This is a genomic window from Clostridium tertium, from assembly GCF_017873245.1.
GTDB classification, from domain to species: Bacteria; Bacillota; Clostridia; order Clostridiales; family Clostridiaceae; genus Clostridium; species Clostridium tertium.
Map to the genome: position 1 here is coordinate 288358 of NZ_JAGGJY010000002.1, position 57671 is coordinate 346028.

At 28.6% G+C, this 57671-nt stretch carries 45 protein-coding genes, 1 other RNA gene and 1 other annotated feature; of the genes, 3 read left to right on the forward strand and 43 right to left on the reverse strand.

What is annotated here, in order from left to right; translation table 11 throughout:
• Positions 1-235: 235 nt before the first annotated feature.
• The 5 genes from J2Z25_RS04295 to J2Z25_RS04315 all read right to left on the reverse strand — a co-directional run bounded on the left by J2Z25_RS04295 (position 236) and on the right by J2Z25_RS04315 (position 5865).
• Complete coding sequence (locus tag J2Z25_RS04295; protein WP_209738637.1) at positions 236-2950, reverse strand: SIR2 family protein; 2715 nt, start codon at positions 2948-2950, stop codon at positions 236-238.
• A gap of 213 nt (positions 2951-3163) precedes the next feature.
• Complete coding sequence (locus tag J2Z25_RS04300; RefSeq protein ID WP_209738925.1) at positions 3164-3439, reverse strand: hypothetical protein; 276 nt, start codon at positions 3437-3439, stop codon at positions 3164-3166.
• A gap of 527 nt (positions 3440-3966) precedes the next feature.
• Positions 3967-4298: a transfer-messenger RNA gene (ssrA, locus tag J2Z25_RS04305) on the reverse strand.
• 416 nt (positions 4299-4714) lie between these two features.
• Positions 4715-4867 (reverse strand): hypothetical protein, encoded by a 153-nt coding sequence (locus J2Z25_RS04310; protein WP_205692096.1) that lies wholly within the window; start codon positions 4865-4867, stop codon positions 4715-4717.
• A gap of 11 nt (positions 4868-4878) precedes the next feature.
• Entirely contained in the window at positions 4879-5865 is a 987-nt protein-coding gene (locus J2Z25_RS04315) for a Gfo/Idh/MocA family protein (protein WP_209738639.1), read from the reverse strand.
• 384 nt (positions 5866-6249) lie between these two features.
• Between J2Z25_RS04315 and J2Z25_RS04320 the strand changes: the two genes are divergently transcribed.
• Positions 6250-7515, forward strand: a complete 1266-nt coding sequence (locus J2Z25_RS04320) for an amidase domain-containing protein (protein WP_209738641.1) — start codon at positions 6250-6252, stop codon at positions 7513-7515.
• A 99-nt stretch (positions 7516-7614) separates the two neighbouring features.
• On the opposite strand, the gene J2Z25_RS04325 is transcribed toward J2Z25_RS04320, so the two are convergent.
• From J2Z25_RS04325 to J2Z25_RS04440, 24 genes are all read right to left on the reverse strand, one after another.
• Positions 7615-8013, reverse strand: a complete 399-nt coding sequence (locus J2Z25_RS04325; RefSeq protein ID WP_008680155.1) for an RrF2 family transcriptional regulator — start codon at positions 8011-8013, stop codon at positions 7615-7617.
• Positions 8014-8309: 296 nt separating this feature from the next.
• Positions 8310-9698, reverse strand: a complete 1389-nt coding sequence (gene gltA / locus J2Z25_RS04330) for an NADPH-dependent glutamate synthase (protein ID WP_035285953.1) — start codon at positions 9696-9698, stop codon at positions 8310-8312.
• Positions 9699-9700: 2 nt separating this feature from the next.
• On the reverse strand, positions 9701-10588 hold the full coding sequence (locus J2Z25_RS04335; protein WP_209738642.1) for a sulfide/dihydroorotate dehydrogenase-like FAD/NAD-binding protein: 888 nt from the start codon (positions 10586-10588) through the stop codon (positions 9701-9703).
• Between the two features lie 322 nt (positions 10589-10910).
• Complete coding sequence (locus tag J2Z25_RS04340; RefSeq protein ID WP_209738644.1) at positions 10911-12077, reverse strand: iron-containing alcohol dehydrogenase; 1167 nt, start codon at positions 12075-12077, stop codon at positions 10911-10913.
• Between the two features lie 220 nt (positions 12078-12297).
• On the reverse strand, positions 12298-14199 hold the full coding sequence (locus J2Z25_RS04345) for a sigma-54-dependent Fis family transcriptional regulator (protein WP_209738646.1): 1902 nt from the start codon (positions 14197-14199) through the stop codon (positions 12298-12300).
• Between the two features lie 151 nt (positions 14200-14350).
• Entirely contained in the window at positions 14351-14821 is a 471-nt protein-coding gene (smpB, locus tag J2Z25_RS04350) for an SsrA-binding protein SmpB (RefSeq protein ID WP_008680161.1), read from the reverse strand.
• Positions 14822-14902: 81 nt separating this feature from the next.
• Entirely contained in the window at positions 14903-17137 is a 2235-nt protein-coding gene (gene rnr, locus J2Z25_RS04355; RefSeq protein ID WP_209738648.1) for a ribonuclease R, read from the reverse strand.
• 691 nt (positions 17138-17828) lie between these two features.
• Complete coding sequence (locus tag J2Z25_RS04360) at positions 17829-18206, reverse strand: PH domain-containing protein (RefSeq protein WP_099346779.1); 378 nt, start codon at positions 18204-18206, stop codon at positions 17829-17831.
• Positions 18207-18283: 77 nt separating this feature from the next.
• On the reverse strand, positions 18284-18514 hold the full coding sequence (secG, locus tag J2Z25_RS04365; protein WP_008680166.1) for a preprotein translocase subunit SecG: 231 nt from the start codon (positions 18512-18514) through the stop codon (positions 18284-18286).
• A gap of 168 nt (positions 18515-18682) precedes the next feature.
• A complete protein-coding gene (gene eno, locus J2Z25_RS04370) occupies positions 18683-19978 on the reverse strand; it encodes a phosphopyruvate hydratase (protein WP_008680168.1) in 1296 nt (431 codons plus the stop codon).
• Positions 19979-20497: 519 nt separating this feature from the next.
• Positions 20498-21088 (reverse strand): hypothetical protein, encoded by a 591-nt coding sequence (locus J2Z25_RS04375; protein ID WP_008680169.1) that lies wholly within the window; start codon positions 21086-21088, stop codon positions 20498-20500.
• A gap of 408 nt (positions 21089-21496) precedes the next feature.
• Positions 21497-22324: a cysteine ABC transporter substrate-binding protein gene (locus J2Z25_RS04380; RefSeq protein WP_209738651.1), complete on the reverse strand. Its 828-nt coding sequence runs from the start codon at positions 22322-22324 to the stop codon at positions 21497-21499.
• 22 nt (positions 22325-22346) lie between these two features.
• Positions 22347-23093, reverse strand: coding sequence for an amino acid ABC transporter ATP-binding protein (locus tag J2Z25_RS04385; RefSeq protein WP_280915642.1), 747 nt, complete (start codon positions 23091-23093; stop codon positions 22347-22349).
• 10 nt (positions 23094-23103) lie between these two features.
• On the reverse strand, positions 23104-23778 hold the full coding sequence (locus J2Z25_RS04390; protein WP_209738653.1) for an amino acid ABC transporter permease: 675 nt from the start codon (positions 23776-23778) through the stop codon (positions 23104-23106).
• Positions 23759-24424, reverse strand: coding sequence for an amino acid ABC transporter permease (locus J2Z25_RS04395; protein ID WP_209738654.1), 666 nt, complete (start codon positions 24422-24424; stop codon positions 23759-23761). The genes J2Z25_RS04390 and J2Z25_RS04395 overlap by 20 nt, the downstream gene beginning before the upstream one ends.
• 143 nt (positions 24425-24567) lie before the next feature.
• Positions 24568-24780: a binding site (T-box leader), on the reverse strand.
• A 315-nt stretch (positions 24781-25095) separates the two neighbouring features.
• Positions 25096-25962 carry a DegV family protein gene (locus J2Z25_RS04400; RefSeq protein ID WP_209738656.1) on the reverse strand — a complete coding sequence of 289 codons (867 nt, stop codon included), beginning with the start codon at positions 25960-25962 and terminating at the stop codon, positions 25096-25098.
• Positions 25963-26104: 142 nt separating this feature from the next.
• On the reverse strand, positions 26105-27631 hold the full coding sequence (gpmI, locus tag J2Z25_RS04405) for a 2,3-bisphosphoglycerate-independent phosphoglycerate mutase (protein WP_008680190.1): 1527 nt from the start codon (positions 27629-27631) through the stop codon (positions 26105-26107).
• Between the two features lie 284 nt (positions 27632-27915).
• Positions 27916-29400: a glycoside hydrolase family 43 protein gene (locus J2Z25_RS04410; protein ID WP_209738658.1), complete on the reverse strand. Its 1485-nt coding sequence runs from the start codon at positions 29398-29400 to the stop codon at positions 27916-27918.
• Between the two features lie 84 nt (positions 29401-29484).
• A complete protein-coding gene (locus J2Z25_RS04415) occupies positions 29485-31809 on the reverse strand; it encodes a family 43 glycosylhydrolase (protein ID WP_209738660.1) in 2325 nt (774 codons plus the stop codon).
• 302 nt (positions 31810-32111) lie between these two features.
• On the reverse strand, positions 32112-32534 hold the full coding sequence (locus J2Z25_RS04420) for a hypothetical protein (protein WP_209738662.1): 423 nt from the start codon (positions 32532-32534) through the stop codon (positions 32112-32114).
• Positions 32535-32758: 224 nt separating this feature from the next.
• The gene (locus J2Z25_RS04425; RefSeq protein ID WP_209738664.1) at positions 32759-34537 is read right to left on the reverse strand and encodes a glycoside hydrolase family 2 protein; all 1779 of its coding nucleotides are present in this window, start codon (positions 34535-34537) and stop codon (positions 32759-32761) included.
• A gap of 18 nt (positions 34538-34555) precedes the next feature.
• Positions 34556-35410 carry a carbohydrate ABC transporter permease gene (locus J2Z25_RS04430; RefSeq protein WP_111928376.1) on the reverse strand — a complete coding sequence of 285 codons (855 nt, stop codon included), beginning with the start codon at positions 35408-35410 and terminating at the stop codon, positions 34556-34558.
• 1 nt (position 35411) lies between these two features.
• Positions 35412-36383, reverse strand: coding sequence for a carbohydrate ABC transporter permease (locus tag J2Z25_RS04435; protein ID WP_209738666.1), 972 nt, complete (start codon positions 36381-36383; stop codon positions 35412-35414).
• 127 nt (positions 36384-36510) lie between these two features.
• Complete coding sequence (locus tag J2Z25_RS04440; RefSeq protein ID WP_209738668.1) at positions 36511-37764, reverse strand: extracellular solute-binding protein; 1254 nt, start codon at positions 37762-37764, stop codon at positions 36511-36513.
• Positions 37765-38103: 339 nt separating this feature from the next.
• On the opposite strand from J2Z25_RS04440, the gene J2Z25_RS04445 reads away from it, so the two are divergent.
• Positions 38104-39036, forward strand: coding sequence for an ArsR/SmtB family transcription factor (locus tag J2Z25_RS04445; RefSeq protein ID WP_008680201.1), 933 nt, complete (start codon positions 38104-38106; stop codon positions 39034-39036).
• A 120-nt stretch (positions 39037-39156) separates the two neighbouring features.
• On the opposite strand, the gene J2Z25_RS04450 is transcribed toward J2Z25_RS04445, so the two are convergent.
• From J2Z25_RS04450 to J2Z25_RS04515, 14 genes are all read right to left on the reverse strand, one after another.
• Positions 39157-40206, reverse strand: coding sequence for an aldose epimerase family protein (locus J2Z25_RS04450; protein WP_209738670.1), 1050 nt, complete (start codon positions 40204-40206; stop codon positions 39157-39159).
• 296 nt (positions 40207-40502) lie between these two features.
• Positions 40503-41249: a triose-phosphate isomerase gene (gene tpiA / locus J2Z25_RS04455; protein ID WP_209738673.1), complete on the reverse strand. Its 747-nt coding sequence runs from the start codon at positions 41247-41249 to the stop codon at positions 40503-40505.
• 259 nt (positions 41250-41508) lie between these two features.
• On the reverse strand, positions 41509-42687 hold the full coding sequence (locus J2Z25_RS04460) for a phosphoglycerate kinase (protein WP_099346765.1): 1179 nt from the start codon (positions 42685-42687) through the stop codon (positions 41509-41511).
• A gap of 157 nt (positions 42688-42844) precedes the next feature.
• The gene (gene gap, locus J2Z25_RS04465; protein WP_008680207.1) at positions 42845-43843 is read right to left on the reverse strand and encodes a type I glyceraldehyde-3-phosphate dehydrogenase; all 999 of its coding nucleotides are present in this window, start codon (positions 43841-43843) and stop codon (positions 42845-42847) included.
• 46 nt (positions 43844-43889) lie between these two features.
• Positions 43890-44933 (reverse strand): sugar-binding transcriptional regulator, encoded by a 1044-nt coding sequence (locus J2Z25_RS04470; RefSeq protein ID WP_209738675.1) that lies wholly within the window; start codon positions 44931-44933, stop codon positions 43890-43892.
• A gap of 358 nt (positions 44934-45291) precedes the next feature.
• Positions 45292-46674, reverse strand: coding sequence for an RNA polymerase factor sigma-54 (gene rpoN / locus J2Z25_RS04475; RefSeq protein WP_209738677.1), 1383 nt, complete (start codon positions 46672-46674; stop codon positions 45292-45294).
• 114 nt (positions 46675-46788) lie between these two features.
• On the reverse strand, positions 46789-47841 hold the full coding sequence (locus tag J2Z25_RS04480; RefSeq protein ID WP_209738679.1) for a BMP family lipoprotein: 1053 nt from the start codon (positions 47839-47841) through the stop codon (positions 46789-46791).
• Positions 47842-48072: 231 nt separating this feature from the next.
• A complete protein-coding gene (locus J2Z25_RS04485) occupies positions 48073-48909 on the reverse strand; it encodes a DegV family protein (RefSeq protein WP_008680212.1) in 837 nt (278 codons plus the stop codon).
• Positions 48910-48925: 16 nt separating this feature from the next.
• A complete protein-coding gene (locus tag J2Z25_RS04490) occupies positions 48926-49387 on the reverse strand; it encodes a tRNA (cytidine(34)-2'-O)-methyltransferase (protein ID WP_008680213.1) in 462 nt (153 codons plus the stop codon).
• 297 nt (positions 49388-49684) lie between these two features.
• The gene (locus tag J2Z25_RS04495; protein WP_209738681.1) at positions 49685-50521 is read right to left on the reverse strand and encodes a Cof-type HAD-IIB family hydrolase; all 837 of its coding nucleotides are present in this window, start codon (positions 50519-50521) and stop codon (positions 49685-49687) included.
• 152 nt (positions 50522-50673) lie between these two features.
• Positions 50674-52137, reverse strand: a complete 1464-nt coding sequence (locus J2Z25_RS04500) for a VanW family protein (RefSeq protein ID WP_425340176.1) — start codon at positions 52135-52137, stop codon at positions 50674-50676.
• A 291-nt stretch (positions 52138-52428) separates the two neighbouring features.
• Positions 52429-53370, reverse strand: coding sequence for a glycoside hydrolase family 25 protein (locus J2Z25_RS04505; RefSeq protein WP_008680219.1), 942 nt, complete (start codon positions 53368-53370; stop codon positions 52429-52431).
• 68 nt (positions 53371-53438) lie between these two features.
• A complete protein-coding gene (locus J2Z25_RS04510) occupies positions 53439-54998 on the reverse strand; it encodes an ATP-binding protein (RefSeq protein WP_209738691.1) in 1560 nt (519 codons plus the stop codon).
• Positions 54988-55701, reverse strand: coding sequence for a response regulator transcription factor (locus J2Z25_RS04515; RefSeq protein WP_008680221.1), 714 nt, complete (start codon positions 55699-55701; stop codon positions 54988-54990). Before J2Z25_RS04515 ends, J2Z25_RS04510 begins: the two co-directional genes overlap by 11 nt.
• A 536-nt stretch (positions 55702-56237) precedes the next feature.
• Here J2Z25_RS04515 and J2Z25_RS04520 point away from each other — a divergent pair.
• Positions 56238-57347, forward strand: coding sequence for an IS1 family transposase (locus tag J2Z25_RS04520; protein ID WP_209738693.1), 1110 nt, complete (start codon positions 56238-56240; stop codon positions 57345-57347).
• Positions 57348-57671 lie beyond the last annotated feature (324 nt).

Sequence of the window (57671 nt, forward strand, 5' to 3'; positions counted from 1 at the left end):
TAGAAAGTACGTAAAATGCCATTAGTCGCTCCCTGGAACATTTATATGATAAATCAATTTTATATTAGGCTATGTTTTAAGATACTGTTGATTTTTAATAGCACTGGTGTTTCTGGTTGTCGGTAGCTACTGATTGCTAAAATTTACTTCAATAGAGCAAATCTAGCATGAGCAAGTTTATACTATACTGAATATCTACAGCTTTATATAATAGAACTTTTAACAGAGCTTTATATTAAAGTATTTGGATAATTTCACTAAGATTGTTTTCTTCTATTTTCCTTTGTAAATTTTCAGAAAATAAATCATCTAAATATTTGTCCACCTGAAATGCGGAAAAAATTATCAAATAACTATTTCTTGTTGACAATATACTTTCCCACACTGTATTGGGTTCCAACCAGAGAATCTCATTCTTAGCTTGTAGATCATATTTTCTTTTAATCTCATCTTTATGTATTTTTATAAAATCCCATAGAGCCGCACTGCTAATAGTAGTTTCACCATAAGGTATTCCTATTAAGTCAAAAATCTTTGTCAATGCTTGTTTTTTTAATCCATAATATGAACTCTGTGCATTACAAATATAATCGTCCAAATACTTTGTCGAAATTCCCTTTACTTTACCATTAATAATTAAATCTGCTATCGATGTTTTATGCATTCTATACTGACAATATTTTATTGGGAAAGATGTATTCTCATAGACTTTCTTAAAATTCTCTTCATCACCCCATACTTCAATATGGTTACATATGTATTGCTTTGAGAAACTAATTTTTTTATTGCTAATTAAAATATCACAATTTTTTTTAATAATACCGCACTTGTCATTCAAATGCTTCATAATATCAATGATTTCAATTTCATTTATTCGCTTTTTATAATTTATTAAAATTTTTATTATCTCATCTATTTCAAGTTCATAAATAGCTTTTCCAATACTCCGCATAGTAATTCCTGAAATATTCATGCTTTCTCTAGATAAACTAGTTACAATCTCATTTTCATATGGTTCTGAATTCAATATATCTAATGCAACAAAAGGAATATCTATTCCGCTTAATTGTTTAAAATTTTTCACATCAAATATCACATTGGAAATCATATCATTATAAAACACTGTATTTTGTTTGTCTAAAATTTGCTTTAATTTTTTATCACTATCACTTAATTCATCGTAATCAATTTCTAGCCAATCCCCTTTATATACTTTAATTCCAGCCTCTGGCTCAATAAACCAATCATCCTTATCTAGTTTCACTATTTCTTGCTTTTCACCATCAACTTCAATTATTATTGAATTTTGAGATTTTGTAAGATAATTCTCTAACCCCAATTCCTGGATATAATCTTCAATTGTCTTTTTCTCATCTATTATATTATCTTTTAGATGTAATCTAACGATTGTAAATGAAGGTTTGTCCACTTTCATTATATCATCTGGTATTTCATCTATCCAAGTGACCTGCTTTTTTTCATTCTTAATATAAAGTCTAAAAGATAGCAGTATTCCATTTTCCATTTTAGTATAAACTTCTGCATTTTCTCCTAACAAAAATAACGACAATATTCCAACACCATATTTACCCACTAAACCCTTTTCATTTTTATCTTTACTAGTTTTACCAACAGTTAGAAAGCATTCCCTTACAACTTTAATATCCATTCCTGTTCCATTATCTTCAATTTGTAAATACTCATTTCTTTCACTATCCTTGATTAGTTTTATACTTATAGCTGAATTAACCCCCTTAATCTTACATGCATCTAATGCATTTTGAAGCAATTCTCTCACAACAACTTTAGTCTTTTTTTGTAATTGATACAATGGTTTTATCAATAATTCAATAACATTATCCGAAATATTAAATTTCAATTTTCCAAAACTCTGACTTAATACTACATCATTTATAGCTTTATAAAACTTATCATAATAATTTAGATAGAAGCATGTTATGTTGATACTTTTTCCATTTAATAATTCAATTTTTTTCTGCTCTACTCGCTCATCATCAATACTTACAACATAATCCACTATCCATATACGTTTTTCAAATTCCTCTTTTTGTTCTTCTGTCATAATATCAATCATCACTGTCAAAATATCTTTTATATTTCTATCAGAAATACTATATCCGATAAAAATAACTGGATATTCCCAAAACATTGTTAATATTTTTGAATATAAATATTTACTTTTATTGAAGAATCCATCATAATCTTCTTTAGTAATAACAATAGTATCAGGTTTAGTAATACAACCATGAATCTTATACAGATTACTCCTATTCTCTTCCGTATTTTCTCCTCCACATAAAAACCATTCTTGCCCTATCTGAACATCACATCTACCCTTAAAAATAAAATCTTCTAGTAAAGTATCATAATTAGTCGTTATGATCGCTTTAGGATGCGTTTTACTTAATTCCAATATTTCAATCATTTTTTTTCGAATATCTGAGGCACCACTAATATCACATGCAATTTCATCATATAGTTTTGCTTGTTCACTAATTATGAATGAGTCATATTTATCAAATTTTTCTACAATATCATATAACCTTTTTATTATATTTTCTCTAAACTCCTCTACATTTCCAAAATCATACTTTTCTTTATATTTATCAGAATATTGTTTAATAAATTCAGAAATATAATTTCTGAGAAACATTCTATGATTTCCTTTTTCTACTGATTCAGAATCTGCTTGCCTAAAAAAATAATATTCAAGTTCTTGAGCAATTTTTTCATTTTCCTCATTACATGCTTTCTTTATAACATCAAAATTACAGTTTACCTCATTTGATAGTTTATTTAGTAGACCTTCCCAGTTTGGTAATTCCAAATACCTTCTTGATAAACCAGATCCTATAAAAAACATAGGCTTCTTATTTGTTTTTCTCAAAATCCGTTGCATCTCATTTAATTTTTCCTCTATTATGTACATAACTTTCATCCTCTTTTCACTAATTCCAATACCACATTTATTTCACTGATAGTCTTCTTATCAATTTCATACCTTAACTAATAACTTGATTCTTTTTCCATTTTTACAATCTTATGCACTATCTGAAATCTAGGTATTAACTAATTCAATAATTTTTTCTTATTTTTAGATAGTAATTTCATACATATACCCCTAATATTTGATATCAATATTCTAATTCTTGCTTCCTTTGACAAATGCTTTCTTCGGCATCTTTCTATACAGTGAATCAAGGTTAAAGAGATTACTTTTCTGCTTATAATCATACTTTCTCCAAGTATATTGGTTCTTCTTTCTATGTGTTGAAAGCCAAATATCCTCGTTTTCATAAAAATCATTATCATCTCTTATATCTACATGTAAAAATGAATAGCTATTATTGATATAATTTACGTTAAAACATGTAAATCTCTGCTGCGTAATTTCTTTTTCTGTTATTTTTTCCCCCATTCAAATCCCCCTACATTATATCTTTTAATTAAATTATAACACACTTCCAAATTTTCCACATTAATCAATATTTTAACTTAAAAAGATAAAGATACAGTATTTTACACATAAAAATAACCTATGCTCCTGACTAGTACATAGGTTGTAATATAAAAAAACCTTATTTATGGTAAGATTCATTATCTTTATTCTAAAATAAATAACCCTCGACAACACATATATGTACTGTCGAGGGTTTCATGGTGGAGGCGAGGGGTCATGTGCATCCATAATTTCTTAATGGCACTGACTATATCTTAGTGTATAAATCTTATACACTCTTGGCGTCTTATAGAAGCTCAGTATAGTTTATGTCTTCTATCCTAGTATTCCATTGCTTTCGCTTTAGGAACCTATAAGTCGATACGAGGCTGTTGAATTTCTTCACATACCTCTCGGTATTGCCGGTAAGTAGCACTACTTACTACGGGTTCACCGATAAAGCCAAGTTATCACTTATGAATCACTTCATAAGGCGACTCATCTTACGAATCGAACCCCTGTCCGAAAGCAGACCAGCCTGACTTTCTACGAGCGTAGTTTGTGACTAAAATTTCGGTCCTTAGTTCGCTCACAAACAAACTCCTAATTCCCTAGCTTCATGAATACCCCTTTAGCTCAAAGCTTTGCTAAACTTCGTTTCCCACTTCAATGACACCAGTGATCCAGAGCGTGGGCACCCTGGGCTGATGAGCGGCTATATTAAGCTGCTAATGCAAAATTGTCTTCTGCGTTTATCTTTAATGCATACTTTATTATCGAGGTGACATGCTTGCCTCGGCTCGCTTATCAAACCCATCTTACCCCCGTCGAAGCCAAAACGCCCCCAGGTTAAGAATTAGTTTAACGCGAAATATTCAATTTTGACTACGTGTAAATTATATATTATATAGATTTCTATGTCAACTTAGATTTAATCCTTGCTTACCACAATTTTCTTTTTAAAATTTAAAAATAATAACCAACTTATTAATTTTTCTTCATTAATAAGATAGCTAGCATTTAATAAAAAATGAAAGTTTATTTCTAATCTAAAATCAACTTTATATAACACACAATTTCTACATACTTATATTATAACAAACTCCTTTTAATTTAAACCTAATCTTATTAGCATTAAGGGAAAAAGCTTCTTATATTACTATTTTTATAATTAATTTCTTAATAAAAAGTAGATATATATAAGTTTGCTTATTTTGTCACTAGTTTCTAAGTTATAGCAAACCTATATAAATACTATTCCCATTGACCTAGTAATTTCAATTTTTTCATATAAGGAAATTGCTTATCAAATTCTTCTACCTTCTCTGGATTTAGATTTTCAAATACTTTTGATTCAAAAAATTTTCCATGTACATCTTCAAGTCTATATAGTATTAATTCTATCATTTTTTCATTTCTTAATTATTATCAGCAGGATAAACTACTCCAATTTGTTTTCTCGCTTCTTCAATAACTTCAATTATATTTCTAGAAACTTCTAATGAATTAATCTTAGAATCTCTTTCTCCATTTTTAATTAAATTAGCAAACTCTTCTACTTCATAGCACATATTAGCTTCTTTATGTTCTAATGTTAAATCTTCTTCTCTACCATCTCTATATATTATTTTTACATTATTAAATGTATTAATTCTGTCTATTATAATGCTACCCTCTTCCCCTTGAATTTCTGATGGAAGATATGAATTGCTTATTTTAGAGTATATTACAGTTCCCTCCATATCATCATATCCAAAGACTACGCTACCTTCTCCATCAACTCCAGTTTCTAGCATTATTCCATTTGATTTTATTGTATTTGGCCTTCCAAAAAGATTTACCATTGGTGCTATACAATAAACTCCTATATCCATAATAGCTCCATTTGATAGTTCTTTCTTAAAAGCATTTAACACTTCTCCAGCCTTATATTTATCATATCTTGAAGAGTATTGACAATAGCTTGCAAAATACTTTCTAATCTTACCAATCTTATGAAGATTATCTTTAATAACTCTAAAGTTTGGAAGTAATGTCGTTTTCATTGCCTCCATTAAGACAACATCATTTTCCTTTGCTGCTTTTATCATTGCATCAGCTTCCTTTGTATTTGAAGCAAAAGCCTTTTCTCCAAGCACGTGCTTTTTATGATTTAAAAATAATATAGCTTGCTCAGCATGCATTGCATTAGGTGAAGCTATATAAACAGCATCAATCAAATCACTCTTAGCCATTTCTTCTAAATCTGTAAATATATTTTCAATATTAAACTTATTTGCAAACTCCCTGGCTCTTTCCTCAGTTCTTGAATAAACAGCAGATATATTTACACCTTCAACTTCTCTCGCTCCAGCTATTAACCATTCAGTTATAAAATTAGTTCCTATAACACCAATATTAATCATTAATAATCCCTCCAACTCATTTGTACCATTTATTTACTCATTTCAATTATATATTATATTACTAATATTTTCTATCAAGACTTAACCACTCAATTATATATTAACTCTATTCCTTCATTTTCTATAATTCAACTAAAGTGAATTTCCTCCCCAACACCTTCCCACTTTCCCTTTTTAACTCTTTAACTTTTCATAATTCAGCCCGTCTGAATTATTTCATTAATTATCCATTATCAATTGTCAATTATTTATTAATATAATAATTTTTCTCCTAACTGCACATACTACTATTATTAAATTCTTGTATTTCATAATATGTATTATTTTAAAATACGATAAAGCTTGATTATATTTTATATGGTTATTAATAGGGAGGTTTTTTATATGCGAAATATCTTTAAAGATATAGATAAAAAAAAGATATTAAAAGCAAGTAGTTATTTACTATTTCCAATTTTTCTTATAACTAATTTTGTGTTTTTTATTTCTAAGACCTCAAATTCGTCTTTTGTGCCTTCTGTATTTTTCAGTGAAGGCTATGAAAATGAACCAATTGCGCATGCTGGTACTTTTATAACCGATAGTGATGAAAATTTAGAAACTTCTATAATTTCATTCTTGAATGATTTATATAGTACTCGTAATAAATCTTTTACTACTGGTAATGTTGAAGATCTTTATAAGTTTTATGATATTTCTCAAACCTTTAGTAGTTACTCATTGAAACATGAGTTTAAAAGGATTGCTTTTTTAAGAGATTGGGCAAGTGAAAGGAATATAAGTTTTAAAAATATAGAATCCACACCTAAAATATTGTCTTTAAAAGGAAATGATAACACATATAGTCTAACATTAAGTGAAGAATATAAAATTGATTACATATATAATGATGCATCTGAAAAGATTAATAATTTTGGTGTTTCTTTAATACACACATTAGAGTTAAAGACATTTGGAAACTCTTTTATAGTTACTAAAGATTACTATCAAGATTGCTTTGAGGGTGGTCTAGGGCAATATGATTTTAATTTAACTGAAAAGAATATTCCAATAACTAAATATAGGGCTTATAATTTAAACTTTAAAATTAATCCTACACCTGAAAATAGCTCTACTTATAATAGGGAAGCTGCTGTAAATTATGCTAATAAGTATTCTGGAATATCTTTTGCAAATAACTTGGATAGTAAATATAATTCAAATTATTATACCTATGTTGCTGGATCTGGAAATTGTACTAATTTCATATCCCAATGCTTAGCTGATAGCCTTGAAGGTGGTGGAATACCACAAGATAAAAATTGGTCTTATAAATTTAATGAATCTAAAGGAGTAATGGCAAGTGAAACTTGGGTTAACTCTGAGAAACTTTTAGAATATCTTTTATCTAGTAATAAAGCATTTATATCTTTTTCAGGATCTTTTAATGAAATTTTAGATAGTATGTCTAAATCAAGTAATGAAATAAACTTAGGTGATTTAGTTATATATAAACAAGGTGATTATATTGAACATAGTGCTATAATTACAGGTTTTGATAATGCTGGGTATCCTTTAGTTAATTCTAATTCTATTGATAAGTTTAAAATGCCTTTTGATTTAGGTTGGAACAACGATACTTCCGAATTTTACATAGTGTCCTTAAAATAAATTATAAAAATAAACTAGGCTAAAGTTAATTTTAAATTTAACTTATAGCCTAGTTTTAACCATATAACTTTAAATAACTAAACTTAAAACACTTAAAATTTAAACAAGCAAATCTTGTAATGTATATCTTGAAAATTCATGAAGAAATGCACTTAAAGATTCATTCATTATTCCCTTTAACTTACAGCCTGAAGTTATAAATGGACAACAATCTTCCTTACTAAAGCATTGTGCAATATTTAGGTTATCTTCTGTTATACGAACAACTTCTCCTAAATTTATATCTTGAGGTTCTAAACCTAATTTTAATCCACCAGTTCTACCTTTCATAGATATAACTAAATCTGTTTTAGCAAGTTTGTGTATTATTTTCTTTAAATGATGCTCTGAAATCTCTAATTTTTTTGCTAATTCTTCAACAGTACATAGCTTGTCTCTATTTTCAGCTAAATATACTAAAGCTCTGAATGAGTAATCGGTAAATTTTGATAAGTACATGAAAATTCCTCTCTTTCGTACAATTATTATAATAACCTTATTAATAATCTCTAGTAATCTTTATATAAGTATATAAATAAAGATTTTATACTTATATTTTATACAAAAACCACCCTTTTAAATTATACTATACTTTCACATAAAACTACTCAAAAAAATGTACAATATTTACAATTTTTTAACAAAGTTTGTTTTTTCTTAATATAATCAGGTATAAATATATGCGAAAAGAGTTATTCGCTAACGCATTAAGTCATAAAGACTAATAAAATTTCGTTAGAAATAACTCTTTAATATTATTTATTTAAATATTCATCTATAGCTTCAGCTGCCTTTTTACCGGCTCCCATTGCTAAAATAACAGTTGCTGCTCCAGTTACAGCATCTCCACCTGCATAAACTCCTTCTTTTGTTGTAAGTCCATGTTCATCTGCAACTATACATTTCCACTTATTAGTTTCAAGACCTTTTGTTGTTGATGATATAAGTGGGTTTGGTGAAGTTCCAAGTGACATAATTACTGTGTCAACATCCATAACATATTCTGAACCTTCTTTAACTACTGGCTTTCTTCTTCCTGATTCATCTGGTTCACCAAGTTCCATTTGAACACATTTCATTCCCTTTACCCAACCATTCTCATCTACTAAAATTTCTGTTGGGTTAGTTAATATATCAAAGATTACACCTTCTTCTTTAGCATGATGTACTTCTTCAACTCTTGCTGGAAGTTCAGATTCACTTCTTCTATAAACAATGTGAGTTTCAGCTCCTAGTCTTAAAGCAGTTCTTGCAGCATCCATAGCAACGTTTCCTCCGCCTACTACCGCTACTTTCTTGCCTACTTTAACCGGTGTATGATATTCTTCTTTAAATGCCTTCATTAAATTTACTCTTGTTAAGAATTCATTTGCAGATAAAACTCCATTTGCATTTTCACCTGAAATTCCCATAAACTTAGGAAGACCTGCCCCTGATCCTATAAATACTGCTTCAAAACCTTCATCTTCCATAAGCTCGTCTATAGTTATAGTTCTTCCTATGATAACATTAGTTTCAATCTTTACTCCAAGTTTTTTTATGTTTTCAATTTCTGCTCTTACTACGTCATCCTTAGGTAATCTAAACTCAGGAATTCCATAAACTAAAACTCCGCCCGGCTCATGTAAAGCTTCAAAAATAGTTACATCATATCCCTTTTTAGCTAAATCTCCTGCACAAGTTAATCCAGCTGGACCACTACCTATAACTGCTACCTTTTTATTTTTATCTTCTTCTCTATCTGCTAATTCTACGTTATGTTTTCTTGACCAGTCTGCTATAAATCTTTCTAATTTACCAATTGAAACTGGTTCCCCTTTAATTCCTAATACGCATTTACCTTCACATTGACTTTCTTGTGGACATACTCTACCACAAACAGCTGGTAATGCACTATATTTCGCTACTTCTTTAGCTGCTTTTTCAAATTCTCCATTTTTCATATATGATATAAAACCTGGAATATTTATTGATACTGGACATCCATCTACGCATTTTGGATTTTTACAAGTTAAACATCTATTTGCTTCTTGTATTGCTTCTTCGTCTATATATCCTAAACATACTTCTTCAAAGTTTTTTGCTCTTACTTCTGGAGCTTGTTCTGAAACAGGTACTCTTTTCATTCTATCTTGCATATTCATAACTATTCCACCTTGCATCCACAACCGCCGTGATTATGAGTGTCCCCTTCCTCGATTTTTAGTTGAGCTCTTCCTTCTTCGCTCTTATACATTGCTTGTCTTCTCATTGATTCATCAAAATCAACTAAGTGACCATCAAATTCTGGTCCATCAACACATGCAAATTTTACTTTTCCACCTACAGTAACTCTACATGCTCCACACATTCCAGTTCCATCTACCATTATTGGATTTAAGCTTACTGTTGTTGGTATATTTAATTCCTTAGTTAGCATTGCCATAAATTTCATCATTATCATAGGTCCAATTACCACTGCATGATCATATTTATTTCCCTTTTCTTCAACTAAGTGCTTTAAACAATCTGTTACTCTACCATTAAATCCATATGTTCCATCATCTGTTGCTATATATAAATTGCCTGCAACTTCTTTCATTTCATCTTCTAATATTAATAAGTCCTTAGTTCTACTTCCTACTATTACATCACAAGCAATACCATTTTCATGCATCAATTTAACTTGAGGATATACCGGTGCTGCCCCCACACCACCTGCTATAAATATTATATTCTTCTTTTTAAGCTCTTCTAGGTCTTCATGTATAAACTCACTTGGTTGTCCTAAAGGCCCAACAAAATCACTTACATAATCTCCTTCTTCAAAATTAGCTAATTCTTTTGTTCCTCTTCCTACAGCTTGGAATACTATAGTAACAGTTCCTTTAACTTTATCATAATCAGCTATTGTTAGAGGAATTCTTTCCCCTTTTTCATTATTTTTAATAATTATAAATTGTCCTGGCTTAGCAGACTTAGCAACTCTTGGTGCTTCTATATCCATAAGATATATATTATCAGTAAGTTCTCTTTTATTCACTATCTTATACATGATTGTTCCCCCCTGGCTTATTTTCATATCAATCTTATCTTATCATTTTTTAAATATTCACACAATTACTTAATGTAAATATTATTCTGTATTACTAAATACTGTACTTTGATTCATTTCAATCATTTTATTTATATCAACTATTTTATTTATATTAATTGCATGCCTTTATTATTACCATATTTTTATCTAGATTACCGCATTTTTATCCAGATTATATGTCTCTACCTTTTCAAATTAAGGTTACCTCAAAAAGAAAATTATTTCAGTTTAAGATAACCTTAAAAAATTCAATCTATTAACTTATAAAACTTAAAGTATTTTAGAAATTAACTTTAGTTCCATAATATGTGCATTCAAATAATTTTTCCATTGTTGCATCATCAATTTCTCTTGGATTAGATCCAGTACATGCATCTAAAACTGCATTATGAGAAATAAATTCTAGATTAGCTTTAAAGTCTTCTTCTGTTACTCCGTATTCTTTAACTGTATGTGGAATGTTTAACTCTGTATTTAGATCATTAATCATTTCTATTAATGAATCTGTTAATTCTGCATCAGTTTCACCTTTTAATTTTAATGCTCTTGCTATATCTGCATATCTATCTTCACATTTAGTTCTATTATATTGAATTACATATGGTAAGAAAATTGCATTTGCACATCCATGAGGAATATGGAATACTGCTCCTGTCTTATGAGCCATTGAGTGAACTATTCCAAGTAGTGCATTAGAAAATGCCATTCCTGCTAAGCATTGAGCTTCATGCATTAAGTTTCTAGCTTGCTTGTCTCCATTGTATGAAGCAACTAAGTTTTCTTTAACCATTTCAATAGCTTTCATAGCTAATGGATCTGAGAAATTTGATCTTAATGATGCAGTGTAAGCTTCTATAGCATGAGTTAATGCATCCATTCCAGTATGTGCCACAAGTTTAGCTGGCATAGTTTGCGCTAAATCTGGATCTACTATGGCAATATCTGGAGTTATGTTAAAGTCTGCTAGAGGATATTTAATTTTTGCCTTGTAATCTGTTATAACAGAAAATGCTGTTACTTCTGTAGCTGTACCACTTGTTGATGGGATTGCTACAAATTTAGCCTTTTGTCTAAGTTCAGGTAATCCAAATGGAATAACTGCTTGTTCAAATGTAAAGTCTGGGTATTCATAGAAAATCCACATTGCTTTTGCAGCATCTATTGGTGATCCTCCCCCCATTGCAACAATCCAATCCGGCTCGAATTTTCTCATTGCTTCTGCTCCACTCATAACAGTTTCTACTGATGGATCTGGTTCAACTCCTTCAAAAAGTTCAACTTCCATTCCAGCTTCTTTTAAGTATGTTTCAACTTTATCTAAGAATCCAAAGCGCTTCATTGAGCCTCCACCAACTACAACAAATGCTTTCTTTCCTTTTAATGTCTTTAATGCCTCTAATGATCCTTCTCCATGATATAAATCTCTTGGTAATGTAAAACGAGCCATAATAAAACCTCCTAAATTTATATAATTTATTTTTTACTTTTTTACATAAATATAATAAGCAAGAGTCATGCCAAATGTTTTTATTTTAACAATATCGTTAAAATATTAACCTTTCTTTCAAAATGCTAAAATACTCCAATCGAAAATGTCCTAAAATATAACAGTTTATTTATTTTTCACTGTTATATTTTAGGACATTGTCTTAATTTATTACACGACATTATATTTCTATCTTATATTTTTTTACCTTAAGATATAAAGTATTCCTACTTATCCCCAATGCTCTTGCAGTCTTTGTCATATTATATTTATTATATTCTATAGCATTTCTTATAGTTACTTTCTCAATTTCCTCTAAATTAAAACACTCTTCTTTTTTTACTTCATCTAAACTTATATTTTTGCTATCTATATCTAATATTTCATTTATTTTTTCTTCTGATTCTTCTAATATATCATCTGATAGCTCACCATTTAAATTCACTATATTTTCTATACAGTTTTCTAATTGTCTAATATTCCCTGGCCAATTATATCCTTGCAATCTATTAAATAAGTCTTTAGTTATTTCAGGAATTTCCTTTTCTAATTTTATTGATTTCATGCTAAAGAAATATTCAATAAACTTTCTTATATCGCCTTTTCTTTCTCTAAGAGGTGGTAGTTTTATTGGAATAACACATAGTCTATAATATAAATCTTCTCTGAAAGTTCCTTTTTTAACTTCCTTCTTTAGATTTTTATTTGTAGCTGCTATTACTCTCATATCTACAGGAATTTCTCTGCTGCCTCCAAGTCTAGTTACTCTCCCCTCTTGTAATACTCTAAGTAGCTTTACTTGCATATCAAGTGGCATTTCACCTATTTCATCTAAAAATAAAGTTCCACCATTAGCAAGTTCTATTTTTCCTATTTTCCCACCTTTTTTTCCTCCAGTGAAAGTTCCATCTTCATATCCGAAAAGCTCGCTTTCAATTATATTAGCAGGTATGGCTCCACAATTTATAGCAATAAATTTATTATTTTTTCTTATACTATAATTATGAATAGATTGCGCTAGTACTTCTTTACCTGTCCCACTTTCTCCTTGAATTAATACTGTTGAAGGGCTGTTAGCTATAATCTTACAATTTATTATAACATTTTTTATAGCATCACTTTCTCCTATAATATCATTAAAAGTAAAAAATGCTCCTGTAAAATTATTTTCTTTTTTCTTTTCTTTTAATTCTGTTAATGTTGCTACAATCCCTATTATTTTTTCGTTACATTTAATTCCTTTAAGAGTAATTTCAGTTTTATATTTGCTTGCATGACTTAATTTTATTTCTTTTGTTATAGTTTCATTATTTTTCGATATTCCATCTACTATATTTTGAAAATTTGGAATTATATGACTTATATATTCATTAATTAAGTTTTGATTTCTTTTATCTAAAATATTTAATCCTAATTCATTTATATTTATAATTTTTCCATGTATATCAATAATCATTATTCCTTTATCAACATTTTCTATAACAGTTTTCATATAATTATAGGTTTGATTTAAAATATAATTAGTTTTTATTCTATAAAGCTCATTTTCTATTGCTGTAACTCCAAAAATAACTAATCCTAAGGTGTGTGGATGCTTCATATTACTTTTTCCTGTTAAATTTAAAGTTCCTATTATTTCTCCCTTACTATTATGGATAGGAGCTGCAGAACAAGTTAAACTTTGAAATATAGTAGCATAATGCTCATTTGCAGTTATTTGAATACATCTATTTTCCGTTATAGCTGTCCCCATTGCATTTGTACCTATATTTTTCTCATCCATATAAGCACCAACTTTTAAATTTAATTTTTCTAGTTCATCTTTAATAGCATTAGCGCCCTTTATGTAAAGTATGCATCCATTATTGTCTGTTAAAATTATGATAAAGTCATTATCCTCTACAGATTCAACTACCATATCTATATATGGCTTAGATATTTCTATTAATTCTTTATTTATCTCTAGTACTTTTTTTAGTTCTTCTCCTTTTACCATGGTTTTTGAATGATCACTACTTTTTTCAACTCCGTAATTTTCACTTCTTTTATGCGAATTTTCGATTAACAAACTTTTATTATACATAGCACTATACCTCTTGACCCTTTTTTCTTTAATTTTTATTCCATATAATATAAGTTTACTATTAGATTGATAAATTTTCTACAAAATAATAAGACTATAATCTTAAGTTTTTCTAAAAATAAGATTATAGTCTTATTAAAACTGATTTTTATTAATATCTTGTAGAATTTTTCAATTGTCTTTCTATATCTCTCTTATGAGCTTTTTCTAACATAGAATCTCTCTTATCATAATTCTTTTTACCTCTACACAATCCAAGTGCAACCTTTACCTTACCATCTTTTAAATATAATGATAATGGTACTAAAGTAAATCCTTGTTGTGAAACAAGTCCTGCAAATCTTGATATTTGCTCTTTATGAAGTAAAAGCTTTCTTTCTCTTAATGGATCAACGTTAAATATATTTCCTTGCTCATAAGGACTTATATGCATACCTTTTATCGTGATTTCACCATTTTCTACATCTGCATAAGATTCTTTTAAATTACATTTTCCTGCTCTTATCGATTTCACTTCAGTTCCAACTAAAGCTATTCCAGCTTCTATGGTTTCTTCTACAAAATAATCGTGCCTAGCTTTTCTATTTTCAGCTAATGTATTACTATTTTTCTTCCTTACCATACTCTCACCACTCATTTTATTTTTCTTTTAGTATAACAAAATATTTATAAATTGCGAAGCAATTTATTTTTAATGAAATAATTAGGAAATGAAATCTTCATTATCATCTTCATGGACTAGTTCGCTTTTCATTTCATCTTTTGCTTCTTGAATTTTTTCACTAAGCTTTTCACTAGGTACTATTTCTTCTTTAGATTGTTCTTCCTCAATTAAATCAAAATAAACTTCTCTGTTATCTATATCAACTCTAGTACATTTAACTTTGATTTCATCACCTAATCTATATACTTTTTTAGTTCTTTCTCCAATTAAACATAAATGAGCTTCATCATAAATATAGTAATCATCATCTAGAGCTGTTATATGAATTAATCCTTCTATTGTATTTGGTAATTCTGCAAATAAACCAAAAGATGTAACTGAAGATATAATTGCTGTAAATTCTTCTCCAATTCTTTCTTGCATATATTCTGCTTTCTTTAAATCATCAACTTCTCTTTCAGCTTCTTGAGCTAATCTTTCCATTTCTGATGATTGTTTTGATGCTATTTCAACTATATTAGTTAATCTTCCCGCTCTTTTTTCATCTATCTTTCCATTTAATTGTTCCTTTATAATTCTATGAATTTGCAAATCAGGATATCTTCTTATTGGTGATGTAAAGTGACAGTAATACTTAGCTGCAAGGCCAAAGTGTCCTACGCATTCTGGTGAGTATTTAGCTTGCATCATTGAACGTAATAAAAGAGTACTTACTACTGTTTCTTCCTTTTTCCCCTTTACTTTTTCTAATATATCTTGAAGAGCTCTTGGATGAGCTTCTTGACCCCATCTCACAATATAACCTAAGTTATATACAAACTCTTTAAATTTTTCTAACTTTTCTTCATCTGGCTCTTCGTGAATTCTATAAACAAATGGAAGATTAGTCCAGAACATATGCTCAGCTATTGTTTCATTACATACAAGCATAAATTCTTCTATTATTCTATTTGCAATAGCTCTGTCATAAGGCTTAATATCTATTGGTTTTCCTAAATCATTTAATATTATCTTAGATTCTTCAAAATTAAAGTCTATAGCTCCTCTTTTTATTCTCTTTTCACGAAGAATATTACATAGCTCTTCCATAGCTTTAAAGTCATCTACTAAGTAATCGTATCTTTTTATAAGTTCTTCATCATTATTTTCTAGAATTTTTGTTACATCTGTATAAGTCATTCTTTCACTAGTCTTAATAACTGATTCTTCAATTTCATGTTGAATCACTTTTCCATTCTTATCAATAACCATAAAACAACTTAACGCTAATCTATCTACCTTAGGATTTAACGAACAAATACCATTAGATAACTTCTTAGGCAGCATTGGAATTACTCTATCTATTAGATATACTGAAGTAGCTCTTTTTAAAGCTTCTTTATCTAGAGGATTCTTTTCTCTTACATAATGAGATACGTCTGCAATATGAACTCCTAATCTAAACTTACAATTATCAAGTATTTCTATTGAAACAGCATCATCTAAATCTTTTGCATCTTCACCATCTATTGTTACCATTCTTAAATTTCTAAGATCTTTTCTTCTTGCATATTCTTTAGAATCTATTTCTTCTTCAATATTTTCTGCATAACTTAAAACTTTTTCTGGGAACTCTTCTGGTAATCCATACTTCTTAATTATTGTAAGAATATCTAACCCCTTATCTCCCTTTCTACCTAATACTTCCTTAACTATTCCTTCTGGACTTCTTCTTTTATCTGCCCATTTAACTATTTCACAAATTACTACATCTCCATCTTTAGCTCCATTTCTATCTTTTTTAGAAATAAAGATATCTTGATTTAATCTTGTATCTTCTGGAACTACAAAGCCGAAGTTTCTACTATCTTCATAGACTCCTATGATCTTATTATTAGATCTTTCTAAAACTTCTCTTACTTCTCCTTCTCTCTTTTTACCATTTAAATCTTCTCTTGTTATTTGAACTAAAACCTTATCTCCATTCATAGCTCCATTCATAGATGAACTTGGAATAAAGACATCCTTTTCTCCTTCTGTTTCAGGAAGTAAAAATCCAAATCCTTTTTGATGCACTTGTAACTTACCAGTTATTAACCCAAGTCTTTCAGGCACACCAAACTTATCCTTTTTGGTTCTAACAATTAGGCCTTCTCTTTCCATTGATTTTAAAACTTTTTTAAAAGATTTATACTCATCAGGATTTATATCAAATACTGCAACCAACTCTTGGATATCCATTGGTCTATATGCTTCCTCTCTCATAAAACTTAATAACGTTTGTTTAATTCCCATATATACGTTTCCTCCATATAATTTAAATCTATTTTAATCTTGTTCTCTTAGTAGCTTATATAATTATTATATGTAAATTCTTAAATCTATATAATTTATAAAACTACAGAACATAAATAATTAATTCCTTCATTTTTCCTATAATTCAACTCGTCTAAATTATTTTTTAAACTCTTAAGTTTTTATTATTTATTAAAATCTTTTTGAGTTTATTTCATAACTCTTTCCTCTTAAGCTAAACTCCTTAAAGTTTATTCTCACACTTCACTATTCTCTAGTTTATCCATCTTCTCTTCATATTACACAATTTCAAAGTACTTTCCTAATTACTTCACTAATTTTCCTCTAAATAATTTAATTACCAAAATATATTAAATCAAAAAAATGGACATTCAACAACCATCATTGTCAATTGTCCACATCAATTATCAACTATAAATTATCTCTTAATACTCTGATTATTGTAGATTTATCCTACAAACAATCCCTTCTCCATAACTCAGCAAAGGCGAATTATTTCCTATACTATTTCACTTTTCCCTATAATTCAGAGTGCTAAATTATCCCTACACTTATCTGTTATACATTAATCTCCCCTGCCTTTGGAGATTTATCTACAAACAAATACCTTTGCATAATTCAAAGAAGATGAATTATTTACTTAATTCTTTCACTCTTTCACTTTTCCCATTTATCTAAGGCAGTATTCTGCAAGTACAGTTTGTAGTTCATAAATATCCAAGCTACTATTAAATTGCTTTTCTATTGGCAAAGCTGTTCCTGAAATCCATATCTTTAATTCCGCATCCAAGTCAAAATGTCCAGCAGTTTCAATGCTAAAATGAGTTATTGATTTGTATGGAATTGAATGATATTCAGTCTTCTTTCCTGTCATTCCTTGCTTATCAACTAAAATAAGTCTCTTATTTGTAAAGATAAACATATCTCTTACTAACTTATAAGCTTTTTCTATAGTTTCAGTTGATGCTAATATTTTTCCATATTCTTTTTTTAAAGCTTCTAGATTAACTTCTGAAGCATTTCCCATTAATCCATTAAATATACCCATAAAAACACTCCTTTTATTTTAAATACTAAATAAATATAAAGAGCCACCTATTATGAAAAGCAGCTCTTGTTATAACATTATATTAAATTTAATACTACTGTATTCACAGCAAATAAAGTCATTGTTACAATTGTTACTTTTAATAGCATAGCTTCCTTTGTTCTAGCTTTATTTTTTGAAAAGAAAGTTTCATTTTTGCTTCCTTGAATAAGTCCACTTAATGCATCTGTTTTACTTGGTTGTAATAATACTGATATTATAATTGCTAACCCTAAGATCACTTCTAATATTAATAAAACATCTTTCATTTTTATACCTCCCATGGTTACTCAAAACGGTCATATTTACATAAATTTATATTAACATATTAAATGCTACATTACAAGTAAATAGTTATAAAATCATACTCTTACATAAAAATCTTGAATAAAAATAAGGATAAGATTTTATAATCTTATCCTTATATATTAAATAAATTATTTCTTAATGTTGAAGAATGCTTTTCTTCCTCTGTATTCAGCTACATCGTCTAATTCTTCTTCAATTCTTATTAATTGGTTGTACTTAGCAACTCTTTCAGATCTTGCTGGAGCACCAGTCTTGATTTGACCAGCGTTAACAGCTACAACTAAATCAGCAATTGTAGTATCTTCTGTTTCACCAGATCTGTGAGAAATAACTGCTGTATAACCAGCTCTGTTAGCCATTTCGATAGCATTTAAAGTTTCAGTTAAAGTACCGATTTGGTTTAACTTGATTAGGATTGAGTTACCAACTCCCATGTCGATTCCTCTTTCTAATCTTTCAGTATTAGTAACAAATAAATCATCACCAACTAATTGAACTTTCTTACCTAATCTTTCAGTTATTAGCTTCCAACCTTCCCAATCTTCTTCAGCCATACCATCTTCGATTGAGATAATTGGATATTTGTTAACCCAATCTTCTAAAAAGTCAACCATTTCAGCTGCAGTTAAAGTTTTTCCTTCATGTTCTAATACATACTTTCCATCTTTGTAATATTCTGATGAAGCAGCATCTATAGCTATAAACATGTCTTCTCCAGCTTTGTAACCAGCTTTAGTTATAGCTTCTATAATAACTTCAATAGCTTCTTCATTTGACTTAAGGTCTGGAGCAAATCCACCTTCATCACCGATAGCTGTTGAATATCCCTTATCATGTAAAGTTTTCTTTAATGTATGGTAAACTTCAGCACACATCTTTAATGCATCGCTAAATGTCTTAGCTCCAACTGGCATAACCATGAATTCTTGTAAATCAACTGAGTTATCAGCATGTGATCCACCATTGATTATGTTCATCATAGGTACTGGTAAAACTTTTGCATTTACTCCACCTACATATTGGTATAATGGTAAATCTAATGATTTTGCAGCTGCATTAGCAACAGCAAGAGAAACACCTAATATAGCGTTAGCACCTAATTTTGCTTTGTTTGGAGTTCCATCTAATTCAATAAGCATTTTATCTATATATGGTTGATCATATACGTTGCATCCAATTAATTCTTCAGCAATTGTATCATTTACGTTTTGAACAGCCTTTAAAACACCTTTTCCTAGGTAGTTATCTTTATCTCCATCTCTTAATTCAACTGCTTCATACATACCAGTTGATGCTCCTGATGGAACTGCTGCTCTTCCTACAGTACCATCTTCTAAGTATACTTCAACTTCTACTGTAGGGAAACATCTTGAGTCAAGAATTTGTCTTGCTACAACGTCTACTATTTCACAATAATTTTTCATTACTTTTTCCTCCTTATATTTGAAATGTTTAATTTCTTCACCTATAACTATACCTTTATATTATTTCTTATGAATAATAATTTATTCATAAATCGACACGTATCTAGGGTTTTATGAAAGAAATAACATTTTCTAGCAAATAATAATCATTATCACATTTTCATTATTATTATACCACTTTGCCCATAATTTTCAATATTTATTTATTTGTGTAATCATTTAAAAATAATTATTTTTGTACTTTTAATATTTTACTATTCTAAATCTCACTATTACCATCCTTATTCTTAAATATTTCCTATTTAAATATTAAAATAATTTAAATTTTAAGTTTATTTCTTAACAATTTTTATTATTATATGATAAACTATATTTATCCATTTAAATTTCTCCTTTTGATTTTTAATTAGGTTATCGAAACTAATTGATTATCAAAAGGAGTTTTCCATAATTGATTTAATTTATATATATCGATATATAATTATTTTATAAAACAAAAAGAGCCTTTCTAGGCTCTTTTTACTCTACTTCATCATTTTGTAAGTATTGCTTATATTTCTTTTCCCATTCTCTTGCAACCTTTTTATCAACCAATCTAATATCCTCTAAAAAGCTTTCTAAAACTCCAACTTTATCAAGTCCCTTCATTAGATGCCTTGGATAGTTTACCTTCCTTTTGTAGCATTGCTTTGGATCTATAACCATAACCTTATTATCCCTTGTTATGTAAATATCTCTACATCTAGCATCTAATTTAGTGAATTTAAGCCTTTTAAATTCTTCTATTAAATAATATAGATTTTCTGCAATTTCATAATTAAAACCTTTTTTCTTGATATAATGGTCTAACCTATGTCCTTCAACTTTATCCCTTACTATATAAAACTTCCCCATATTATATACCTTTGGAAAATACTTAGATCTACTTACTTTTTTAAGTATCTCCCCTTCTTCTTTGCAACATTTCGATTCTTGAAATATCTTTACTGCTTTATTATCAGGTAACTCATAAACAATACCATTATGACCCTCACCAAGAAAAACGGCTTCCTTAAAAAGCTCTTCAGTTTCAGCATCAAAGTCTGCTGAATAAGAATAAGTCCTAGCCATATAACTCTCCCATAAAAATATTATTATTACATCTTATTATTTAAACTTAAATATTATAACAAGTTTCTTTTTTATTTATTAACAAATGGCTTATTAATTAAAAGAGAAAGATTAAAGGAATAACTTCTAGACCTATATTATTAGTCTCTTTTAGCATAGCAATTTTAACCAAGACTTTTACACAGTAGTTCTTCCATATATTAATAAACCCATCTACTTAAGACACTTTTTAGTAGATGGGTTTTTATACTAAGATCAATTTTATAACTCTGCACCTTACTAATTATTCAATTAGTGTTTCATGAACTAAAATTCAATTAGTGCAAATTACTTTTAATAATTCTTCATAACTCTACGTAGGAGAATTATTTCCTTAATTTTTTCACTTTTTCATTCTTTGCTCTTTCATTAATTAAATATTACTGTTTCTGGTTTTACAGTATCTCCATAAACAGGTGCAAGTGTTGCATCATAAGCTTCTTTAAAGAATCCTTCTTTAATAAGGGTATCTACTTCTTTATTAAGCCATTCTAATAACTCTGTATCTCCTTTTTTAACAGCTGGTGCTATTGCATCTTCTTCACCTAGACTTGAAATATACGTGTCATACCCTTCATTTTCTCTTGCCCAAGCAAATAATAAAGTATTATCATGAGCTAATGCAGCTCCTCTTCCATCTTTTAATGCAGCAAATGTTTCAGTGTTTTGTTCAAACTTAACTAGTTCAATATCAGGATAGTTTTTTGTAAAATAACTTTCTGCTGTTGTTCCCTTATTTACAAGTAACTTTTTGCCTTTTAAATCATCTACTGATTTTATTGGTGCTCCATCTGGTGAAACCACGCCTAATGAAACCTTCATATATGGAGTTGCAAAATCTACTTTTTCTTTTCTTTCCGGTGTAACTGTAAAGTTAGCTAATATTATATCAACTTTGTTTGATTGTAAATATTCTACTCTATTTGCAGCTTCAACTAATACAAATTCAACTTTATTTTCATCCCCTAATAAATCCTTTGCTAATCTCTTTGCTAAATAGACATCATATCCTTGGTTTGCTCCTTTTTCATCTACAAATCCAAATGGTGGCTTATCGCTAAACACTCCGATTCTTATCTTACCAGCTTTTTTAATTACATCTATTGATGACTTACTTTCTTCTGCCTTACTTCCACATCCAACTAATGCCCCCAATGCTATTACTAATGTTAAAATTAATGATAAAAGTTTTTTCATTTTATTTACCCCTTCCTTTTTATTATTTATAAAAATCAAATGATGATAAAAAGCTTTTTGCTCTTTCAGTTTTTGGATTTTCAAAAAACTCTTTTGGAGAAGATACTTCTACTATTTTACCTTCTTCCATAAATACAATCTTATCTGCTACATGTTTTGCAAATTCTAATTCATGAGTAACTACGACCATAGTCATACCATTTTGAGCAAGCTCTAATAATACCATTAGAACTTCTCTAACCATTTCTGGATCTAACGCTGCTGTAACTTCATCAAAAAGCATTATTTCTGGATTCATACACAAAGCCCTAACTATTGCTATTCTTTGCTTTTGACCTCCTGAAAGTTCTCTTGGATAAGCATATTTTCTATTAAATAATCCAACTCTTTTTAAAAGTTCATCTGCTTGTTTTTCAGCCTCTTCTTTATTTCTATTTTGGGCCTTAGTCGGTCCAAGCAAAATATTATTTATAACATTCATATGGGGAAATAATTCATAGCTTTGAAAAACCATTCCTATTGTTCCTCTTACCTTTTCAAATTCTACCTCTTTACCTAAAATCCCATAATTGTTTAAGACTATTTCTCCTTCAGTTACATCTTCTAAGCCATTTAAACACCTCAAAAATGTACTTTTACCACAACCTGAAGGACCCAAAATTACTACTACTTCGCCTTTTTTCACTTCTAAGTCTATTCCCTTTAATGCTTCTATCTCCCCATAACTTTTCTTTATATTTTTCACTTTAAGCAATATTTCTTCACTCATAAAATCCCCCCTAATTTAGTTTTTTCTCTAAAGCCTTTGCTCCCAACGAAATTGGAAAACAAATCAAAAAATATATTATAAGCAACACACCATAAATCCAAAATGATGCTAGTGGCTCTGTTAATACTGTTCTTTCTATAATTTGCTGTCCAACTTTAACTAAATCAACTGCACCTATTAAAGTCATTAATGTAGTTGTTTTAATCATTCTAGTACTTAAATTTATAATACCTGGCATAACTCTTCTTATACTAATTGGAATAATAATATATCTATAAGTTTTTATCTTATTTAAAGATAATGCCATGGCTGATTCATAATATATTTTAGGAATTGAAGTAATTGCTCCTCTTACTAAATCTCCAATTTCTGCTGTTCCCCATAAAGTAAAAACAATATATCCAACTATTGTAGATTCTAAATGAATATTTAAAAGTGTAGGTACTCCAAAGTAAAACAAAAATAACCACACCATTAATGGAATTATTCTTATACTTTCTAAATATATAGTTGATATTACTTTTACAACCTTTCTTTTACTTGTCATAATTATTCCAAATATAACTCCTAATATAGTTGATAAAACAACAGATATAATAGCCACATTTAAAGTTACTAGTAACCCCTCAATAAGCCTTTTCATATTGTCCACATTAAAAATTATATTATTGCTCAAATTCTCCATGCCTTAACCTCCTCTCTAAAATCCTACTGATTATTGAAATGGGAAGTAATATCATAAGGTAAAATACTACAACTAAGATTAATGCTTCATTTGTTTTATAGTACATTCCTATAACATCTTTAGTAACAAACATAAGCTCTGCAACTGCTATTGATCCTATTATAGATGTTTCCTTTACTAAGAATATACAATTTGCTACTATAGATGGAATTGATATAGAAAAGCTCATTGGCATCACTATATATCTTAAAATTTGTGTTTTACTTAATCCTAAAGCTTGTCCGCTTTCTATTTGTGATTTAGCAACTGCATCTATTCCTCCTCTAAAGGATTCTGCCATATAGGCCCCACCTAAAAATGATAGACCTATAACGCCGCAAGCAAATCCACTTAACTTTACTCCAAGCTTAGTTAAGCCATAATAGAGAAAAAATACTTGTATTAAAAGTGGTGTATTCCTTGAAAATTCTATATATCCTTTAGATATTACATTTACCCATTTTATATTAAAATATCTGGCCACTTCTATTATTACTCCAATTAAAATAGATAAGATAATCGATATAATTGCTAATTTTATAGTGATAGCTGTTGCTTGAAAAAAATCTGGTAAACTCCTAATAATAAAATTGAAATCTAGCTCCATAAAATCCCTCCTAAATCTTAAAGCCTTTATAAAAGTTTTCAAAATACTAAATTCTCTTAGATCCATCAAATTTTATATTAGATTTAAATATAATATTCTTAAGAGAATTTATATAAATAAAAAAACTCCCTCTCTTATACTTTATAAGAGACGAAGTCATACTCCGCGGTTCCACTCTAATTGAACATAGTTCCACCTTAAACTTCGCTATAAACGGCGACCCGTTAAAGTACTACTAATATTTCATACTTTAAACTCCGAAGTGCACTTCATATATTACTTTGCCAAAGGATCTCAGCAACTCCTTCTCTCTGTAAGCACTATTAATATACTACTTTCTTCATCTCAGTTTTCCTACTATTCCGATATGTTTAATTTAATTATACTCTTTTGGGTTTATTTGTCAATATGTATTTTTTATCTCTACTATTTTATTTATACCATTTTATTCCCATCTTTTTTATTTCTATATTTTTTTATTTCTAACATTTTTATTTTAATGTATGCTTATACAATTAAATAGTTCAATTATATAAAATAAAATTTATAAAAGCTTATCTAAATAATAAACTTTTCTATAATTTCTACAAAAAATAAAAAAGCTGCCAAAAGGCAACTCTTTATTTAAAATTCATTATTTTTATAGGGTTAAAAACAAATTGATTAATCTTTTATCTTTGATTTCCTATAAATACTACTCCTAAAGTTCCAGGTCCACCATGAGTTCCTATTACTGCACCTATAGAGTTAATAATAACATCTTTAACTTTAACTTCCTCAAGTATCATTCTTTTTATATCTTCAGCATCTTCTAAACAATCTGCATGACATATAAATATTACTTGATTCTCTGGATTTATTACTTTTTCTTTTAATTGTTGAACTAAATATTTTAAAGCTTTTTTTCTTCCCTTTATTTTATCTCCTGGAATAACCTTTCCATCATTATCTATTTTTAAAGTTGGTTTTATCCCAAGTAATCCTCCCACTGCTGCTACTGTACCTGAAATACGTCCCCCTCTTTTTAAGTGATTTAAATCATCTACTGTTATTGCATGAATAACATTCTTTTTAATTGATTCTAAATATTCTACAACTTCATTAATATCTATATTATTTTTTATCATTTCATTTGCTTTATAAACTAAAGATCCTTCTCCAACAGATACACTTAATGAATCAATAACTTTTATATTTGCATTCGAATATTCTTCTAATACCATTTCTCTAGCTGTATATGCACTATTATAAGTTCCACTTAATGCCGAAGATAACCCTATATAAATTATTGCTTCTCCTTGCTCTACATACTTTTTAAATATTTCTAAAAAAGTTCCAACATTTACTTGAGTAGTAGATGGCATTGCGCCCTCTTTTATCATTTTATAAAAATCTTCATGTTTCAAAGTTTGTCCTAAGTCATCAGGTATAAATTCTCCATTTATATTGACCATAAGTGGTACTACTTCTATATTATTTTCTTTTATATATTCTAAAGATAAATCACATGCTGAATCAGTTATAAGTCTAACTTTCATAATATTCAACTCCTACAATTACTTTCGTTTTAGTAATTGATATTATACATTCAAAACTTTTCATTGTCAAATCCTTTGATTATCAAAATATATATATATATATAAGAAGAATAAACTTAAAGTCTATCCTTCTTTTAAAATATTATTTATTTACTATTAAACATTCTCCAGTCATTTCTTCTGGTTTTGAAAGACCCATTTCATTTAACATAGTAGGAGCTATATCTGCTAGCTTACCTTCTTTTAATGTTCTTCCTTCAGTTCTGTTTGAAACCCAAATGAATGGAACTGGATCTGTAGTATGTGCTGTAAATGGATTTCCTGTTGAGAAATCTATCATAGTTTCTGCATTACCGTGGTCAGCAGTTATAAATAAAGTTCCGTCTTTTTCTAGAATCTTATTTGCAACCTTTCCTAAGCATTCATCTACAACTTCGATAGCTTTTACAGCTGCTTCCATTACTCCTGTATGTCCAACCATATCTGGGTTAGCATAGTTTAGAATAATCATATCATACTTATCTTCATTAATTCTATTAATTAATTCTTCTGTTACTTCATAAGCACTCATTTCTGGCTTTAAGTCATAAGTAGCAACCTTAGGTGATGCTATAAGAGCTCTATCTTCACCTGGATTTTCCTTTTCAACTCCACCATTAAAGAAGAATGTAACGTGAGCATATTTTTCTGTTTCTGCAATTCTCAATTGATTTAATCCATTGTTTGATACATATTCTCCTAAAGTATTAGTAATACTTTCTGGTCTGTATGCAACATGTACTCCTTCTAAAGTCTTATCATATTGAGTCATTGTAACAAATGTTAAGTTTAAAGTTTCTCTCTTAAATCCTGCAAAATCTTTATCATTTATTGCCCTAGTTATTTCTCTAGCTCTATCTGGTCTAAAGTTAAAGAATATTACTGAATCTCCATTTTTAATCATTCCATTTGAATCTACAACAGCCGGTAATACGAACTCATCTGTTTTATTATCGTGGTATGATTTTTCTATTGCTTCTACTGCTGAAGCTGCAATTTCACCTTTTCCAAGTACCATTGCATTGTAAGCAAGTTCAACTCTTTCCCATCTGTTATCTCTATCCATTGCATAGTATCTTCCTGCAACAGTAGCTATCTTACCTACACCAATTTCTTTCATGTAGTTTTCTAGTTCTATTATAAAATCTTTTCCTGATGATGGTGGAACGTCTCTTCCATCCATGAAGCAGTGAACATATACATTTTGTAATCCAGCTTCTTTAGCTAGCTTTAATAAGCCTTTTAAGTGATCTATATGTGAGTGAACTCCACCATCTGATAATAATCCCATTAAGTGAAGTGCTGCATTATTTTCTTTAGCATTATTAACAGCAAGAGTTAATGCATCATTTTTGAAGAATCCACCTTCACTAATTTCTTTAGTTATTCTAGTTAATTCTTGGTATATAATTCTTCCTGCACCTATATTTAAATGACCAACTTCTGAGTTACCCATTTGTCCATCTGGTAATCCAACATATAATCCACTAGCTTGTAATTGAGTGTGTGGATATTTTTCCATTAATCCACTAAAGTTTGGTTTATTAGCTGCTTCAACAGCATTTCCATCTGACTTTGGAGCTATTCCAAAGCCATCTAATATCATTAACATTACAGGTTTCTTCGCCATAATTCCCTCCAAATTTTTATTAAAATCTATATTTGACAATATTCTAATATTATCTTTCTTAATTTATATATATATTATACTATAATTAGTGACCTTAAACAATAAAAGCACTGATTAGGTAAACCTTTGCAGAAAATTATTTTAACTCTATAAAACATATTTTAGAATATTTTCTAAAAATTTAAATTTTTCGTTTCTCCAAAACCATTTAATACTCTAATATAAATTTAAAATTATTTATTTTTTGATAAAACTTGTATTTAAATTAATGATATTTAGATAAGTTACATTTTTTTCCCCATTATTATAAGTTCAGAAATAGCAAATTCTTCTTTATTACTAAATTCTATAACTATTTCTTTGGTATTAACTTCATCAAAAGAAATTATAGTAGCTTCTCCTGGTAATTTTGCCAAACTAGAATCAATTCCTTTAAATGTTTTATTTCTTGAAACTTTTATTTTCTTTATCTCTGGTCTTTTACCTTCTTCTACATTCCCATACATAAGTATATCTGTAGCTTTTATTTCCTCTTTTAATTTTATAGTCAATTTATTTTTCCCCTTACCACTCCATTCATAATCTTCAAAATTATTATGATAAACTATTTCTCCATCATATAATAATTTTTCATCTTTTTCTGATTCACCTTCTACTTCTATAGATTCTATTAAATCATTAAGATTATCGCTACTGCCAGTTCCTGATGGTAAAGGTTGAGGTGTTACACTTGGACCATTTATATACATTGTTCCATCTTCTCTAAATCCAAGTTTATCTATATTTATCGTCCTTCTACTTCCTCCATCTTCTGGATTCATATGTGTATGATACACTGAATATATTTCCTTACCATCTTTTGATTTTGTAACAGAATTATGACCTGAACCCGAAACATGTGTCCACTCTATTTCACTTGTTAAAACTGGATTATTTTCATATTTTTCAAATGGTCCTAAAGGATTATCAGAAACAGCATAACCTATAGAATATAATTTATCCCAGTATGGATGAGCTGAATACATTAAATAATATCTATCATTTTCCTTCAAGATTGTTGGACCTTCATTCCATACCCATTCCCCTTGGACATCTTCCCATTCTTGTTCTGGAGTAGTTAACAATACTGGTTCTCCTTTGAAAGTTACCATATCATCACTTAACTCTACCCCATATATTTGACTAGTATTTTTCCCATTTATCTGATTTGTAGAGCAATCTTTAACATAATAAAGATACATTTTACCATCTTCCATAAGTATATTTGCATCAATAACTGCAAATTCTTCACCTATTATAGGTCTGTTTGTTATATCTTCAAAAGGTCCATATGGATTATCGCTAGCAGCAACCCCTAATCCAAGATTTTTTGTTTCTCTATCTCTTGCAGTGTAATACATATAGTACTTGCCATTTTTATAATATACCTCAGGAGCCCAGTAATCTCTATTGGACCAGCTTCCCCTTTTAGCCATATAGGCAACTCCAACTTCTTTCCAAGTAATTAAATCATCTGATTCCCAAGCTAGATATCCAGACGCTTGAATTTTATCACTTGTTCCATATGCATAATACTTTCCATCCTCAGTTCTTAATATAAAAGGATCTGCTATTAACTCTATATTTTGTGGATTAGTATAAAACTTACTTTGATCATAGTTATCTGAGGTAACTTGAATAAAACTATCTCCTTTCCCCTCACAACTAATTAAAGTTCCAACTACTCCTACAAGAATACAGCCTACTAATATTTTTTTATATTTCTTCATTTTTGCCTCCACAACAATTATTCGATTTGTTAAATTATATTAATATTACTTCTCTGAGATTTAATATATACAAACAGTATTACGTTATTTAATTTCTAAATTTTTAATATAAATCTTTGAACCATCTGCTCTAAAGCCAATTTTTCCATGAGTATATAAATTCAAATCATCATAAGATAATACTTCCTCATCATTAAGCTTAACAAGTATTGTATTTTCTTTAATCTCTATTTTAAAGTTATTGAACTCTTTTTGATTTATTTTAACTTCTGTGCTTATCAATTCTTCTCTTCCATAATTTAATTTATACAATGTCAGTTTTTCTTCTTGAACTTGTAGATAATATCCAAGCATCGAATCAGTCACTTGCTCTTTATATACAGACTCATTTGTTGCATTAAAGTAAATTCCAACATCATTTATTACATTTCCTAAAGCAAAATCAACAGATAATGACTGTATCTTAAATTCATCGTTTCCATAAAATGCTCTATTTATTTCATCCCCTAAATTTTCAGTTGCATCATTCAAGCTTGTCCATCCTGCTATCAAATTCCATTCTGCATCACTTGGTACCTTAGATAAATTATTTTCATACTTTACCTTTGCGTTTACTTTATAAATGTCTAGACTTTCAATATTTAATGCACCTTCTCTTAACTTTAACTCTATTTGATGATAACCTTTCTTTAGCTTCATTTCTCCTAAATATTTTTTAAACCACTCATTACTATTTTCATTTCCATCTATAGTACATGTTAAAGCTTTTTTCCCATCAACTAATATATCTACTTTTCCCTTTGTATCAGCACTCTTTATTATTGCATCTACTCCATAGTTGTAATCTTCTTTTATATTTATGTTATACAATACTGATTTGCCTTTTTCATTTAATGTAATTGCTGAAATACTATCTTTATATTCTATTGTAGGTATTTCATAATCACTTCCACTGTAATGTATTGCATCTATTCTACCTGGAATAGCCTTAATAGTCTTACTATCACTTGTTCCAAATGACTCATTCGTAAATGCTAAAAACGAATAATCTGCTTGATCCTTTGCGTATTTATATCCAATTGAACCTGCTTTAAATCCATTATCTGTAGTTAATACTTTTATATTATCTAAAAGTACTTCTGTCTTATTTGGATTATTTTTTATCCTTATAGTATGCATCTTACTAAAATCAAATTTATATGGTAACGTATTTTCACTAATCAGTGATTCATTACCATTTTCTATTGATTTCATAGACACTTTATTAGCCTCGATATCTATATTAATTTCTCCGTAATTTTTACTATCTTTATATGATGTAACTATACAGACATTACTATCTCTTACATTTGAAAAAGAAAATTCAGCAGTAAATACTTCACTTGTTTCATCATTTGAAACAGTAAATTTTTCTTCTCCTTCTTCTATATCTTTCATTTTATTATCTGTATCATTATTTACCCATGTGTAAAACTGCGGCATATTAGGGCTTGGTTGATTAAAATTCGTAGGTCCCAAAACAGACATTTTTTCACCATTAAAAACTAATCTATCTATATTTAACTTTCTTAGTGGAAACCCCTTTTCTCCCACTAAATTATGATATGTGATATAGTAAGAATCTAAATCCGGCCCTAAAACACTCGAGCTGTGTCCTAATGCATTAAAGTCTTCTGAAGTATTAATTAATATAGGATTATTAATCCCTTCTTTATATCCAGTAATAGGAGATTCTACTGATGTAGAGTAATTCACTCTATATCCAGTACTTTTAACATGATTTCCTGTATAAGTCATATAGTATATGTCATCTCTTTTTATAACACTAGGCCCCTCTGTCCACCAGTTCATAAATGTATTATCAACGACCTTTGTTTCTTCTACTTCAGTTGGAGATTTCATAGGAGCAGCCATTATACCTTTAGGTGATGCATAATAAAAATACCACTTTGCATTATCATCTATAAAGACACTACCATCTATGCTCATACCAATATTATCTGATATTAATTTAAATGGTCCTGTAGGTGAATCACTTTGTAGTACATAATGTCCTTTACCAGCTGGAGATGTATACATATAAAAATATCCATCCCAATATATTACTTCTGGTGCATATGCTCCTAGTGTTTTCTTTTCCTCTGTAACTAGTCCCTCATACTTCCAATCCACTAAATTATCTGAACTCCAACATTTTACCCCTATCTTATAATCATGAGTTGATACATATAAATAATATCTTCCATCATACCTTAAGATATATGGATCTCCTATTCCATAGCCATCTTCCCATTCATCCTCTAAAGTAAAACTATTTAAATATTCATTTTCAACATTAATATTGTTCTCATTACCCACATATTTTGATGTACATCCTGTCATTAGCACCGTTGTAATCAACAAACTCACAGTTAACCTCCTCATAATACCCTCCATTTAAAGCATTACTTTTTTTAATCTATCTTTTTAATAATAATAAACAACATTAATGCTTATTATTATCAGGAACTAATACTAAGCTTAATATTCCCTTAATAAAAACACATTAGTTATTAATCATATTAATATAAGTTCTTTTACCATTAACACTTTTATATTCATTTCAGAAATACAAAAAGCCAGATATGTTTTAAATACATCTTTCAATATATTTTTATACACTCTAGCTATGACTTTAAGTATATAGGATTTTATAAGATCCAATTATTTTTTTAATTTACTAATCCATTATTAATTTTTAAAATAGCTTTATTTTTAGATAGCATAATTACTCCTGAAATCATAAATAAAATAGCAGAAATTATATCCATAAAGAAGTAAGAAATTAGTGAACAAACAATAAGCCAAATTCCTTTTCCTTTTTCAACCACATTATTTTTAGTTTTTTTATAAATATATAAATTTACTAATCCCATAGCCATAAATAGAAATCCTATAGTAGTTGTAACTATATAAACATTATCTAATAGTAATTGAATAGATGTAATATCTACTTGCGAAATATCTCCTAGCCCTACTCCTTTAGTTTTTATATACGTTGCATAAATAAATATAGTAGCTAGTCCAGATAGTAATTGCCATATTGAACCTATAAGAATCATATTTCTTTCAAGCTTTCTATTTAATACTTTCATAATTATGCCTCCAAATTTATAATATATAGTTGAACCTGTCGCAGAAAATCACTTAATGCCACATGTAGAATGTAAAATTTAAAATCGATGTGGTATTTTATATTAAAATACTTAAATTTATATTATTCAAAACTACTTTCAATAGATTTTACCTTAATTCCATATTCTAAATTTTGCATTTTTATTTATGCGACAGCTCCACTTATTTCAAAGAAAAATTAACTTTATTTAGTATCTGGTGTCCATCTTCCTTCATTTATTGCCTTTATAATACTTAAGTCTACTTTTGGCTCTCTAGCATAAGTTAGTAAACCATTTATTTCTTGTTCTACATCAGTTACTTGAGTATAACAAAATCCTTGAATTAATTTTGATTTTAGCATTGGAGATATTACATTATAATATCTTAAAATGAAATCTTCATCGGATGTTGCTGCGGAATATCCCCAGCCTTCCCATTCACTCTTTTGATATGAAATTCCTCCCATTTCAGAAATAATTATAGGTTGTCCTTCATAATTCCATTCTTTAGCAAACATACCTCTTCCTGAGTGTTTTGTTTTTAAGATATTATCTAAAGAAGAATATCTTTCGGTTAAAACTTCATTTCTATATTCATAATCATGAATTGTAAGAAGGTCTGTTTTTGTGTGTTCCCATCCATCATTAGAAATAACAACTCTTGTTTGATCAAATGACTTTGTTAACCAATACATAGCAGCTGAATGAGCTTGCTGATCTTTATTATTCATTATTGAATCTACACCCCAAGACTCATTTAGAGGAGTCCATGCAACTATTGAAGGATGATTATAATCTCTTTCTATCATTTCAATCCATTCATTATTTAACATCTTAACATATCTTCTTGAATAAACATATGCATTAGCCATTTCTCCCCAAACCAATAGTCCTAATTTATCTGCCCAATATAAAAATCTTGGATCTTCTATCTTTTGATGCTTTCTTACACCATTAAATCCCATCTCTTTGCACAATTTAATATCTTTAACAAAATGTTCATCTGTTGGTGCTGTAAGTAACGATTCTTCCCAATACCCTTGATCTAGTAATAACTTTTGGTAATAAGGTCTATTATTCAACATAAAGACCCCATCCACGATTTCTACTTTTCTTAATCCAAAGTATGATTTAACTGTATCAATAATAGTATTTTTCTTGTAAACACTAAACTTAATATCAAATAATATTGGATTTTCTGGACTCCACGCCAAGGATTCATGATGATTCCAATCTAATGTTAATTCTTGATTTAATCCAAAAGCTCTCTTTTCTCTGCTACTCATTAAAGCTATTTTATCATTAACTATTACTGTATCCTTAACTGATATTTCTACACCTAATGAAGTTTCAGTAATATCTCCTTCAAATTCATACTCAACTAAAACTGTCTTTTTATCTAAATCAGGAGTAAGCCACACTTTCTTCAAATATGTTTCACTTACTGGCTCTATCCAAACAGATTGCCAAATTCCTGTTGTTCTTGTATAGAATATTCCATGAGATTCTTTTCTCCAAAATTGTTTTCCTCTTGGTAGTTCTAAATCAGTTGCATAATCTTCAACTCTTAAAACAATTAAATTATCTTTTTCCTTTATAACACTTGTTATATCTACAGAAAAAGGTACATGTCCACCTTTATGAGTAAATAAATGCTCACCATTTACCCATAAATCTGCCTTATAATCGACAGCTCCAAAGTGCAATATATTCCTTTTATTTTTCATAACTTCATCTAAGTCGAAAGTTTTTGAATACCATACTATATCATGAAACTCCTTTATATTTATTCCTGAAAGCTCAGTTTGATAAGCATAAGGAACTAATATACTCTTACCTAGTTTTGGGTTCTTGTACCACCCATCCTTTATTCCTATATTGTTATCATCAAAATCAAATTCCCACTCTCCATTTAAATTAATCCAGTCTTCTCTTACGAATTGTGGACGTGGATATTCATTTCTTGGTATATTAACTGTCATATCTATTCCTCCTAAATTTTAACCCTTAACTCCTGATTGTAAAGATAATCCTTCCATAAAATACTTTTGTGCTACTAAATATAATATTAAAGTAGGTAAAATTGCTAATACTGTTACAGCCATTAAATGAGCTACTTTTATACTATAGCCAGTCTGTAATGTTCTTAATCCTGCTGTTAATGTTAATTTTGCTGTATCATTCATAATAATTGTTGGCCATAAGAAATCATTCCAAGAACCTGTAAATGAGAATAATCCAACTATTATTAATATTGGCTTACATAATGGTACTATAATCTTAGTATATATTCTCCAAGTACTTGCACCATCAACTCTTGCTGACTCATCATATTCCTTTGGAATTCCCATCATAAATTGCCTAATCAAAAATATATTAACTACTCCACCAAGGCCAGGAAATATTAATGCCCATGATGTATTTACCCAATTTAAAGTATCCATTATTTTATATAACGGAATTAAGTTTACAACAGCTGGAAACATCATTGTCATTAATAAAAATCCAAAAATAGTATTTTTCCCTTTAAAATTCAATCTTGAATATGCATAAGCTGCCATTGAACTAATTATTACTGCTAAAATTGTATGTGTTACAGAAACAAAAAGAGAATTGCCAAACCACTTAATTATTGGTGTAACTGTTGTATCTGATAATACATCTATATAGTTTTCAACTACCCATTTTGCAGGTAAGATACTAAATCCAGTTGTTTGTACTTCTACTTCAGACTTAAATGATGTCAAAATAGCCCAAATCAATGGTGTAATCCATACTATAGCAAGCACTAAAACTAATAAAAAGCATGCTATTTTCTTATAATTAAACTTTTTCTTTTTTAGTTTATGCTCCATATTATTTTCCTCCCTCACTTAAGTTATAGGTAGCACCTGCAGTTTTCATTTTTGCTTTATTTAATTTCTTATTCTTTTTTCTTTGCTTTTTAGCTAAAACTTCATCTTCATCTCTTGATAAAACCGCTTGTAAAATACAAATAAATAAAATACATATACCGAGCATTGCTGCCATTGCTGAAGCCATACCTGCTAATGAGCTTCCTTGTCCAAATCCTAATTCTCTTATATACATTAATAGAACTCTATTAGCTCCATTAGGTCCACCATTATTAAACATAAGAGGTTGTCCATATATATTAAATTGTGCAATAGTTGTCATAACTAGCGTATATAAAATTTGGCTTTTTATTGATGGAAGAGTAATTTTGAAAAACTGCTTTAAAGCTCCTGCTCCATCTATAGCTGCCGCTTCATAATAATCAGTAGGAACACTTGCAATAGCCGCTTGATATATTACCATGTTACTACCAATACACCACCAAACAGTTATTATAATTAGTGCTATCCAATACCAAGGGAAAGTACTCCCCCAATTTATATCTAAATTAGTCATATTATTAACTAATCCAAAAGTTTTATTAAACATGAAATTCCATGCTAACATTACTGCTGAAATAGAAAGTAATCCCGGAACATAAAATACAGATTGAAAAAATTTATAGCCTTTAGGCTTAGTATTTAAAAGAACAGCGAATAATAATGGAATTGCTATGCAGAAAGGTATTGTTAAAACTGAGAAAATAAAAGTATTTCTTAATCCATTCCAAAACTGCTCATAAAAAACTGATTCACTATTCACTAATATTTCATAATAATTCTTAAAGCCTACCCATTGTGGTGCTGAGTATATATCCCATTTAGTAAATGAAACATATATTCCAACCACAGCTGGAATTAAAAAGAATAGAACAAAAAGAATTAAATGTGGTGCTATAAATGAATATGGTGCTAACTCTCTCTTTTTACTCATATTTACCTCCTTTAGAATATTCAATTTAGGATCTTTAGCTATAATATTAACTAAAGATCCTAATTACTTAAGCATTGTAACATCTTAATTAAGGACTACATTTTAATAATTTATCATTACATCCTAATTATTGAGCCATTTGAATTTTTTCACTAGCTTCTTTTTGCATTGCTGCTGCAGCATCCTCAGGAGTCATTCTTCCAAAAGCAGCTTCAAATACAACCTTATCTAAAGCTTCAACAACATTTCCATAGTATTTATAATCATATATTTTTAATTTATTTGCATCTTCTAATACAAAAGCTTGAGGCATAGCTTTGAATTCTTCATTTTCTCTAATTGCATAGTTAGCTGGTACTTGTCCTGCTTTAGCCCATTCTAAACTATTTTCACCAATCCAATTCACAAAATCCATAACTCCCTTTGCTTTTTCATCAGTCATTTTATCATTCCTAAGCATTACGAATTGATGTGAAGAACTCCAATCCTTTGGATTATTTTGATCCATTGTTACCATATGAGTAAGTCCCCAATTTACATCTATACCTTTAAGTGAATTTTGCATCCATATTCCTTCTGGCCAAAATACTAATTGACCCGCTCTAAATAATTGACCTGGGTCATCGCCATCTTGAGTAGCTATTTTAGCATTTACTAAACCATTTAACTCTGCAAATATCTTTTTTGCTTCTGGAGAATCAAGATTAACTTCTTTTCCATCTTTTGATATATCTCCATTTAATTGAGCTAAATAAGATAAATATTGAACTCTCATCCAAGTTAAACCTAAAGCTGGTATATTATCAGCTGCTGATTTTTTCCCAACTTCTTTTACTTCATCAAGTGTAATAATGCCATCATCTAATACATTAGGACCATACTTAGCTAAAAGATCTTTATTATAATAAGTTGCAAATGAATGTACATCTAGAGGAATACTATATTGTTCATCATTTATAGAACCCATTTGCCATGCATTTTCCACATAATTTGATTCTTTTACTACACCACTTGCTTCAATATATTTATTTAACGGTTGAAGTAAATTTTGTTCTGCAAACAAAGCAATTCTTTCAGCATGAACTATTGTTACGTCTGGCACATCCTTACCTGATCCAACTACTGTTGGTATTTTTGTATATAGGTCATCTGCTTCAATAGGCATATGTTTAACTTTATATTCAGGATTTGTTTTATTATACTCGTCTATCATTCTAGTCATATTTTCTCCATCAGCTCCAGTAAAAACTGACCAAAATACTATTTCTTTTTTCCCACCAGAATCACTACCTGATGAATCTTCTTTTGAATTACCACAAGATATTAAACCAAATGATAAGATCCCAGCTAAAATAACACTTAAAATCTTTTTCTTTTTCATAAAAATCTCTCCCCTTTGAAACATTTTTTTTGTTTAATTTCAAATTTATTATATCATTTACTTTATACGTTTTCAATAAATTTTGAAAGTTTTTTCTAATTTTTTTGTTTTATTACCCCCTTTTTTATTGTGTTATTCTAACTTTCTAATATATTTAAAACATTTTTTCTGTTTTAAACTACCGAAAACTTTGAATGTTAAATACTTTATTCCAAATTATTTGTTTTAATTCATTTGTTTAATTTCACTTACCATGATATAATTTATATAGATATTATATATCTCTATATTTTTTACTTTATATATAACAATTTTTATAATTTGGAAAGGAACAATAAAATGAAAAGCTTATCTGTAAATTTTAATGATATTGATAAAATGGCTTCTTATGCCAAAGCTCTATCATCAGAAGATAGAATAAAAATATTAAAAATAACTGCTAATAGTGCTCCTACAGTTAATGAACTTGCAGAAGCATTGTCAATTCCCCTTTCAACTACCGCAATGCATGTAAAAGTTTTAGAAGAATGCGGACTAATATTAACAAGATTAGAACCAGCTGTAAGAGGAACCAAAAAAGTTTGTTTTAGAAACGTAGATGATATTTTTATAGATTTAAATCTTCAAACAGAAGAAAACAAACACAGATGTCACTATATAAACATGCCGATAGGTTCTTATGTAAATTGCGACATCAACGGTACTTGTGGTATGGCCAATGAAAATTCACAAATCGGAATTTTGGATAATCCACAAACTTTCTATTACCCAGATCGTTATACAGCACAAATCATATGGTTTGAACAAGGTTTCTTAGAATACCGCTTTCCATTGGATATATTATCTTTCGGAGATTTAACTAGTTTTAATTTATCTTTCGAATGTTGCTCCGAAGCTCCATCTTATAATCCACATTGGCCATCAGATATAACCGTATGGATGAACAACGTAGAACTACATACTTGGACATCTCCAGGAGACTTCGGGGGAAGATCAGGAAAGTTAAACCCCGTATGGTGGCCTCATAGTTCTACACAATACGGACTTTTGAGATCATACAAAATAGATAATACCGGAACATACTGTGATGAAATTTTAGTTTCATCAATTACTTTAAAAGATTTAGATGTTACCAAAACTCCATACCTAGCAGTAAAAATAGGAATAAAAGAAGATGCCGAAAACTCAAGAGGAATAAATATATTCGGAGAAAAATTCGGCGATCATCCTCAATCTATCTTGCTAGGAATTGAATACAATTCTAAAATATAAATCAAAAACCGTAATTAAAGTGATTTCTAATCCTTTAATTACGGTTTTTAATTTATATTAATTCAACAATACTCAGAATAAAAGATTATTTATTTTTAATAACACAATATCAAATTAACTCTATTTAACTACAAACTTATAAATAGTCTCACTAGAATATTTTCTACCCGCCTCAAGAATGGAATCTTCTATAAACAAATTAGATTTTCCAATCGGAACGTTTTGCGTTTCAAGACACACAGCATCTCTAACTTCTATTTCTCTGCCTATAGATAACTTCCCTTTACTAACATAATTACCACTATAAACTACTACTCCATTACAATCAGTAGAAATCAATAACCCCCTTCCCGATTCTTCATCATATAACTCTACTCTATTTTCATTTTTCATATCATCTTTGAATTTGAAAAAATGATCATATCCCTTTGTAATATTAAATTGATAATAATCTTGATAAATATCTTGTCCAATTTTCTTCCTCCTAGTAAAGTCAAAAGGTGTATTTAAAACATTAATCATTTTTCCAGTAACAATAGATTCATCATCTAATTCAGTAAACTTATCAGCTTGTATTTGTAAAGTATGAGTAGTAATTTTTCTTTTACAATTACCACTCAAATTAAAATAACTATGATTAGTCATATTTAACACTGTGGTTTTATCAGATATTCCATTATAAGAAATTTTAAATTCATTATCATTATTTAATAAATAGCAAACTTCAACTTCTACCTTACCCGGAAATCCACCTTCCCCATCTTCACTTATACAATAAAATTTAACACCAACGAAGTCTTCATCTTTAACAGTTTTAAAACTAAATTTTTTAACATTAAAACCATTATATCCACCATGTAAAGTATTATTCCCATCATTTTTATTTAACTCATAATCCAATTCATCAATTCTAATTTTAGCTCCGCCTATTCTTCCAGAGTTTCTTCCTATAACAGCTCCAAAATAAGCAGTAGTATTTAGATAATCATCACAATTTTCATATCCTAAAACTATATTTTCATATTTACCATACCTATCAGGAACATTTATTTGTGTAATTATACAACCTAAATCAATGCATTTAACTTCAACCCCATTACCATTGATTAAAACAATTTCTTTGTATAAATTCCCACTTTTTGTTTCTATAAAATTTGTTTTAATATCCATTTTCCCCATTCTCCTTTGCATATTTTTGATTAAAATAACACTAATACCCTTTTTTCACATAATTAAAATCAGTATTATTATTTTAAAACATTATTTATGTTTAAATTATAATCTAAATTGCACTTTTTTTAAATATATTAATTTATTTTTCCAGACTTTATTTCAATCTACTAATTAGATATTAAAGCTATTATTAATTTCAACTAATAATATAATGAAAGTAAAAATACAAAAAGAGTTATGTAATGTTTATTTTATAAATCATTACATAACTCTTTTTTTGAAAAACTTACAAATTAATAATTAACTATTTGTGAGAAATCAGCAGCTACTAAGCTAGCTCCACCAACTAAAGCTCCATCTATGTCAGACATAGCCATTTGATCTTTAATTGTATTTGGCTTAACTGATCCACCGTATTGGATTCTTACTTTATCAGCAACTTCTTTGCCAAACATTTCAGCAACAACGCCTCTGATAGCCATTATTGTTTCATTAGCTTGCTCATTAGTAGCAGTTTTACCTGTTCCTATTGCCCAGATTGGTTCGTAAGCAATAACTACTTTTTCTGCTAATTCATTTGATAATCCTTCTAAATCAGCTTTAATTTGAGCTCCAACAACTTCATTAGTTGTTCCATTTTCTCTTTGCTCTAAAGATTCTCCACAGCAAAGTATTGGAGTTAAGTTATGAGCAAATGCAGCTTTAACTTTCTTGTTTAAAGCTTCATCAGTTTCATTGAAGTATTCTCTTCTTTCACTATGTCCTAAAACAACATAGTTAACTCCCATAGCTTCTAACATTCCTGGAGCAACTTCACCAGTGAAAGCTCCTTTTTCTTCAAAGTGCATATTTTGAGCAGCAACCTTAATGTTTGATCCTTCTACTGCTTTTAATACAGCATCTAAACAAACAAAAGTAGGGCAAACTACTACGTCACAAGTAGCATCTTTTACTAATGGTTTTAATTCTTCTATAACTTTTACAGCTTCTGCTGGAGTGTAGTGCATCTTCCAGTTTCCTGCTATTATCGCTTTTCTCATTTAAATCACCTCTTATATTTAATTTGAATAATGAAGGAGTGAAAGAATGAAAAAGTTAAGGTAATTATTCACCGAAGTTGAATAATTAAAATTAAATTCAATTTATAATTTCACTTAAGTGGAATTATAAATATTTTTTTTATTTTCTTAATCCAGTTCACTGGATTATTTCCTCAATTCTTTCACTTATAGTTAAAAGTATAACTTTTAACTATAATTTTCACTTTTTCATTCTTCACTTTTAATAACTAAACTCGTTTTATTTATTATTTAGCGCTTCTATTCCTGGTAATGCTTTTCCTTCTAAGAATTCTAATGAAGCTCCACCACCTGTTGAGATGTGAGTCATCTTATCTCCGAATCCTAAGATATTAACAGCTGCAGCTGAGTCTCCTCCACCGATAACTGTTGTAGCATCTGCATCTGCCATAGCTTTAGCAACTGCAATTGTTCCTTTGTTGAAGTTTTCGAATTCGAATACTCCCATTGGTCCGTTCCATATAACTGTTTTAGCATCTTTAATTGCATCAGCATATAAAGTTTCTGTTTTTGGTCCGATATCTAATCCCATGCTTCCTGCTGGAATGTTTTGATCTTCTGTAACTACTGGTTCAACATCTTTAAATTCTGCAGCAACTCTGTGGTCAACTGGTAATAAGAATTTAACTCCTTTTGCAGCTGCCTTTTCGATCATTTCCTTAGCATATTCAATTCTATCAGCTTCTACTAATGATGATCCTACTTCGTATCCTTGAGCTTTTAAGAATGTGTAAGCCATTCCACCACCGATGATTAATGTATCAACTTTTTCTAATAAGTTGTTAATAACAGCTATCTTGTCTGAAACTTTAGCTCCACCTAATATAGCAACGAATGGTCTAACCGGATTGTTTACTGCTTCACCTAAGAATTTTAATTCTTTTTGAATTAAGTATCCACATACAGCTGTATCTAAGAATTCAGTAACTCCAACTGTTGAACAGTGAGCTCTGTGAGCTGTACCAAATGCATCATTTACAAATATATCAGCTAATGAAGCTAATTCTTTTGAGAATTCTTCAATGTTCTTAGTTTCTTCTTTTCTGCATCTTGTATTTTCTAATAATACAACATCTCCATCTTTCATTTCTGCAACAGCAGCTCTAGCATTTGCTCCTACAACTTCTTCATCTCTTGCAAAAACTACTTCTTTGTCTAGCATTTCGCTTAATCTCTTAGCAACTGGAGCTAATGATTTTGATGCATCTTTTCCTAAATGTGAGCAAAGTATAACTCTAGCTCCATTGTTGATTAAGTACTTAATTGTTGGTAATGCACCGTTTAATCTGTTTTCATCAGTTATAACGCCATCTTTTAGTGGCACATTGAAGTCACATCTTACTAAAACCTTTTTACCTTTAACGTCTATATCTTCGATAGTTTTCTTATTAAAGCTCATTGATTTCACCTCTTAAATTTATTTTGATTAATCTATACAATTTTTATAAACACAAATTTATAATTCTTGATTAATTTAAAATTGGCCTGGCCTCATAGATTTTCTATAAAACCAGACCAACAATTATATTTCTTTAATTATACAGTTAACTATTTAATTATCTAGTTACGAAGTATTTTAAAGTTCTGATTAATTGGTTAGTGTATGACATTTCATTGTCGTACCAAGCAGCAACTTTAACTAATTGCTCATCTCCAACTGTCATAACTTTTGTTTGAGTTGCATCGAATAATGAACCGTAAGTGATTCCGATTACGTCTGATGAAACTATTTCATCTTCAGTGTAACCAAATGATTCGTTTGCAGCAGCAGCCATAGCAGCGTTTATTTCTTCTACAGTTACTTTCTTGTCTAAAGTTACAACTAATTCAGTTAATGAACCTGTAGTAACTGGAACTCTTTGAGCACCACCATCTAATTTTCCTTTTAATTCTGGAATAACTAAACCAATTGCTTTAGCAGCTCCAGTTGAGTTTGGAACGATGTTAGCAGCAGCAGCTCTACCTCTTCTTAAATCACCTTTTCCGTGAGGACCATCTAATGTGTTTTGGTCATTAGTATAAGCGTGGATTGTAGTCATGAATCCTTTTTGAACTCCAAACTTGTCGTTTAATACTTTAGCCATTGGAGCTAAACAGTTTGTAGTACATGAAGCACCTGAAACAACTGTTTCAGTACCATCTAATATATCATTATTTACGTTGTAAACAACAGTCTTGATGTCTCCAGTTGCAGGAGCTGAAATAACAACCTTCTTAGCACCAGCTTCTAAGTGTAAACCAGCTTTTTCTTGAGAAGTGAAGAATCCAGTACATTCTAAAACTACGTCAACGTTTAATTCTTTCCATGGTAAGTCAGCAGGATTTCTTTCAGCTGTAACTTTTATTTCTTTTCCGTTAACAACGAAAGCTCCTTCTTTAACTTCTATTTCTCCGTTGAATCTTCCTTGTGAAGAGTCATATTTAAATAAGTGAGCTAAAGTCTTAGCATCAGTTAAATCGTTGATTGCTACCACGTTGAATTCTGGGTTTTCAATCATTAATCTTAATGCTAATCTTCCTATTCTTCCAAAACCATTAATTGCTACATTTACCATTTGCAATTACCTCCTAAAAATAGTTATATTTAAAATTTTAAAAATTTTAAGCTTGTTTAGTGTGTTCCTTAATAAATTCTACAATTTTTCTACCAGCTGCTTCATCTGTTATTAATACTGCATTTTGATTTTTCATCATTGTTGCAATAATAGCATCAACTTTATTTTCCCCAGCTGCTACAGCAATATGTGTGTTAATTTTTCTTGCTTCATTAATATTTATTCCAATTGAAGTATTTTCTGAAACAACTTTGGAATCTTTGTTAAAATAACAACCAAAAGCTTCACCAACAGCTCCAAGAGATTTAAGTTTATTAAATTCTTCTTCTGAAACATCTCTTTTTTCTGCCATAACTAAAGCATCACCAATACCATAAATTAAAATATCAGCTTTATGGATATTATCTATAACTTCCTTTATTTCTTTTTCCTTTAGTAAAGTATCTAAAAGCTCTAAACTAAGATTTTCAGGAAGATGAAGCAATTTATAAGCACCATTTAACTTTTTTGCTAAGGATGCAGCTAATGTACTAGCCTGTATTTCAACTTTTCTTCCCATACCTCCTCTTGCCGGAACTACGAGAATATTTGAAATATTATTTATTTTAGGTAATGCCTCTACAAATTCTTTTATAGTATTTCCCCCAGTTATAGCTATTATATTATTATCTTTAATAATTGATTTTAGATAATTAGCTGTAGCTTTACCAAGTTCTTTTAATATTATTTCGTTTGCTTCTACATCACCTGGAACAATTATTACATCTCTTAACCCAAGGAAGGACTTAATGTTTTCCTCAATATCTGATAAACCTTTTATTTCATGTATGAAATCTTTAAGCTTATTCACTACTTCTTGTCCCTCTTCGGTAACTGTCATTCCTGGAGTATTAATCTCTATCAAATTTTGTGATTTTAAAAAACTTATTTCAGTTCTTACAATCCTCTCTCCAAGATCTAACTGATTGGCTAAAACACGTCTTCCGATAGGCTGATTGTAATATATAGTCCTAAGAATACTATATCTTTTCTCAAGGACTTCTACAAGTTCAGGAACTATTTTTTTCTGTAAAGACAATATTTCCTGCACTTTCAACCCTCCTTTGGTCTAAAAAGGTCCCGCATATAACTTATATGTCCCACATTTATTATTATAAAACACTTCTATGAATTTTAAAAGTACTTTCTGCAAACTTTTCTAAAAGTTTTACAAATTTTTAGCATTATAACTTTATATATCCTATAAAAGTGCGTATATGTAAGTTTCCTTATACCATTCCTTTTCTACGATTCAACTTATATTTGCATGTATCCACAAGGTCGAAAAAAATAAAATATAATAGAAATGCTAGCTTCTATTTCTATTATATTTGATATAAATAGCTAACATCCCTATTATAAATTCCCCTTTATAATCCTTTTTTATTCTATTTTTTATGATACTATTTTTACTCTATTCTCTTTCTTTTACTCGATGATTTTATTCCTATTTCTTCTCTATATTTTGCTACTGTTCTTCTAGATATATTCAAACTCTTCTTATTTAATTCATCACATATTGCTTGATCTGATAAAGGCTTTTTCTTATCCTCTGCATCTATCATTTCTTTTATTTGTTTTTTAATATTAACAACAGCAACATCTTCACCATCACCTTGAGATTTACTTAAACCTGTTGTAAATAAATCCTTTATTTTCACAGTTCCAAGGCTTGTTAATATATATTTATCCTTTATAGCTCTACTTACTGTTGACTCGTGTATTCCAAGCTCTTCTGCCATTTCTTTCATAGTCATTGGCTTTAAATACTTTTGCCCCTTATCAAAATACTCTTTTTGCTTCTCTACAGTTTTTTCTAATATTCTAAGTAAAGTACTTTTCCTTTGTTCTATACTTTTTATTAAAAACATAGCGCTATTTAATTTTTCTTTTACATAATTTTCTGTATTTTTATCTTCCTTATTATTTAAGATATCTTTATATATATTGCTTATTGATAACCTTGGTATAACTCCATCATTCATAATAACAAAATATTGTCCATCAATATTTCTAATTGCTGCATCAGGTATTATAAATTTAACTTCGTCCCCTGTATAAAATCCTCTAGATGGTTTTGGCTCCAAGCTTTTAATTATATCTCCTAAATCTTGAGCTTCTTTTGGAGTTATTTTTAAGTTTTTTGCTATAACACTATATTTATTATCTGCTATTAAATCTAAGTATTCATCTATTATTATTTCTAGATTATCATCTAGTATTCCCATTTTTATTAACTGTATTTTTAAACATTCCTTCAAATCCCTAGCCCCTATACCATCTGGTTCTAAATCCTGAAGTATCTCTAATGATTCTTGACCTAAATCAATCGGGATATTTAATTCCTTGCATATATCTTCTAAAGGCATGTCCAAATATCCTCTGCTATCAATATTCTCAATCATATATGATGCTATTGCTTTTTTTAACTCATCTTCGTCACTTTCAAGCAATTGTTCATGCAAATACTCTGTTAACGACTCTTTTTCTGATATAAAATTAAAAGGTGATACATCTTCATCCTTATTATAGTCTCCATAACTTTGAGATCCATAATTATCGAATTCTAGATATTTTATCATTTCTTTATAATCTATCTTATCTTGATAATCCTTTTCTTCTTGAACAAAATCAAAATCTCCTTCTAGTATTGGATTTTCTACAAACTCGTTTTCTATATATTCTCTTAAATCGCAAGTTGACATTTGTAAAAGCTTTATAGATAACTGCATTTGTTGGGTCATTATTAACTTTTGCTCTTGTGTGAGATTTAAATTAAAATCTAATTTCATAAAGTACACCTTCATTTCCAAACTATAAACTATAACTTTTGCTTAATATACTAGTAATAAGGATAGTGCTCCTTATTACTAGTATAAACTGTAAGTAAACGTTATATCAAGTTATTATTGCACTTTAAATTCTAATACTTCTTCTTTTTTCTTAGGAATTTCAATCTTTTCTCTAATTACTTCACTTTTATAATTATTTATTAAATTTATAGTTTCTTTATCTAATAATGATTCATTCATGATTACTTCAATAGTATTTTCTTTTAAACCTTCATTTATTTTATTAATTTCTCCACTCTTAAACATCCCATCATTTGCCTCTGATATACTTTTATAAAGTATATCATCAAACCTAATCTTTAAAGATGCAAGTGCATTATCTTTATAATTACTATAAACTTCTTGTGCATTCATGCCACTGTTGATTACATACTTTCCTTTTTCTTTAGCTGCTTTAAAAACACCTTCTGAAGCTCTACCTGCCGCAGTTAAAATAACCTCGCATCCTTTATCATAAAGGTCTATTGCTTCTTTATATGCTAAATCAACATTTGCACAATCTTCAACATATTTTACATTTTCCCCTGATAATAATTTGGGGAATGCTTTGGAGTTAGATACTTTAATTCCTGACATATATCCTGATAATAATAATTTATTTGGTTCATTATCCTTAATAGCTATATAACCAACTTCTTTATTAGAGCTTCTTTTCCCAGCAATAGCTCCTACTAAAAATCCGCCTTCTTCATATTTAAAATCTACATTTTGCACATTACTTTCCCTTATTTTATTAGTAGTAACTATAAACCTCTTGTCTCTATAATTGGTGGCAGTTTCATTAACTACATTTTTAAACTCTTCACCAACAACAATTATTAAATCATTACTCTTGGTTGCTTTTATAAATTGTTTTTGAAAATCTGCTTCATCGTCTTTGTCTATTTCTATAGTAGTTAATTTAATATCATCCTCTATAATAGATTTATTTATTCCATTTAATCCTAATTGATTAAGTCCTTTATCTTCTAAGCAACCTTTATTAACAACATAAGCTACTTTTAATTTATCCAAATCTATTATGTGACTATTAAGAACTCCACAACCTGTGAGCGTGAAAGTTAAATATATACTTAGAGTTAGTAAAAATAGTTTTTGTTTTTTCACTGAAACCACCTTCCTTTTTACTTTATGTTACCCAAATAAATATATAAAAATTCAGTCTATACTTTTCAAAAAAATAAAAAAGATAAAGAATTTAATCTTTATCTTTTTTATTTTATTATTAAAAGTTATTCATTATTAAAAATTATCTATCATTCCATAAATTTACTTTATAATCTTAAATTCTAACCTAAAAATTTATATTCTTTCAAGTTATTCATAGATACTTTAAGTTTATTTACTCATAAAAAACAATCCACTTACTTTTGTTCCAGAATGTATTCCAACTGCACAACCTGGTTTTGTTTCAATGTATTTTATATTGTTATCAACTAAATATTTCTTAAGTTCATCCTTCATTTCTGGACTTTCTATTTCAATTAATATAACAGGCTCATTTTTATCTGGATTACTTGATTCGTAGTCTGATATTATCTTCTTTAATGCTTTTTTATTTCCTCTTACTTTATCTTTTGCAGTCATCATTCCATCTTCGAATCCAATTATAACCCTAAGACCTAATGCAGTTCCAATTGCGCCTGCTGTCTTTGATATTCTTCCGCCTCTAACTAGATTTTCTAATGATTCAAAGCATAATGATGCATTCATTTTAGGTATCATAGTTAGTAGTTCTTCCTTTATAGCTTCTGCACTCAATCCCTTATCTCTAAGTTCACAAGCCTTTAAAACAAAAAATCCTTGAGCTGATGTTATAACTTGTGTATCTACTATAACTATGTCATCTGACTCAATCATATCTTTTGCAATACATGCAGAATTATATGTTCCACTCATATTAGAGGACATAAGTATTGCTAAAACTTTATATCCTTCATCTAAATATTTTCTAAAAATTTCTTCAAATCTAATAGGAGTTATTTGAGCTGTTGTTGGAAGTATTTTCTCTATTTGTATTTTTTCTTGCATTTGCTCTAAATTAATTTCTTCTCTATCAATATAACTTTCATCACCAAAATTAATTAAAACAGGTATAACTTCTATATTGTTTTGTTTAATTAACTCTTCTGGAAGATCTAAACAACTATCTGTTAATATTTTTATCTTTTCCACTTCTATTCCCCCTAATTTATTTCATTTCAGGAAAACCTATTTGCCTTAAAGCCTCATATGCAACAATAGCAACTGTATTTGAAAGATTTAAGCTTCTAGTACTTGTTTTAATCATTGGCACTCTTATTCCTTCATGACTGTTATGTACTTCTTCTGGAACTCCTGAAGACTCTCTACCAAACATTATAAAGTCTCCTTCTTTAAATGAAACTTCATCATAATGTACTCCACCATGAGTAGTTGCTAAAAAAATTCTTTTATCTCCATACTTTTTCATAAATTCTTCATAACTTTCGTGCATTTCAAGCTTTAATTCGCTCCAATAATCTAATCCAGCACGCTTTACTTGTTTGTCATCTATTTTAAAGCCCATAGGTTTAATTAAATGTAGCGTTGAATTTGTTAAAACACAAGTTCTTGCAATATTACCTGTATTTTGTGGTATTTCTGGTTGGTATAAAACTATATTTAAATTCAATTTTCTTACCTCCGATTAAAAAAGTAAGATGAAATCATCTTACTTTAGTGAAACTATATAAAAAATGATACTATATGAATCTTCATTAGTCAAAACATTTAGCATTATTAATAGAATATTATTTTCTATTATAAAAATAATATAATAACTTAAACATTTCTAACCATTAATCAAATAAATATTCTATTATCTTTTCTTTAAAAACTATTTTATTCTAGAAATATACTACTATCTCTGGAAACATAATTATATTTAATGATTAATATGCTTATTTAAAATGCTTTAATACTGAAGATTCTATAGTTTAAAGAATTTTTTTATTGCTTTTTCGACTCCATTTTCAATATTAGTATCTGTAATATAATCTGCTAATTTTTTTACTGGTTCTATTGCATTTCCCATCGCAACTCCAACTCCAGCATATTCAATCATAGATAAGTCATTTTCATTATCTCCAATACATATAATTTCTTCTCTTTTAAAACCATAATAATTTGCTAAGGCTTTTACAGCATTACCTTTTGATGCACCTTTACTATTGATTTCAACGCTTCTTTTTCCTGAGCCATAATATACTATACCTTCAAATGTATCTAGTTGTTTTTTTACTTTTAAAATCTTCTCTGGCTTCATTGAAAAAGCTATACATTTAGTTATTTTTCCATGATTTTTTCTAAAAAAATCTTTCCACTTTTCTATATTATTTATAACATAATAATTTATTTTTAAATTATCATATCCTATTTGCTTTGTCATATATAATTTGGTTCCTAGCTCTGTAAGCTTATTACTACAATATATACTATCTAAAGTATAAAAATGAAAATGCATTTTCATCTTATACAACTTTTCAACTAATTTAATGCACTCCTCAGTTTCTATTGGCTTTTCATATATAACTTTGTTTGTGTTTTTTTCTCTAACAATAGCTCCATTAGCTGCAATAACAGGTGATTCAACTCCTAAAAGATGTGAGTAATACGCTGCATTATTGTAAATTCTCCCTGTAGTTACTACTATTTCTACACCCTTTTCGTGAATTTCTTTTATTATTTTTTTACTTTCTTTAGATATTTCTTTCCCTTTACCTAGTAAGGTTCCATCCATATCAATACAGACCATTTTGTATTCCATAAAATACTCCTTTATTCACCTTTTCATATTATTATAATATCATTTTACTGGATTTTCGACAATAAGCTTAACACCCTAATAACATTTATTATTCCTATTTAACACAAAATAATAAAAAAAGAATGGATTTATTTAATCCATTCTCCTCTTACTTATTGATTTGGTTTTTGATCTCCAGCTGGAGCTTGTGGTTTATCAGCTGGTTTTTGAGGTGTTTCTTTCTTTTTAGTTCCTCTTTTTATAACTGTATCTGTTGTTAAATAAACATCTGTAGCTATAAACTCTCTATCAACTTCAACACCATTTTCATATGTTATTTGATAAGAGCTTGCCTTATATCCTGGCATTCCATAAGATACAACTTTCTCAGTACCTGCTTCCATAGTTGGATCATCTTCATACTTAACTTCTGGATTATATTTTTCATGAACTTCATTTACAAGTTCATAAGTCTTTCCACCCATAGCTTCTACATTACCATATATATTAAATGAAGCTGTTCCTCCTCCTACATATCCTTGAATATAAACTGGGAAGTCGTATGAGTTCTTAAATTTATAATCTATTACACCATTTGCAACTGTTGCATCTAATCCTGGTTCTGAGTAAGAAACAGTTAGGGAGTGATTCATTCTCTCAGTTGATCTTAGATTTGCTCTCATTGCTGCTCTATAAAGAGTTGTTGATATCTGGCATATTCCTCCACCATAATCCGGTACAATTTCATTGCCAACATATGTATTAGCTTTTTCATATCCCTTATCTGGAGTTGTATCTCCAATTAATTCATTATAGCTAAACTCTTCTCCTGGCATTACTATAGTTCCATTAACAATTTGAGTTGCAATTTGCATATTTTTAACTCTACCATCTCCAGTATCTTTATAACTACTGCTATAACCACTTATCTTTCCAGTTATTTTGTTTAAATCTTCTGCTTTTACCTTTGCTTGCTCTTCCTTTAACTCAAATGTTAATTCAACAATACTAGTTGGATCTCCATTAATACTTTCTATTAGTTTATTATGAAGCTCTTCTTCGTCTATTTTCTTCCCAATAACTTCTGGTGTAACAACTATGTTTCCTGAATTTATTTCTATGGTAGCATCTTTAGGTGCAACATTTACTTCTGTCTTAACTTTTTCTTCAAAAGCTTTTAAACTTTCTTCATCATATGTAATCTTAGCTTCCATGTTAATATTATCATCATTTTTAATTAATGAATTTTTAGCAAACATTCCACCATCTTTACCATAATTAAAAGCTTCTTCAGCTATTACTTCTGTGTCATACTTAGGTTTTATTTCACTATATGACAATTCTAACTTCTTGTCACCAACCAAAACATTTAGCTTCTTGTCCATAATAAGACCTGATAGTTTTTCATTCAAAGATTTAATAGCTTCTTCTTTGCTTAAGCCACCTAAATCAACACCATATACAGTAATTCCTGGATAAACCTTATTCTCCCATGCTGCTACTCTATTATTTACTGAAAAAATATAACCTATGATTCCTATTATAACTACTATAGTTATAATTATTGCAGCTATTATTGTATTTTTAGGAGATATTATTTTTTTATTGTCTTTTTTTTGTCCATCCAACTGCCCCACTCCTTTTCTAAATAAGCATAATATAAATTATGAAAATAATATTTTTCCTATAATTATAATATTACTATATCATTAATATTATATTATATTCTACAGTTTATTTTAATATATTTATATGAATAAAATAATAAACTTTAATTAAATACTTAATAAGTTTTTTCATATTTTTTTACCAAATAAATATAAAATAATTAAAGCCTATAATATTATAATAACTTTAATATTATAAGCTTTTTTAACTAATTTTATTTCTAATGTTTTCAATGTTCTATTTTTTTAATATAGAACATACTACACAGTAACTTTAGTTCTAATTCGAGATGTTTCTCCATCATAATCAAAAGCTTCTATAGTTACATTTACAGGTGAAGTTGTTTTAACAGGCAATTCAGATAATCTTATTTGGAAACTTGTGTCGTCTTTTCCCACCGTTCCTATCCAATATCCATTTACAAAAATATTGTATCCTAATAAATCTACATCATCATTTTTTCTCCATGAAACCTTTAATAATCCGCCTTCCTTAACAGCTCTTAAATCTCTTACTTGCCTTGGCTGCATAAGCAAATCTAAATTATCAGGCCCCCAATTAGCATCAACAGGATTTCCCACACCATTAACAACTTGACCTTCACTAAATTGCCATATTCTCCATCTTGTCCAACCGCCTAAGTTTGGAGGATATGGTGGATTGACTGGAACATTTGTGTACATAGCTATCCATAAAGGCATATTTTTTAGTGGCTGTGTTCCATTAGGTAATTTAAAATCATTATACAGTTCTATAAAGAAAGCTCCTGTATATAGCATTAATCTTCTTCTAGTTTTTCTCTCGAACCTCTTCCTAAATCTATCTACCCAATCAATTAATGCTTTTGTGCTTATTTTGTTATCTATTGGTGCTTCAACGTCTACTACTGGAAATAAATCTCCGTAATCTTTTTCTCCAAAACCTTCCTGTAATATGTCTATGAACTCATCACATTGAGAATCTGCAGTAGTCAAATCATATGAAGGTAAAGCATAATGATATGCTCCTACTGGTATTCCATAATCTCTAGCTGCTTTAGCAAATTCTAGGAATTTCCTATCAACTCTAAATCTTCCTGATCCTGAGCCAGATGCTCTTAAATACAAAAAATCTATTGTTCTTGCTAGAGTTTGAAAATTAACATCTTGTGTGTATTCATTTATGTCTATTCCAAATCTACTATTAGGATTTTTATTTTGCATTTTTCCTCCAAGAAAAATATTCTCTATATTAGTTTATTACAATTATTCTTAAAGGTTACTTGTATTTATTATCTAATTACTTTTAACTTTATAAAGAAACTTACATCATTACCATCACATTCAGCCCATATACTTCCGTTATGAAGTTCTATTATATTTTTAGATATAGCAAGACCTAGACCACTTCCTTTAGTATTAGAATTTCTCGCCTCATCTACTCTGTAAAATCTATCAAATAATCTTTCTACTTTTTCTTGTGGTATATTTTCCCCTCTATTTTTTATAACAATATTTACAAATCCGTTATTTTCATATGAAGATACAATTACATTTCCAGGCTTAAATGAATACTTAATTGCATTCGAAAATAAATTTTCAAATACTCTAACCATTTTCCCTGCATCTATTTCTACCATGCATTTTTCATCTACAAACTTTTTAACTACTTCTATTTCATTTTCTTCAAATACAGGAATATACTCCTCTATTATTTGAGATAAAAATTCAACTATATTTACTTTAGTTCTTTCTAAAGCTATTCCTTTATTATTAAGTTTTGTATATTCAAATAGATCTTCTATTAATTCCTTAAGTTGATTTGATTTATTAAAAGCTATATTCAAATACTCCTTCATCATATTCTCATCTTCATATTTTCCCTCTTTAATAAGTCCTATATATCCCATTACAGATGTTAAAGGGGTTCTTAGATCGTGTGAAACGTTTGTTATAAGCTCACTTTTAGTCTTTTCAGCTCTTCTTTCACCATCAATTCTACTCTCTATTTCAGATGCCATATTATTTATATTTTCAGCCAATTTTTTTATTTCATCTTTTCCCTTTTCTTCTATCCTATATGATAAATCTCCATTTGATATAATTCTTACCCCCGAGGCTATTTCTTCTATATACTTCATTTTCTTATTCGTTACTATAATAAATATAGATATAAACATAATAACAGCTAATACAAGTGCTAAAAATGAATTTTCATCTACATAATAGTCATATGATATATAAGGAACAGGTATCTTTGAATATATAAGATAAGCCCTATCAGCTCCTATATTTACTGGATAAAGAAAAACTCGTTCACTTCCGTCTTCTGCTACAGAATTACTTTTATCTATTATTGCATATATGTCTAATTTCTCTTGAAATTCACCATTAACCTTAAATAATATTTTGCCATCTAAATCCGTCAAATAAATTTTAGCTTTTCCATCATTATATCTATTTAACACTTCTTTTATTTGTTCTTCTTCTTTAATACTTTCTATTTCATATCCATATTCTCCACTTAATTCCTTTGCAATAGAATTAGCCTGTGACTGAACTTCTCCAGTATCATATTCAAGATTGGTTATTGTTTTATTTTTAGATAAAACATTATTAGCAAATCCATAAAACATAAAAGCTGCTAAAAAACATATAGCAAAAACAAGCATTAATTCAAACCTTATACTTTTTTCTATTCTCCTATAGATCCACTCTAAAATTTCTCTAATTTTAACTCCTAATCTTGAATTATAAAGTTTATAAAAAATCTTTAAAATTAAGTTTCTTATTCCCTTTATAAGCCCAACTCTTTCCTTTTTAACTTTCTCCTCTTTCTTTTTACCTATCAATTTTATAGCCTACCCCCCATACAGTCTTTATGAACTTTGGCTTTCTTGGATCCTCTTCTATCTTTTCTCTTACCTTCCTTATATGCACCATAACTGTATTATCAGACTGCATAAACTCTTGCTTCCAAACGCTGTTATATATATTTTCAATACTAAACACTTTCCCTCTATTTTCACCAAGCAAGACCAATATATCAAATTCTGTTGGAGTAAGCTTTATTTCCTCCCCATCTTTAAAAACTTCATGAGTTTCTAGATTTATACTTATTTCATCAATTTCTAATACATTATCTTGCTTAACTACTAATTCTTCCTTTGCTAATGTATTATTAAACCTCTTATATCTCCTAAGTTGTGATCTTACCCTAGCCACTAATTCTAATGGATTAAATGGTTTTGTTAGATAATCATCTGCTCCAGTATTTAACCCCAATATCTTATCCATATCCTCAGACTTTGCAGATAACATTATTATAGGCATTTCTCTCTCTTCTCTTATTTTCAAACAAGCTTCAATGCCATTTACCTTAGGCATCATTATATCTAAAATTATTAAATCCACATCATTGCTTGAAAGTATGTTTAATGCTTCCTCACCATTTTCTGCCTTTATTGTATCGTATCCTTCACCCTTTAAATATATATCAATTAAATCTCTAATTTCCTTTTCATCATCAACTATTAGTATTCTTTCTTTACTCAAAAAAATCCACTCCTCTCTACTTCTAAAATTAGTTTACCACAAAAGAAGAATTCTTTTAATTTATACTCTCACTGTTTATCTACATTGTAATTAAAATATCTTAATTTTAAACTTTATAATTTCTTAAAAAAACCTTAATATATCAGTATCTATTAAAAACAATTTAGAAAGATTATTTATATACTTTCATATACATAGATAAATTAATAAATGAATTTATCTATTAAAAAATATATAATGTTAATTTTTATAAAACCAACCTAGATATCTTTAAAATTAATACCTATTATTTCTAAACCCTATTTATTATTAGTCATTATGATTTCATAATTATACATCCGACTACTCATATATAGTTTTTATCGCTATAGCAATCTGTTTTAAAAAATTGTTGTTTTTGATAACCAAATTTTAAAGACATCATATTTTTTTGATTAAAGTTGAAATTTTATGTTAAAAATTTAAATAAACAAATTATATATACATTTGTTTGCAAATCTAGTACAAATAACTTTTTATTTAAAGGAGATAGCAATATGGAAACACCATCAACACTATATAGTTATGGTTATAATAGTAATAGTAATAGTAATATTACTATTAATTATTACTGTGATGAAATTAATAATGATATTAATAATGAGATTAATAATAAATTTAAGCAAGTAGAATTGTATCTTAATGAACTATCAATAATTGATTTTCTAAAAGATAAAAAGATAAAGGCATGTCCTAATTGTAATTCTAATAATTTCATAAAGTATGGAAAATATAGAGGGCTACAGAGATTTAAATGTCTCAATAAAGATTGTTGTAAAACCTTTTCCCAAAAAACAAACTCCATATTTAGTAACTCAAAAAAGCCATTGGAGCTTTGGTTAAAATATTTAATTCTTATGAATAATAAATTTTCTTTACGAAAGTGCTCATCTATTTTAGGAATTAATTTGGCTACTTCTTTCTATTGGAGGCATAAATTCTTAGTCACTCAAATATCAAATAACTATAGTGTATTAAAAAATTATATAGAAGTAAGTAAAATAATTATTAAAGAAAATTTTAAAGGGGATAAAAAAGCTAGATATTATAATAAAGAAAATATTTTTATAGCTTGTGCAATGGATAGTAACAAATCACTTATTTCAAAAGCAATTAGTAGAAGATCCATATCTTTAGTAGCTATTAACAAAAACTTTTCTAAAAATATCGATAAATCTTCAATTATATCTGCTTATAATGATAGGTACTTTGATATTTATGCAAAAAATCATAATAATACTGTTTTTCCACTATCTTCACAAATTATTTCAAAAGTAATTAATCAGTTAGATTCTAATAATCTAACGAATTCAAACATTTTATTATTAAAAAATATAAATGAAACATTACCTTCTAATAGCATCTTTATACATAAATTTTCTTTAAATATAAAAAGATGGTTAGTAAGGTTTAAAGGTGTTGCAACTAAGTATTTAGAAAACTATTTAAACTGGCATATTATTGATTTCAAAAATGATTATAAAATCTATTCATTAAATCAGCTTTTACTATTTAAAAGTTTATCCTTAAAATCAACTTATATAAAAATAAATAACTTTCCTAAATACAAATTAATCTATCAATATACCTCAAACGGTAACTATTAATTTTTTTCTCTTACACTATAATTATCTTCTTTGAATATTAAATCAAAGTATTTGTTTAGGCTGTTTGTTTTTATGTAAAATAATTGTATATCAATACATTAATTCAGGATAATTCTTCGATTTGATAAAAGGACTCTAATAATAAATAATAAACTTTTTTCGAAATGATATTATTAACTATTATTTTATAAATTTAAATAATAGTCTAGCAAAAACTATATAATTATTTTAACAACAATTTTCTAAAACACATTTATATAGTTTATTTAACTATTAATATCTCTGTATTGATGCCAAAATATTTCTAATTAAATCAAAATAAAA

Bases quoted from the DNA above. Each gene is read 5' to 3' on its own strand.
- J2Z25_RS04295 (WP_209738637.1), bottom strand. From the start codon at position 2,950: ATGTACATAATAGAGGAAAAATTAAATGAGATGCAACGGATTTTGAGA.
- J2Z25_RS04300 (WP_209738925.1), bottom strand. From the start codon at position 3,439: ATGGGGGAAAAAATAACAGAAAAAGAAATTACGCAGCAGAGATTTACA.
- J2Z25_RS04310 (WP_205692096.1), bottom strand. From the start codon at position 4,867: ATGATAGAATTAATACTATATAGACTTGAAGATGTACATGGAAAATTT.
- J2Z25_RS04315 (WP_209738639.1), bottom strand. From the start codon at position 5,865: ATGATTAATATTGGTGTTATAGGAACTAATTTTATAACTGAATGGTTA.
- J2Z25_RS04320 (WP_209738641.1), top strand. From the start codon at position 6,250: ATGCGAAATATCTTTAAAGATATAGATAAAAAAAAGATATTAAAAGCA.
- J2Z25_RS04325 (WP_008680155.1), bottom strand. From the start codon at position 8,013: ATGTACTTATCAAAATTTACCGATTACTCATTCAGAGCTTTAGTATAT.
- gltA (WP_035285953.1), bottom strand. From the start codon at position 9,698: ATGAATATGCAAGATAGAATGAAAAGAGTACCTGTTTCAGAACAAGCT.
- J2Z25_RS04335 (WP_209738642.1), bottom strand. From the start codon at position 10,588: ATGTATAAGATAGTGAATAAAAGAGAACTTACTGATAATATATATCTT.
- J2Z25_RS04340 (WP_209738644.1), bottom strand. From the start codon at position 12,077: ATGGCTCGTTTTACATTACCAAGAGATTTATATCATGGAGAAGGATCA.
- J2Z25_RS04345 (WP_209738646.1), bottom strand. From the start codon at position 14,199: ATGTATAATAAAAGTTTGTTAATCGAAAATTCGCATAAAAGAAGTGAA.
- smpB (WP_008680161.1), bottom strand. From the start codon at position 14,821: ATGGTAAGGAAGAAAAATAGTAATACATTAGCTGAAAATAGAAAAGCT.
- rnr (WP_209738648.1), bottom strand. From the start codon at position 17,137: ATGGGAATTAAACAAACGTTATTAAGTTTTATGAGAGAGGAAGCATAT.
- J2Z25_RS04360 (WP_099346779.1), bottom strand. From the start codon at position 18,206: ATGGGTATATTTAATGGATTAATGGGAAATGCTTCAGAAGTTAATCTA.
- secG (WP_008680166.1), bottom strand. From the start codon at position 18,514: ATGAAAGATGTTTTATTAATATTAGAAGTGATCTTAGGGTTAGCAATT.
- eno (WP_008680168.1), bottom strand. From the start codon at position 19,978: ATGAAAAATTATTGTGAAATAGTAGACGTTGTAGCAAGACAAATTCTT.
- J2Z25_RS04375 (WP_008680169.1), bottom strand. From the start codon at position 21,088: ATGGCTAGGACTTATTCTTATTCAGCAGACTTTGATGCTGAAACTGAA.
- J2Z25_RS04380 (WP_209738651.1), bottom strand. From the start codon at position 22,324: ATGAAAAAACTTTTATCATTAATTTTAACATTAGTAATAGCATTGGGG.
- J2Z25_RS04385 (WP_280915642.1), bottom strand. From the start codon at position 23,093: ATGAGTGAAGAAATATTGCTTAAAGTGAAAAATATAAAGAAAAGTTAT.
- J2Z25_RS04390 (WP_209738653.1), bottom strand. From the start codon at position 23,778: ATGGAGAATTTGAGCAATAATATAATTTTTAATGTGGACAATATGAAA.
- J2Z25_RS04395 (WP_209738654.1), bottom strand. From the start codon at position 24,424: ATGGAGCTAGATTTCAATTTTATTATTAGGAGTTTACCAGATTTTTTT.
- J2Z25_RS04400 (WP_209738656.1), bottom strand. From the start codon at position 25,962: ATGAAAGTTAGACTTATAACTGATTCAGCATGTGATTTATCTTTAGAA.
- gpmI (WP_008680190.1), bottom strand. From the start codon at position 27,631: ATGGCGAAGAAACCTGTAATGTTAATGATATTAGATGGCTTTGGAATA.
- J2Z25_RS04410 (WP_209738658.1), bottom strand. From the start codon at position 29,400: ATGAAGAAATATAAAAAAATATTAGTAGGCTGTATTCTTGTAGGAGTA.
- J2Z25_RS04420 (WP_209738662.1), bottom strand. From the start codon at position 32,534: ATGAAAGTATTAAATAGAAAGCTTGAAAGAAATATGATTCTTATAGGT.
- J2Z25_RS04425 (WP_209738664.1), bottom strand. From the start codon at position 34,537: ATGACAGTTAATATACCAAGAAATGAATATCCACGTCCACAATTCGTA.
- J2Z25_RS04430 (WP_111928376.1), bottom strand. From the start codon at position 35,410: ATGGAGCATAAACTAAAAAAGAAAAAGTTTAATTATAAGAAAATAGCA.
- J2Z25_RS04435 (WP_209738666.1), bottom strand. From the start codon at position 36,383: ATGAGTAAAAAGAGAGAGTTAGCACCATATTCATTTATAGCACCACAT.
- J2Z25_RS04440 (WP_209738668.1), bottom strand. From the start codon at position 37,764: ATGAAAAAGAAAAAGATTTTAAGTGTTATTTTAGCTGGGATCTTATCA.
- J2Z25_RS04445 (WP_008680201.1), top strand. From the start codon at position 38,104: ATGAAAAGCTTATCTGTAAATTTTAATGATATTGATAAAATGGCTTCT.
- J2Z25_RS04450 (WP_209738670.1), bottom strand. From the start codon at position 40,206: ATGGATATTAAAACAAATTTTATAGAAACAAAAAGTGGGAATTTATAC.
- tpiA (WP_209738673.1), bottom strand. From the start codon at position 41,249: ATGAGAAAAGCGATAATAGCAGGAAACTGGAAGATGCACTACACTCCA.
- J2Z25_RS04460 (WP_099346765.1), bottom strand. From the start codon at position 42,687: ATGAGCTTTAATAAGAAAACTATCGAAGATATAGACGTTAAAGGTAAA.
- gap (WP_008680207.1), bottom strand. From the start codon at position 43,843: ATGGTAAATGTAGCAATTAATGGTTTTGGAAGAATAGGAAGATTAGCA.
- rpoN (WP_209738677.1), bottom strand. From the start codon at position 46,674: ATGAAATTAGATTTTAATTTAAATCTCACACAAGAGCAAAAGTTAATA.
- J2Z25_RS04495 (WP_209738681.1), bottom strand. From the start codon at position 50,521: ATGGAATACAAAATGGTCTGTATTGATATGGATGGAACCTTACTAGGT.
- J2Z25_RS04505 (WP_008680219.1), bottom strand. From the start codon at position 53,370: ATGCAAAATAAAAATCCTAATAGTAGATTTGGAATAGACATAAATGAA.
- J2Z25_RS04520 (WP_209738693.1), top strand. From the start codon at position 56,238: ATGGAAACACCATCAACACTATATAGTTATGGTTATAATAGTAATAGT.